Annotated in this window: 37 protein-coding genes, 1 pseudogene and 1 riboswitch; of the genes and pseudogenes, 25 read left to right on the top strand and 13 right to left on the bottom strand. The window is 35.7% G+C overall.

The features are described 5' to 3' along the window. The first annotated feature begins 174 nt into the window (after window positions 1–174). Both MHI02_RS16675 and dhaL read left to right on the top strand, forming a co-directional pair. Window positions 175–1,197: a dihydroxyacetone kinase subunit DhaK gene (locus MHI02_RS16675; protein WP_341166089.1), complete on the top strand. Its 1,023-nt coding sequence runs from the start codon at window positions 175–177 to the stop codon at window positions 1,195–1,197. Continuing rightward, window positions 1,194–1,841 (top strand): dihydroxyacetone kinase subunit DhaL, encoded by a 648-nt coding sequence (gene dhaL / locus MHI02_RS16670; protein WP_341166088.1) that lies wholly within the window; start codon window positions 1,194–1,196, stop codon window positions 1,839–1,841. The genes MHI02_RS16675 and dhaL overlap by 4 nt, the downstream gene beginning before the upstream one ends. 216 nt (window positions 1,842–2,057) lie before the next feature. Here the strand turns inward: dhaL and MHI02_RS16665 are convergent, their stop codons facing one another. Beyond that, window positions 2,058–2,990: a dihydrodipicolinate synthase family protein gene (locus MHI02_RS16665; protein WP_341166087.1), complete on the bottom strand. Its 933-nt coding sequence runs from the start codon at window positions 2,988–2,990 to the stop codon at window positions 2,058–2,060. Between the two features lie 205 nt (window positions 2,991–3,195). On the opposite strand from MHI02_RS16665, the gene MHI02_RS16660 reads away from it, so the two are divergent. The 11 genes from MHI02_RS16660 to MHI02_RS16610 all read left to right on the top strand — a co-directional run bounded on the left by MHI02_RS16660 (window position 3,196) and on the right by MHI02_RS16610 (window position 15,032). Then, on the top strand, window positions 3,196–3,930 hold the full coding sequence (locus MHI02_RS16660) for an IclR family transcriptional regulator (protein WP_341166086.1): 735 nt from the start codon (window positions 3,196–3,198) through the stop codon (window positions 3,928–3,930). A 202-nt stretch (window positions 3,931–4,132) separates the two neighbouring features. Then, the gene (locus MHI02_RS16655) at window positions 4,133–4,696 is read left to right on the top strand and encodes a glycerol-3-phosphate responsive antiterminator (protein ID WP_341166085.1); all 564 of its coding nucleotides are present in this window, start codon (window positions 4,133–4,135) and stop codon (window positions 4,694–4,696) included. Window positions 4,697–5,409: 713 nt separating this feature from the next. After that, window positions 5,410–6,429, top strand: a complete 1,020-nt coding sequence (locus MHI02_RS16650) for a C-terminal binding protein (protein ID WP_341166084.1) — start codon at window positions 5,410–5,412, stop codon at window positions 6,427–6,429. 43 nt (window positions 6,430–6,472) lie between these two features. Next, complete coding sequence (locus tag MHI02_RS16645) at window positions 6,473–7,519, top strand: TRAP transporter substrate-binding protein (protein WP_341166083.1); 1,047 nt, start codon at window positions 6,473–6,475, stop codon at window positions 7,517–7,519. A 66-nt stretch (window positions 7,520–7,585) separates the two neighbouring features. After that, window positions 7,586–8,104, top strand: coding sequence for a TRAP transporter small permease (locus MHI02_RS16640; protein ID WP_341166082.1), 519 nt, complete (start codon window positions 7,586–7,588; stop codon window positions 8,102–8,104). 27 nt (window positions 8,105–8,131) lie between these two features. Further along, entirely contained in the window at window positions 8,132–9,400 is a 1,269-nt protein-coding gene (locus tag MHI02_RS16635) for a TRAP transporter large permease (RefSeq protein WP_341166081.1), read from the top strand. Window positions 9,401–9,861: 461 nt separating this feature from the next. Further along, window positions 9,862–10,665, top strand: a complete 804-nt coding sequence (locus tag MHI02_RS16630; protein ID WP_341166080.1) for a class I fructose-bisphosphate aldolase — start codon at window positions 9,862–9,864, stop codon at window positions 10,663–10,665. A gap of 141 nt (window positions 10,666–10,806) precedes the next feature. Next, entirely contained in the window at window positions 10,807–11,637 is an 831-nt protein-coding gene (locus MHI02_RS16625; protein WP_341166079.1) for a sugar phosphate isomerase/epimerase family protein, read from the top strand. Beyond that, complete coding sequence (locus tag MHI02_RS16620; RefSeq protein ID WP_341166078.1) at window positions 11,634–12,533, top strand: sugar phosphate isomerase/epimerase family protein; 900 nt, start codon at window positions 11,634–11,636, stop codon at window positions 12,531–12,533. Before MHI02_RS16625 ends, MHI02_RS16620 begins: the two co-directional genes overlap by 4 nt. 40 nt (window positions 12,534–12,573) lie before the next feature. After that, window positions 12,574–13,878, top strand: coding sequence for an MFS transporter (locus tag MHI02_RS16615; RefSeq protein ID WP_341166077.1), 1,305 nt, complete (start codon window positions 12,574–12,576; stop codon window positions 13,876–13,878). A 140-nt stretch (window positions 13,879–14,018) separates the two neighbouring features. After that, window positions 14,019–15,032 (top strand): dihydroxyacetone kinase subunit DhaK, encoded by a 1,014-nt coding sequence (locus MHI02_RS16610; protein ID WP_341166076.1) that lies wholly within the window; start codon window positions 14,019–14,021, stop codon window positions 15,030–15,032. A 212-nt stretch (window positions 15,033–15,244) separates the two neighbouring features. Here MHI02_RS16610 and MHI02_RS16605 read toward each other — a convergent pair whose 3' ends face one another. Beyond that, complete coding sequence (locus MHI02_RS16605; RefSeq protein ID WP_341166075.1) at window positions 15,245–16,015, bottom strand: DeoR/GlpR family DNA-binding transcription regulator; 771 nt, start codon at window positions 16,013–16,015, stop codon at window positions 15,245–15,247. Between the two features lie 285 nt (window positions 16,016–16,300). On the opposite strand from MHI02_RS16605, the gene rpiB reads away from it, so the two are divergent. From rpiB to MHI02_RS16580, 5 genes are all read left to right on the top strand, one after another. Next, window positions 16,301–16,792 carry a ribose 5-phosphate isomerase B gene (gene rpiB / locus MHI02_RS16600; RefSeq protein ID WP_047185651.1) on the top strand — a complete coding sequence of 164 codons (492 nt, stop codon included), beginning with the start codon at window positions 16,301–16,303 and terminating at the stop codon, window positions 16,790–16,792. Between the two features lie 26 nt (window positions 16,793–16,818). Next, window positions 16,819–17,766, top strand: coding sequence for a class II fructose-bisphosphatase (gene glpX / locus MHI02_RS16595; protein ID WP_060667665.1), 948 nt, complete (start codon window positions 16,819–16,821; stop codon window positions 17,764–17,766). A 133-nt stretch (window positions 17,767–17,899) separates the two neighbouring features. After that, window positions 17,900–19,921 carry a transketolase gene (gene tkt / locus MHI02_RS16590; RefSeq protein WP_338113674.1) on the top strand — a complete coding sequence of 674 codons (2,022 nt, stop codon included), beginning with the start codon at window positions 17,900–17,902 and terminating at the stop codon, window positions 19,919–19,921. A 618-nt stretch (window positions 19,922–20,539) separates the two neighbouring features. After that, window positions 20,540–22,480, top strand: a complete 1,941-nt coding sequence (locus MHI02_RS16585; protein WP_204798521.1) for a TcaA NTF2-like domain-containing protein — start codon at window positions 20,540–20,542, stop codon at window positions 22,478–22,480. A gap of 200 nt (window positions 22,481–22,680) precedes the next feature. Continuing rightward, window positions 22,681–22,953, top strand: a complete 273-nt coding sequence (locus MHI02_RS16580; protein WP_204798522.1) for a YqhV family protein — start codon at window positions 22,681–22,683, stop codon at window positions 22,951–22,953. Here the strand turns inward: MHI02_RS16580 and MHI02_RS16575 are convergent. The 3 genes and pseudogenes from MHI02_RS16575 to MHI02_RS16565 all read right to left on the bottom strand — a co-directional run bounded on the left by MHI02_RS16575 (window position 22,927) and on the right by MHI02_RS16565 (window position 25,508). Further along, window positions 22,927–23,727, bottom strand: coding sequence for an ATP-binding cassette domain-containing protein (locus MHI02_RS16575; RefSeq protein ID WP_204798523.1), 801 nt, complete (start codon window positions 23,725–23,727; stop codon window positions 22,927–22,929). The genes MHI02_RS16580 and MHI02_RS16575 overlap by 27 nt on opposite strands. 39 nt (window positions 23,728–23,766) lie before the next feature. Further along, window positions 23,767–24,531 (bottom strand): annotated as a pseudogene (locus MHI02_RS16570) (ABC transporter permease subunit). Window positions 24,532–24,545: 14 nt separating this feature from the next. Then, window positions 24,546–25,508: a sulfonate ABC transporter substrate-binding protein gene (locus MHI02_RS16565; protein ID WP_216883882.1), complete on the bottom strand. Its 963-nt coding sequence runs from the start codon at window positions 25,506–25,508 to the stop codon at window positions 24,546–24,548. A 231-nt stretch (window positions 25,509–25,739) separates the two neighbouring features. Between MHI02_RS16565 and MHI02_RS16560 the strand changes: the two genes are divergently transcribed. Then, a complete protein-coding gene (locus MHI02_RS16560) occupies window positions 25,740–26,237 on the top strand; it encodes a DUF3231 family protein (RefSeq protein ID WP_338113675.1) in 498 nt (165 codons plus the stop codon). A 34-nt stretch (window positions 26,238–26,271) separates the two neighbouring features. After that, on the top strand, window positions 26,272–27,489 hold the full coding sequence (locus tag MHI02_RS16555; protein ID WP_341166121.1) for an MFS transporter: 1,218 nt from the start codon (window positions 26,272–26,274) through the stop codon (window positions 27,487–27,489). 83 nt (window positions 27,490–27,572) lie between these two features. On the opposite strand, the gene MHI02_RS16550 is transcribed toward MHI02_RS16555, so the two are convergent. After that, window positions 27,573–28,106: a YitT family protein gene (locus MHI02_RS16550; protein WP_257456493.1), complete on the bottom strand. Its 534-nt coding sequence runs from the start codon at window positions 28,104–28,106 to the stop codon at window positions 27,573–27,575. 279 nt (window positions 28,107–28,385) lie between these two features. Here MHI02_RS16550 and MHI02_RS16545 point away from each other — a divergent pair, with 279 nt between their 5' ends. The 3 genes from MHI02_RS16545 (at window position 28,386) to MHI02_RS16535 (ending at window position 31,018) form a co-directional block, all read left to right on the top strand. After that, window positions 28,386–28,934, top strand: a complete 549-nt coding sequence (locus MHI02_RS16545) for a YusW family protein (protein ID WP_052771739.1) — start codon at window positions 28,386–28,388, stop codon at window positions 28,932–28,934. Between the two features lie 222 nt (window positions 28,935–29,156). Beyond that, entirely contained in the window at window positions 29,157–29,489 is a 333-nt protein-coding gene (locus MHI02_RS16540) for a DUF485 domain-containing protein (RefSeq protein ID WP_047185662.1), read from the top strand. Further along, entirely contained in the window at window positions 29,489–31,018 is a 1,530-nt protein-coding gene (locus MHI02_RS16535; RefSeq protein WP_204798525.1) for a solute symporter family protein, read from the top strand. Before MHI02_RS16540 ends, MHI02_RS16535 begins: the two co-directional genes overlap by 1 nt. 72 nt (window positions 31,019–31,090) lie before the next feature. Here MHI02_RS16535 and thiT read toward each other — a convergent pair whose 3' ends face one another. The 5 genes from thiT to MHI02_RS16510 form a co-directional block, all read right to left on the bottom strand. Further along, complete coding sequence (gene thiT / locus MHI02_RS16530; RefSeq protein WP_047185664.1) at window positions 31,091–31,687, bottom strand: energy-coupled thiamine transporter ThiT; 597 nt, start codon at window positions 31,685–31,687, stop codon at window positions 31,091–31,093. Between the two features lie 95 nt (window positions 31,688–31,782). Continuing rightward, a riboswitch (TPP riboswitch) is annotated at window positions 31,783–31,881 on the bottom strand. 257 nt (window positions 31,882–32,138) lie between these two features. Continuing rightward, a complete protein-coding gene (locus MHI02_RS16525; protein WP_052771740.1) occupies window positions 32,139–32,441 on the bottom strand; it encodes a hypothetical protein in 303 nt (100 codons plus the stop codon). A 119-nt stretch (window positions 32,442–32,560) separates the two neighbouring features. After that, window positions 32,561–33,745: an HD-GYP domain-containing protein gene (locus tag MHI02_RS16520; protein WP_047185666.1), complete on the bottom strand. Its 1,185-nt coding sequence runs from the start codon at window positions 33,743–33,745 to the stop codon at window positions 32,561–32,563. 82 nt (window positions 33,746–33,827) lie between these two features. Then, on the bottom strand, window positions 33,828–34,481 hold the full coding sequence (locus tag MHI02_RS16515; protein WP_047185667.1) for a GGDEF domain-containing protein: 654 nt from the start codon (window positions 34,479–34,481) through the stop codon (window positions 33,828–33,830). A 236-nt stretch (window positions 34,482–34,717) separates the two neighbouring features. Beyond that, window positions 34,718–35,539, bottom strand: coding sequence for a thermonuclease family protein (locus MHI02_RS16510; RefSeq protein ID WP_341166074.1), 822 nt, complete (start codon window positions 35,537–35,539; stop codon window positions 34,718–34,720). Window positions 35,540–35,852: 313 nt separating this feature from the next. On the opposite strand from MHI02_RS16510, the gene MHI02_RS16505 reads away from it, so the two are divergent. Together MHI02_RS16505 and MHI02_RS16500 are read left to right on the top strand one after the other, a co-directional pair. Then, complete coding sequence (locus MHI02_RS16505) at window positions 35,853–36,242, top strand: hypothetical protein (RefSeq protein ID WP_145523794.1); 390 nt, start codon at window positions 35,853–35,855, stop codon at window positions 36,240–36,242. A gap of 295 nt (window positions 36,243–36,537) precedes the next feature. Then, entirely contained in the window at window positions 36,538–37,533 is a 996-nt protein-coding gene (locus MHI02_RS16500) for a LacI family DNA-binding transcriptional regulator (RefSeq protein ID WP_222115730.1), read from the top strand. A gap of 46 nt (window positions 37,534–37,579) precedes the next feature. Here MHI02_RS16500 and MHI02_RS16495 read toward each other — a convergent pair whose 3' ends face one another. After that, the gene (locus MHI02_RS16495) at window positions 37,580–39,025 is read right to left on the bottom strand and encodes a glycoside hydrolase family 32 protein (protein WP_145523793.1); all 1,446 of its coding nucleotides are present in this window, start codon (window positions 39,023–39,025) and stop codon (window positions 37,580–37,582) included. Then, a complete protein-coding gene (locus tag MHI02_RS16490; RefSeq protein WP_145523792.1) occupies window positions 39,022–40,275 on the bottom strand; it encodes an MFS transporter in 1,254 nt (417 codons plus the stop codon). The genes MHI02_RS16495 and MHI02_RS16490 overlap by 4 nt, the downstream gene beginning before the upstream one ends. Between the last annotated feature and the right edge of the window lie 186 nt (window positions 40,276–40,461).

The following is a 40,461-nucleotide window of genomic DNA, read 5'->3' as shown; positions in this document are numbered from 1 at the left end:
TTTGTATAAAAAAGTATAATTACAATAGATAATTTCAAAAAATGAATTCTCTTATTGGACAAAAAAGAGGACAACTATCTATTTATAATCAATTGACACAAAACACTAATAATATTATAATGAATGAAAACAAATAAAAACAACTGCTAAAAGGAAAAGAAAGGGGTTTCTTAAATGAAAAAAGTTATGAATAACCCAGAAAAAGTCGTTGACGAAATGTTGGAAGGTATTATGTTAGCGTACGGCCATTCGTATACTAAACTTGATAATGTAAACGGAATCATAAAAAAAGACCTTAAAGATAAAGTAGCGATTGTTACAGGTGGAGGTAGTGGACATGAACCACTATTTTTTGGACTTGTAGGTAACGGTTTGGCAGATGGTGTTGCAATTGGAAACGTATTCGCAGCCCCTACCCCAAATAATGTACAAGAGGTTGCTCGAGCAGTAGATAAAGGGAAAGGCGTCCTGTTTATCTATGGAAACTATGCGGGCGATATACTAAACTTTGATATGGCTGCAGAATTATTAGAATTTGAAGATATTGAAACACGTACAGTAACAGTTACCGATGATGTAGCTTCAGCACCAGTAGAAAGAAAGAGTGACCGTAGAGGGATTGCCGGTGATGTGTTTGTTATTAAAGTAGCGGGTGCTGCTGCAGACAAAGGTTTATCATTAGAAGAAGTGACAGAAGTAACACAAAAAGCAAATGATTCAACATTATCTATTGGTGTTGCTCTATCTCCAGGAACGATTCCTGACTCCGGTGAGCCTACATTTACACTTGCAGATGATGAAATTGAATTAGGGATGGGTATTCATGGTGAACCAGGGATGGAAAGAACTAAATTATTACCTGCTGATGAATTAGTAACGAAACTAATGAATAAACTACTAGAGGAAAGTGAGTTAAAGTCTGGAGATGAAGTTGCAGTACTTGTAAATGGTTTAGGTTCCACTACACAAATGGAATTATTTATTGTAAACCGTAAAGTTGGGCAAATCTTGAAAGAGAAAGGCATTCAAATTCATGACATGGATGTAAATAGTTATTGTACAACCCAAGAAATGGGTGGATTCTCTATTAGTCTACTAAAACTAGATGAAGAATTAAAGGAACTATATGACGCACCAGCATATTCACCATATTATATTAAAAATAATAAACAAATTTTAGTGGGGGAATTAAAATGACAATAAACACATTAAATGCTGCTCAAGTAAAAGACATGTTATTATATGTAGGAGAAAAAGTGAGAGAAAACAAGCCATTTTTAACAAAAGTAGATAGCGCCATTGGTGATGGGGACCACGGAATCGGAATGGCAGTAGGTTTTACAAAAGCAGAAGAAAACCTAAAAGATAAAGATTTTGCAACCATTAATGACGTGTTTAAGGCACAAGGAATGTCCATGGTACAATCAATGGGTGGTGCTTCTGGTGTCATTTTTGGAACGATGTTTCTTGGTGGTGTGAAGCAATTAGACAAAAAGGAAGAATTAGATGTTCCAACACTTGCTGAGATTTTTGAAAAATCACTAGAAGCGATTAAAGAACGTGGGAAAGCAAATGTTGGAGATAAAACAATGATTGATGCATTAGATCCTGCTGCTCGTGCTTTAAGGGAAAGTGCTGAATCATCTGCTAGTCTACTAGAAGCACTTAAAAATGCAGAAGCTGGTGCTGAAATAGGTGTGGAAGATACAAAAGAATATGTTGCTAAATTTGGAAGAGCAAAATCACTTGGTGAAAGAGCAATTGGTCACCAAGATGCAGGAGCTACTTCTGTATGGATTATTTTCAAATCGATGAGAGAATGGGTAGAAAGCCACTCATAAATTACAGATTTTAAACAACTCTCTAGTAAATTATAATAAATGAGCGCGGTACCCACCAAAATAAATTTGGTGAAGTGTTCCGCGCTTATTTTTGCTTTTAATAATTTAATTTTTGTTGTACCGTTTGTAATTTTGAATTTGAAAGGGAGGTACAACAAGTGAAAAAGCCCCGTTATTCATAGTTATGGGGCTATAAATCCTTAATATATTTAAAAATTAAACAATGCCTGGGACATGTATATCTTGTAACATTTTCTCAACATCGTCAACAATTGATTTAATCTCTTCTGTTTGCTTTTTATCAGCTGAAATAAAAGGCTTTTTACAATAGTCGTTCATCTCTACTTTGCCTCTAAGTACCATTGCTTTTTTTAAAATAGGTATGAAGGGGCTTCCGATATCGTATAGTGCTGATAATCTATCAACAATTCTTTGGGTTTTGGCAATTTTCTCTATGTTTTGTTCGTTAATTGCTTTTATCCATCCTGAAAATAACTCAGGGAAAAGATTGGAAAGTCCGCCAATACATCCGTTTCCTCCACTTAAAATATTGTGTGGTGTGTTTTCTTCAAATCCCCAAAGGATAACAAAGTCAGGAAACTCGTTGCGAACTTCTTGAATTAATTTTCGAGTATGGCCATTTTCAACAACGGTATCTTTAAAACCGACAATATTTTTGTTTTTTCTTAAAAGATTTAATGTAACTTCAGCTGATAAATCATGTCCTGTACGTTGAGGGTAGTTATACAGATAGATATCTCCTTTTACAGATTTTGCCACTTCATCATAATAATATTCAAGACTTTCATCAGAAAGTGCAAAATAATATGGGCTAATAATCATAACAGCATCAGCACCGACCTCTAATGCATAGTTGGAAAGATTAACGGTATCTTCTACGGACATACAACTTGTACCGATAAATACTTTCGTTCTTTTATTCACATAGTTAACTGCTAAATCAATCAATTCTTTCTGTTGGACAGTTGACATAGCAAAAAATTCTCCTGTACTGCCCATTATAACTAATCCGTCAATTCCAGAATCGATAAGATTGTCATAAATATTTTTATTAGCCTGGATATCCAAATTGCCATCTGCATCAAAAGCGGTTACAACTGGTGTTAAAAACTGTGCTTTTTTGAACATTTTTTCTCACCCCGATTTAAAATTAAAATTTAAGTAATCATTCGTATATACGAATTGTTTTTGTATATATGAACATTAATATAATAATATCATCGTCGCTTTTTTTAGTCAATAATCAATAGGGGGAATATTCCTACAATTGATACAAATAATAGTTTTTGCTAATATTAATAGACAATGTATATATTGAATGGTGGTTATTGAAATGAAATCATCGACACATAAACCAACGGAAAGAGTCCTTAATATTTTACAGTTATTATCTGAAAAACGTGATGGGATTACTTTAACAGAAATAGCTCAATCCATTCATGCTCCCAAAAGTACTATTTATCCGATTATACAAACAATGTTGGATCGTAAATTCATTCATTTAGACAAATCAACACTAAAATACACATTGGGAATTTCTACTTTAGGTATTGGCGCTTCTTATTTAAATAATGAAGAAATGATTAAATTTATCAAAAAGGAAATGAATTATATCGTTAATAGAATTGGTGAAACAAGTCAAATGGGTATATTAGATGGAGGTAATGTCTTATATTTGTTAAAAGAAGACCCTAATAAAGACAATGATATACGTTTAGTATCATATGTAGGTAAACGCTTGCCCGCATACTGTACAGCACTAGGTAAAGCATTAATATATCAATATAACAAAGAAGAATTACAGTTGTTGTTTCCTGAGGGTTTGAAGCGATTTACTAAAAATACCGTAACAGATTTTGATACATTAGAAAAGCAGTTGAAGAAAGTGAAAATAGATTATATAGCATCGGAAATAGAAGAAATAACAAAGCATGTATGTTGTTATGCTGTGCCTTTAAATGTTAATGAAAAACCAGTTGCAGCTATTAGTGTTAGCATTCCTACTTTTCGTATTACAAAGGAAAAAAATAGAACTTACCACAGAGTTGTTATTACATGTAAAGGATAAAGTCGAAGAATATTTTTCTGCAGTTAACTTTGAAGTGGATGGGGGGGCCATGGGTAAGGAATTAAGGTAGGTCTACACGACAATTTAAAAAGGGGTAGTTTATGCTGTTCCTTTTTATGTAAAAAGTTAAATAATAGCATAAATACGATACCTTGTATAATTTAATTTATAATATTAAAGTAATATCCTGGAGAGTGATATAGTGTCAGTTTCAAATTCCCAGTTTCATATCATTCCATCTATTTTAAATTTAAAACAGTTAGAATATGCTTTGAAATTGGATAATGAATACATTTTATTATCAGAAACCCATATTGGAAATTTAAAAAATTTGGTTAAGTTATGTCATCAATCAGGTAAAAAAGTAATCGTAAACATGGATTTAGTGGGGGGGCTTAGCACTGACACTTTGGGAATTAAACTGTTAAAACAGCAATTTAGGGTAGATGTAGTCATTGCAAGAGGAGCATCCAAAATAAATCTAGCAAATAATGTTGGTTTAACGACAATCCAGCATATTGTTTTAGAAGATTCACTTTCTCTAAAATCATCTTTAAAATTTATTGAGGATACAAAAGCGGATATGATTGAATTAAGACCAACATATTATGGATTAAAATATTTTAAGAACTTTAAGGAAATCCGAAACGTACCGTATATATTAAGCGGTTTTATTGATAATGAAGAATTAATTTATAAAGCTAAAGAATGCGGAGTTTATGGAATTACCACTAGCCTAAAAAGATTATGGAGTATTGGTTTGTGAATTGAGTTCCCCTACAAATAGTCAATTTTTAATTGTCATTTTGTGGGGGATTTTTGTATCTTTTTGATGATGAGAAGTCTATTGATCGTATTAGCATTAGATCAACTAATTTTTATTCATGTTGTTTTGATATATTTTGTTTTGGTTTTCAAAGTAAAAGTAAATATTGACAAGTGAAAAAGTAATGATAGAATTTAGAATATAATGATAGTTTATAAAGAGGCAATTAAAACTTTATGATAATAATAAAGTAGAAGGAAATACGCTATAATTGTTTGTAAGCGTTTGCCTAAACTGATTTTAATTACCGATAACTATCAGGAATAAAAAATGGGGGGGATTTAAACGCCATTAGATCAGGTTGTCGTGGACATTGGATTATGTTAAAGAAACTGATAATTTAGGTCACTTAAAAGAAGTTGTAAGCAATCAAGGTTTAACGTTATAGATGTTCAAGTTGTTTTATTGGGAAAATATAAAAATAATCCCGGAAAGTTAAAAGAGTAGATTACTATATAAATTTTTAAAGTAATTTCCTATTTTTTGTAATGAATTTTCCTGTACATAACGGACAAAACCTTGACAATACTTTAAAAAGAAAAAAATCCTATAAAAATGAGTGGAATGGTCCTACTGAAGTAGTAAAAACTATTTGCCAATTATCAGATATGCTGTTAGAACGATTTAATTTTGAACCAATGGAGGTCAGTAAAATGAAAGTAGTAATAACAGATTTTGAATTTGGAGACTTAAAATATGAAGAGAAAGTTTTAAACCATTCAGATGTTGAATTGGTATATGGTCAATGTAAAACGGAAGAAGAAGTTATTGAATTTTGCCGTGATGCGGATGGCATTATAAATCAATATGCTCCTATTTCGCGAAGAGTAATTGAATCATTAGAAAATTGTAAGATCATTGCCCGTTACGGTGTTGGTGTTGATACCATTGATATAGAAGCGGCAACAGAAAAAGGAATTCCTGTTGGTTATGTACCTGATTATGGGATTGATGAAGTATCTGATCACGCACTAGCACTAATAATGAATGTTCTAAGAAAAGTAACTATAACTAATAAAAGTGTGAAAAACGGTGTATGGGATTATGCAGTTACTAAACCTATACGTAGACTTAGAACTTTAACAATAGGCTTAGTTGGCTTTGGAAACATACCAAGAAGATTATCACAAAAAGTACAAGCTTTAGGTATGAATGTTATTGTATCCGACCCATTTATCTCAGAAGAGGTTGTAAAAGATAATAAAGCAACACTTGTATCGTTAAATGAACTATGTGAGCAAGCAGATGTTATTTCGGTTCACGCGCCATTAACAAATTCTACTAAAGGAATGCTTGGAAAGGATCAATTCAATTTAATGAAAGATGGGGTATATATAGTAAATACAGCTAGGGGCCCAGTCATCGATGAAAGTGCATTAATTGATGCAATTCAAACTGGTAAAGTATCTGGTGCAGGACTTGATGTACTAGATAAGGAGCCTATTAGTTCAGGACACCCATTCTTAACATTGGATCAAGTAACGCTTACTCCTCATATGGCCGGATACTCTGAAGAGGCTTACGCTGAATTAAGGTCTAAGACAGCATTAGCTTTAATGGATGTTTTAGTTTATAGCCAAACTCCTAAGTATCTGTTTAATAAAAACGTATCCGAGCAACTTTCTCTTAAGCCATTTACGGAGGACAGTCATTATAAGAATCTAGGATATTAGTACTTCGTCTATTTAAAAAAAACACTTTTACGGGGGAATATTAATGAAAAAGCTTATATTTACAAGTTTAATTGTCCTAATATTAGGTATTCTTTCAGCTTGTGGCGGAAGTAATAATGAAACTTCTGGAGATGGTGGATCAACAAGTGAAAGTGGGGAAACATTGAAATTAAGAGCTGCAACTGGTTCTGTTCAAGACCACTCTTCTTATAAGGGTTTAGAAAAATTTAAAGAAATAGTAGAAGAAAAAGCTGAAGGTGCAATTGAGGTAGAGCTATACCATAGTGGTCAACTTGGTGATGACCGTGCCATGACGGAAGCAGTACAGCTAGGGACACAAGAAATGGCAATTGTTTCAGTTGGTAATGTGACTCCGTTTGTTCCAGAATCAGCGATTGTTGAATTTCCATTCATCTTTCCTAGTAATGAAGTAGCGTATGAAGTACTGGATGGACCAGCTGGGCAAAAAATATTAGATAAATTTCCGGAAAAAAATATGATTGGATTAGGATTCTGGGAAAATGGTTTCCGTAACGTAACAAGTAATGTCCAGCAAATTGAAACAGCGGAGGATTTTGAGGGGTTAAAACTACGAACAATGTCGAATGATGTTCATATTGATGCATTTAAAGCACTAGGAGCAAATCCAACACCAATGGCATTCACAGAACTATATACAGGTTTACAACAGGGTGCTGTTGATGGGCAAGAAAACCCATATCCATTAATTTACTTAAATAAATTTTTTGAAGTTCAAAAATATATGTCTGATACTCAACATGTTTACAGTCCGTATCTAGTATTGTTAAGCAAGAATTTTTATGACCAATTAACAGAAGAGCAACAAGGAATTGTTAAAGAAGCAGCTATTGAAGCTGGGAAATACCAAAGAGAAGTAAACCAAGAACAAGTACAGGAATATCTCCAAGAAATTATTGATTCTGGTAAGATTGAATTTACAGAGGTTTCAGAGGAAGCAAGAAACGAAATGAAAGAATTAGTTCAGCCGGTTATAGATCAGCACTCGGATGTGGTTGGGGAAGACATTGTTGATGCAATTTATGATGCAGTAGAGAAAGCAAGTAAGTAAATTAATAGAAGACTTTGGAATTATTTTCAAAGTCTTCCCTATTCTTTAGGGGAAGAGGTGAATTCCATGAAAATAATAAAATGGATAGATCGATATATAGAAGAGGTCCTACTTATCTTAATTTCAACGGTGATGGTAACGGTTATTGTTCTTCAAGTTTTTATGAGGATTACTGGTAACTCATTAACATGGTCTGAAGAATTAGCAAGATATTGCTTTATATGGTTAGTCTATATAGGAATTAGCTACGGTGTAAAAAGACAAAGTCATATAAGTATAGATGTTTTAACCGTTTTTCTAAAAGGAAAAGCTCATACGGTTTTATTAATAATTTCTAATCTATTATTTTTAGTTTTTTGCTTATTTGTGGTTTATTATGGCTACGATATAGCCTCTACATTATTACAATTTGGTCAGGCTTCTCCAGCTATGGGAATTCCCATGGGGCTTGTTTATGTTGCAACTCCATTAGGTTTTGGGTTAACAATCATCAGATTAATTCAACAATTAGTGATTCAATTTAAAACCCTTGTTTCAAATGAGGAGGGCAATATTGGGGTTACAGAACATAAAAAAAGTGTATAGTTTTTGCTTGGAGGAGGTTTTTATATTATGGCAACAGCAGTATTGTTTGGTAGTTTTGCTGCGTTCTTATTACTCAATGTCCCTATCGGTATATCCTTAGGTATAGCAGCTCTTATAACGTTATTCATGTTTCAATCAATACCAGTTGACTTCTTAATGAAAGAATTGGTTACATCTATCGATAACTTCCCACTTCTTGCTGTTCCCTTCTTTATTCTAGCAGGAGAGATTATGGGGAAAGGTGGGATTTCTGATCGTTTGTTTCGCTTTGCCAATTCATTTGTTGGAAATAAAACAGGTGGTTTTGCTATTGCTACAATTATTACTTGTATGTTCTTCGCCGCTATATCCGGTTCGGGACCAGCAACTGTTGCTGCAATAGGTACGATTATGATACCGGCAATGGTTAATGTGGGGTATGACAAAAAATTTGCAACTGCTATCGTAGCAGCAGCTGGTTCAATTGGAGTAATAATTCCACCTAGTATCCCTATGATTATGTATGGAGTAGGTGGATCTGTATCTATCGGAGATTTATTTATTGCGGGTATTGTTCCTGGAATCATTGTTGGTCTTGGAATGATGGTTTGGGCTTATATTTATTCTAAGAAAAAAGGATACATGGGATCCGATGAACCAACTTCTTTAAAAAATATTGTAAAATCATTTTTGAATGCAACATGGGCTCTGGCAATTCCAGTAATAATCCTAGGCGGAATTTATACAGGTTGGTTTACACCAACAGAAGCCGCTGCTATTGCGGTTGCAGTTGGTTTGGTTGTAAGTCTATTCATATATAAAGAATTAAAATTTCGGGATCTCCCTAAAATTTTGATAGAATCATCGTTAACAACCGCAGTAGTCATGATTATAGTCGGTACCGCAACTGCTTTTGGTAAATTTATTACAATTGAACAAATTCCAACTAAAATTGCTGAGGCCATGTTAGCTATCTCCGAAAATCCACTTGTAGTAATGGCGTTAATAACAGTATTTTTATTAATTGTTGGATGTTTTATGGATACTACAGCGGCAATCATTATTTTAACACCGATATTATTACCGGTTGCTGTTCAAATCGGATATGATCCAGTTCACTTTGGTATTATTATGGTAGTTAACTTAGCTATTGGATTTATTACTCCTCCTTTAGGAGTAAATTTATTTGTAGCTTCTGGAATATCGGGTTTTTCAATCGGAGCAATTTCGAAAACGGTTATTCCATTCTTCATAGCTATGGTAATATCGTTAATACTAATCATTCTTTTACCACAACTATCATTATTATTCTTATAGTTTGGTTTAACGAACCTTATGTGTATTAGAGTATTATAGTTTATTAACAATAAAGCTATTCACTATCCTTCCCAAAATTACTAAGTTACTTGTATTCCGTTTATTTGACATTGCTAGCGAAAGAGACCTTTAAAATTAGTTATAACTATAATTAATTATTTTATGGTGTTACAACAAGATTAAAAGAATAATTGAGAATCATGTAATAAACGAAAGAATATGAATGGTTTTAAGAAAATATGAAAATAACCTTCAAAAGAATTCAATAAAACATCTTGACTTTTACGTGGGAAAGCGTTAACATAAGAGTAACAAAACAAAATATTGATGAATGGGTTTGTGAATAGAGATCCCCCACAAAAAGATTGTCAATTACTAATTGATTTGACATGGTTTGTGGGGGATTTTTGCATTCTTAACTAAAGAATAAAAGGAGTGGAATCATGTCAAAGGGGAGAAGAATGTCAAAATTATTTTCTAGCGATGGAAAATCGATAATCCTAGCATTGGATGCCTATTATTTTTCAACAAAAACGAGTGGAATTGAAAAAACAATACAAATCCTTCCACGGCTAGTTGAAAATGGGTTGAATGCAGTAATTACTACCTATGGACTTACAAAAATGTATGAATCTGAATTCTCTGACTTAGGAGTTGTACTTCGAGCAGATTTATCAACTAATATCTTTAAAGAATCTGTTCCATATACTACGGAACTTCATTCAGTGGAAGATGCGGTTAGATTAGGAGCAGACGGAGTTGTTTCAATGACATTTCCGGGATCTGAAAACGAAGCAAACTCCCATAAGATTGCGTGGGAACTTGCAAAAGATGCTGATTATTGGAGTGTTCCTTTCATGTGTGAAACACTTCCATACAGTTATCATATAACTACTACAGAATCCAATAGAGTGAAGAAGCTTGCAGATGCTGCAAGAATCGGTACAGAACTTGGTGCCGATATTATAAAAACAAGATTAACAGGTCAATCACAGGATATTGAAATAATTGAAGCAGCCAAAAAACCTGTCCTGGTTTTGGGGGGACCGGAAACAAATGACATTTATGGTTATTTTAATTATGTAAAACATTGTATGGATGTAGGGGCGAAAGGGGTTGCCGTAGGAAGAAAAATAACATTGAATCAAAGTCCTGTTGGTGTTGTTGCAGCCTTAAATACTATCATTCACAAAAATGGAACAGCTGAAGAAGCAGCTGAAGTCTATAAAATGGAATTAGAAAGAGAAAGAGCATTAAAGATTTAGTGAAGTACCTAACTATACTAAATAAAAAAGTCTATAAACAATCCAAATCATATTTTGTTTACCGTAAAAAGGAAAATTGATTAGCCCTCAATAGAAATAGTGTGTAAGTGCTATCAAAATATAATAATAGGAGGAATTACAATGACGATTAAATTTGGTTGTCATACTTCAACTTGGGTGTTAGATTATGACAAAGAAGTGGACGTTATTGATCACATTATTGATGTCGTAAGTGAATCTGGTTTTAAGGGGTTAGATATTCAAGTACCTTTACTTGGTAAATATAAAGACAGTCCCGAAGAATTTAAGGAAAAACTGGCTAGTAAAGGTGTCGAACTAGCATCTATAACCGTACCATTTACTTGGGAAGGTGATGAGGAATCCGCTGAAGAAAGAGAAAAGGCAGATTTTTATATTAACTTTTTGAAACACTTTCCTGGCGCGATTATGAATCTACCATCACGCGTAGGTCCAAATAGAGAGCGATTACTAGAGAGGCAAAAACAAATTATTAAGTGTGCAAATGAAGTAGGTAAACGAGCTCATGAAAATGGTATTACAGCTTCATTCCATCCGGCTTCTCCGGAGACCTCATATTTTAGAACAGAAGAAGATTACAAAGTATTGTTTGACGGGTTAGACACAAGATACATTGGATACACACCTGATTGTGGTCATATCAAAGCTGGAGGTATGGAACCATTTGAAGTAATAAAAGAAAATCTATCTATCATTCGACATGTTCACTTTAAAGATTGTTCGAATGATCTTCAATGGAAGAAAATGGGGACAGGAGATATTGATTATCCTGCAATTGTAGAGTTCCTTTATGATAATGGATATAAAGGTTGGATTATGGTAGAAGAAGAAACGGAAGAGACAAAAGTAAATCCAGACAGATGTGTCCATGGTATCTATGAATATTTTAAAGAAAATGTATTTCCTATTGTAAAAGGAGTGAAGCAGTCATGAATAAAGCAATTATTCCTTCTCTACTATTAGCTGAAACCTATTTTCCGGTGAAAGATGAAAGGGATTTCACAGCAGATATTATTGAAAGAAACACAGAAGAAGGGTTCTATCGTAGTTTTGAAATAGGTGATATTCAGGATAAAAGAGAGAGAAGGCGGATTTATAAAACTAAAGAAGCAAATAACCTTGTAATTACCCAATGGTTAACCTTTTTAATCGATCGTAATAATCTTGATGCCTCTTCTTTGGATCGTAATTTACGTTTAAAAACAGTGCAAGAGTTAAAAGATAACATTTATTTAGCTGCTGAATGTGGCGCATCAAATATTGCATTTGTACCGGGAATAGACCCAGGTCCAGAACGTAGGCAAGAAGGTTTGGAGGGGTTCTATGAAAGTCTTTGCGCATTATGTGAAGAAGCAGAAAAATTTAATATGAATGTTCTAGTAGAACATTTAGATCGAACTGCACATAAGAAACGTATTTTAGGTCCAGTTGATGAGACAGTTCAATTGTTTTCTAGAGTGAAAGAAAGCTATCAAAATATTGGACTTGCATTTGACACCGCTCATTCTGCACTAAACGGTGAAAATGTAATAGATGCGATTGAGGTAGGAAAAGAATTTATTCATCAAATTCATTTCTCTAATGCCGTGTTGGACCCAACAAGTGAGTTATATGGAGATAATCATATGGCAATAGGAGAACCAGGCTTTTTGACAACACAAAAAATAATTGAAATTTTAAAAGCAACTGAAAAGTTGAATATTGGAACAGGGAGTGGCCTACGTGTTGCGATAGAAGCTAGAACATTAAGTAAAGAGTATTTGGAAGAAAGTGCTAAAAGCACAAAATCTATATTAATAGATGCAATTGAGGCTGTTGTAACGACATAAATCTAGCTTTCAATATAAAAATGGAAAGGAAGTGTTAACGATGAATGTACAACCTATACCTTCAATGGAGACTCCACAAACACAAAAAAAGTTTCGTAATACAGTAGTAATATGGCTTTTAATTGGTGGTATGATTAACTATTTAGACCGTTCAATTTTAGGTATTGCAGCTCCTGAAATAATGAGAGATCTTAATTTTACTGCAACAGATATTGGACTATTAGGTACAGCATTTTCATGGGCATATGCCATTGGGCAATTGCCTTCGGGATGGCTTATAGATAAATTTGGGCCAAAAAAGATTTACGGAATTGGACTTATTGTTTGGAGTTTAGCTACCTTTGCTGGTGGTTTGGTTAGTGCTCTTTGGGTATTCGTTCTATTAAGAATTATTCTTGGGGTTGGAGAGGCACCGTGTTTCCCTTCATCTGCAAAAATTACCAGTAAATGGTATCCGAAGAAGGAACGTGGTTTTATCTCAGGGATTTGGGATTCATCAACTAAATGGGGGCCAGCAATTGCTCCACCTATTCTAGTATTTATTATGGCTACATTTGGTTGGAGAGAGCTGTTCTACTTTGCTGGACTGTTAGGAATAGTTTTCGGAGGAATTTTCTTAAAGTTCTATAATGATCCAGAAAGAAGTAAAAGATTAACGCAGGAAGAATATAAATATATTAAACAAGATGGCGAGGAAGCAATAGAAAAAGCAACTGGAAAGATTAGCTGGTTTTCATTGTTTAAATATCGTAGTGTTTGGGGAATGATTTTGGGATATTTCTGTACTATTTGGATCTGGAACATTTTCCTAGTATTTCTACCGTTGTATCTATTGGATGAGTTTAATGTTTCCTTTGCGGCATTAGGTCTTCTTGCAAGTATTCCTTGGATTGGTGGGGGATTAGGTAATATTATTGGTGGTTATACAACTAAAAAGATGACGGAGTCTGGAAAATTTGCACCAATGAAAGCTAAACAGGCTGTTATAAGCTTCTGTGCAGTTATGGCAGGTGCGACAGTTATTTTCATTCCATTTGCGAATACAATTGGATTAACTGTAACACTAATGACAATCGCATTATTCTTTATTTCGTCAATTACAGGTAATGCTTGGGCATTGGCATCAGATGTAGCACCTTCTTCAATGGTAGCATCTGTTGGCTCTATTCAAAACTTTGGTGGTTACTTTGGTGGAGCTTTTTCACCGGTTGTTGCAGGTATCATTGTTGATGCTACTGGTTCTTACTCTTTAGCATTTATTAGCGGTGGTATCATTGCAGGATGTGCGGCTCTATGTTATTTCCTAATTGTTAAAAAGCCAATTCAGGAATCTAAAGCAGCATAAGTAGACTAAACTGTTTAATCCATAGGGTATTTACTCTGGTTGTAAATACCCTAATTTGATATAGACAGTTGAGATATGAAGGGAAGCTCATTAGAAAATAGTAAATCATTTGGTTAAAAACTTCTGATGGAGGTAAAAACATGAAAAAGGTAATCAACGATCCTAGTAATGTAGTAGAAGAAACAATTGAAGGTTTTCTTGTTGCGAATAAAGAATATGAAAAAGTTGAGGGCGTAACGGGAATTGTACGAAAAGAATTAAAGGACAAGGTAGCAGTTTTAGTTGGTGGTGGTAGTGGACATGAACCTTTGTTTTTTAACCTAATTGGATCAGGTTTGGCGGATGGTCTTGCTTTAGGTAATGTCTTTGCAGCTCCGACACCAAATACTATTGTTGAGGTCGCAAAGAAAATTGATTCAGGTAAAGGGGTTATTTTTGTATATGGAAATTATGCTGGAGATATCCTAAACTTTGATATGGCTGCTGAATTACTTGAAATGGAAGGAATAGAAACAAGAACAGTACGGGTCAGTGATGATGTTGCTTCTGCGCCAGCAGACAGGAAAGATGATAGAAGAGGGATTGCTGGGGATATTTTTATCATGAAAACTGCTGGTGCTGCATCAGAAAAAGGCCTTTCTTTAGACGAAGTAACAAGAATTACGCAAAAGGCAAATGATTACACAACTTCAATGGGTGTTGCGTTAGCTCCGGGAACAATTCCTGGTGCTACAGAACTTCCTTTTGTTATAGCCGATGATGAAATTGAAATAGGTTTAGGAGTTCATGGTGAGCCTGGAATTGAGACAAGGAAAATGATGCCTGCTGATAAAATGGTTGATTTATTAATGGATAAACTTCTAAGTGAAAGTAATCTTGAAAATGATAAAAATGTTGCAGTGCTAGTAAACGGACTGGGATCGACAACGTTAATGGAATTATTAATTGTTAATCGTCGAGTCGCTCAAATATTAGATGAGAATGGTATTAAAATTCATGATATGGAAGTGGGTAGTTTTATTACAACCCAAGAGATGGCTGGATTTTCTATTACTTTATTAGAACTGGATAAAGAGTTACAAGAACTATATGATGCTCCAGCTGTTTCACCGTACTATGTGAAATTGCCAAATAAAGAAACAGTAAAATACTAGGAAATAAATTATTAGATTAGATGAAATTATGTTAATCCTTCTATTTTTTACCAATCAAAGGGGAAAAATAAGTATCAACAGACAAGTTTCGTGTAAATCTATATAAAATAAAAAAGAGGGATGGATAAAGGCAACTGAAAAAATCTAATGGTTTTTCAGTTGCCTTCGTTTTGTAGTGATTTTTAAACGAAAAAAGTTGGTTACTTTTTAATTCAATCTATCACTTTTATATGAGAATCCTCTAATGTCTTTTTCATTTCCTCCGGTATTTTTTCATCGGTTATTAGTGCATCCAATTTATCTATGGATGCAAACGACGCAATGGAACTGTCCCCAATTTTTGTATGGTCGACGAGTGCAATGACTTTATCGGCCTTTTCCACCATTATTTTTTTTAACTCCACTTCGTACACATTGAAATCGGTAAGGCCTTTTTCTATTGTAAATCCACTAGCAGATGTGAACATAATATCGATGTTAATTTGATCCAGAATCGTTTTACCTAATAAACCCTCTAGTGCCATTGAGCCCATACGTGCGATGCCACCAATTAAAATGACATTAATATTTGGATTTTCTTTTAACTCCAATGCAGTAGTTAACCCGTTTGTAATAACGGTTATTCTCATGTCTGTATCCTTTAAACATCGTGCTAATTCTAATGCGGTTGTGCTGGCATCAAGGATGATACTACTTTTATTTTGAACGAACTGGATTGCTTTATTTGTTATTGCTTTTTTCACATCGATATTTTTAGTGGCTCTTTCAGAAAAAGTGTTTTTTGAAAGTGTTCGATCATTTAATACTGCGCCACCATGTGTTCTGGTAAGTAGTCCATCTTTTTCCATCTCATTCAAGTCTGTTCGTAAGGTGGCGCCGGAAACATTTAGAGTTTGTGATAATTCCTTAACAGTTAGTCGATTTTTCTGTTGGAGTTGAGAAAGGATTTCTTTTCTTCTCTCTTCTGCAAACATTTTGGTCATGCTGTTACCTCCGTTATTTAAATATATATTTAATCATATCACGAAAGGAATTGAAAGCAAATGTTGAATAATTCGACATAGTATATCCTTTTATAAAGGTAATTGAAATTTACTAGTTTTACTCATAATAAATGAAACAGCAATGAATTGGTTTCATAAGATGGAATTATTGTTAATTGTCGAATTGAAAATAAATGAAAATAATAATTGATAAAATTGATTGTTTGTAATAAAATATAACTGTAAATGAAAAATATAACTTTGATGTATGAAAGGGGTCTTTATATGAAACTCGCAATCGGTAGTGACCACAACGCATTTGATTTAAAAGAAACAATAAAGGAATTTTTATCTGATACAGAACATGAAGTAGTTGATTATGGATGCCATTCTAAAGATGCTGTAGATTATCCAGACGTAGCTTTTGAAATTGCTCAAGCTATTAGTGAAGGGAAAGCAGAACGAGGAATCATTTTCTGTGGAACTGGAATTGGTGTATGTATCGCAGCAAATAAATACCCTGGAATCCGTGCAGCTTTAGCACATGATGTATATTCTGCGGAAAGAGCGCAATTAAGTAATAATGCACAAATTATCACAATGGGCTCTCAAATTATTGGACCTGAGGCTGCGAAAAAAGTGGTAGAAGCATACTTAAACGTAGAGTGGGCAGAAGGATCCAAACGTAAAGTGGATAAAATTATTGAAAAAGAAGAACAATTTGTAAGCCAAAATTATAAAGAGGCAGTAGCAGGAAGTAATTGTAGCGTTAACTAAACGTGTTAACGAAGGGGAGAGGGAGCATGCAATCCTTATTATTAGATTTTCTAAAGGTAACCGAATCAGCAGCAGTTGCAGCACTTCCATGGGTTGGTAGTGGTGATAAGATTGCAGCTGATGGAGCTGCTACAAATGCAATGCGAGAGAATTTAAATAAAATGAAAATGCATAGTACGATTGTTATTGGTGAAGGTGAAATTGATGAAGCACCAATGCTTTACATCGGAGAGAAGCTTGGTATGGGTGGAAGTCATGAAGTAGATATTGCGGTAGATCCAATTGAAGGAACAACGCCTACAGTAAATGGACAAGGAAATGCAATTACCGTCATTGCTGCTGCACCAAAGGGAACTTTACTACATGCACCGGATATGTATATGAAAAAGATCGCTGTAGGTCCAAGGGCGAAAGGGAAAATTGATTTAGATGCACCAATTGAAGACAATATGAAAGCAGTAGCAAAAGCAAATGGCAAAGAAATTACGGAATTAAATGTGTTTATACAGGATCGACCTAGACATAAAGAATATATTGATAGAATTCGAGAAACTGGTGCAAAGGTTCGATTATTTAATGATGGTGATGTCATTTATGCAACAGCAACTTGTATTGAACGTTCAGGTGTTGACATTTTTCTAGGCATTGGCGGTGCACCAGAAGGCGTATTAGGGGCAGCTGCTATTCGTTCTCTTGGCGGGGAAATGCAAGCAAAACTCTTACCAAGAAACAATGATGAAATAAGAAGATGTAAAGCGATGGGGATTACTAATTTAGAAGGCGTTTTAACCATTGATGACTTAGTAAGTTCGGATGATTGTATGTTTGTTGCAACAGGAATTACCGATAACTTAATTATTGATGGAATTGAAACAGAATATAGTAACTTTATTACCCATTCTATTCTTGTTAATGGTAGGGAAAAACAAGTCCGATATGTTAAGAGTACCTATCCAATCAAACAGCCTTTCTAGTAAACTACGATTTTGAAATCGAAATCATCACAGCTGGTATTCGTACTATTAGCCATTTAGAAAAGGCGGCAATAGCAGGTGCTAAGAAGGTTCCTAAAAAACTGAAACACTATCATAAGGAAGGATGATAACGGTGACAACGACAGTTAATCAAGCTGTAGAACAACTATCAATTAATACGATTCGCACCCTTTCTATTGATGCAATTGAAAAAGCGAATTCAGGACATCCCGGATTACCAATGGGTGCGGCTCCAATGGCTTATACATTATGGACAGATTTTATGAGCCATAATCCAAAAAACTCGAAATGGTTTAATCGTGATCGTTTTGTATTATCCGCAGGTCATGGTTCCATGCTTTTATATAGTTTATTGCATTTATCTGGGTATGATGTTTCCATGGATGATTTAAAAAACTTCCGTCAATGGGGATCTAGAACTCCTGGACATCCAGAAGTGCATCATACAGACGGTGTGGAAACAACAACCGGCCCATTAGGTCAGGGGATTTCTACCGCTATTGGTATGGCAATGGCAGAAGCACATCTATCAGCTAAATATAATAAAGAAGGTTTTTCAGTTGTTGATCATTATACCTATGCCCTTGTAGGTGATGGGGATTTAATGGAAGGAATTTCTCATGAAACCGCATCCTTAGCAGGTCATTTAGGATTAGGAAAACTAATTACGCTATATGACTCTAATGATATTTCTTTAGACGGAGATTTAAATAAATCTTTCTCTGAAAATGTGGAAGAGCGTTTTAAAGCTTATGGCTGGCAAGTTATTCGTGTAGAAGACGGTAACGATGTCAATAAATTAAAAGCTGCTATTAAGGAAGCGAAACAAAACACAGCTCAACCAACATTAATTGAAGTAAAGACGGTCATTGGATATGGGTCACCAAATAAATCAGGATCTTCAGATGCCCACGGTGCACCACTTGGTGAAGAAGAAGTTAAATTAACCAAAGAAAATTACCATTGGTCACATGAACCATTCTTCGTTCCAGAGGAAGTATATGCTGATTTTCAAGAAAAAGTCGTAGAAAAAGGTATCAAGGCGGAGGAAAAATGGAACAAGCTCCTTTCTGATTATAAAGAAGCATATCCAGAACTCGGTCTAGAATTAGAAACAGCAATCAATGGTGAATTACCGGAGAATTGGGAAAAGGATTTGCCCATCTATGAATCTGATAAGGACACCTTAGCAACTCGCGCTTCATCAGGAGAAGTACTAAATGCGATTGCAAAAGCAGTTCCAAACCTTTTCGGAGGAAGTGCTGATTTAGCAGGATCTAATAAAACAACGATTAAAGATGGCGGAGATTTTTCACGAGAAAATTATGCCGGAAGAAACATTTGGTTTGGTGTGAGAGAATTTGCAATGGCTGCAGCATTAAACGGAATGGCTTTACATGGCGGGTTAAAAGTGTTCGGTGGTACATTCTTTGTATTTAGCGATTATTTACGCCCAGCGGTTCGGTTATCTGCCATCATGAAAGCACCTGTAACCTACGTTTGGACACATGATTCAATCGCAGTTGGGGAAGACGGTCCAACACATGAGCCTGTTGAACATTTAGCATCCTATCGTTCCATGCCGGGAGTTTCACTCATCCGCCCAGCCGATGGAAATGAAACACAGGCTGCATGGCGACTAGCTGTAGAGTCAACGGATAAACCAACCGCATTGGTATTAACTCGTCAAAACCTCCCAACGTTAAAAGGTACAGCTGAACGCGCTTATGAAGGTGTGAAAAAAGGTGCCTACATCATAAGTGATTCAGAAAAAGAAACTCCTGATGCATTAATTCTTGCAACAGGATCAGAAGTTCAACTAGCTATCAAAGCTCAAAATGAGTTGAAATCTCAAAATATCGATGTACGTGTGGTTAGCATGCCTTCTTGGGATCGCTTTGAAGAACAAGATCAAGCATATAAAGATTCAGTCATTTCCCCTCAAGTGAAGAAACGTTTAGTAGTTGAAATGGCATCTCCATTTGGTTGGGAACGCTATACTGGGGATGAAGGAAAAGTGCTTGGGATTGATACCTTTGGGGCTTCAGGTGAAGGAAATAAAGTTATGGAGGAGTATGGGTTTACTGTAGAAAATGTAGTAAAACTGGTTGAAGAGCTAGTAAACGAAGTGTAGGTTGAATGTTCCGTAATAGATAATAGTGAAGTACTTTGTTTAAATGCACAAAGTATTTCACTATTTTTTTTGTTCTAAAGATTGGTGGAGAATGTGACGGGGGAACCGACCCTTCCGGCATAGGGATATCAGCGTTGGATCGTCATTTATTAGTAATCACGCCCGTATATCAGTACACACGCACCATATATCAGTAAACGCTGGAAAGATATCAGTACTCATGCACCATATATCAGTAAACGCTGGAAAGATATCAGTACTCATGCACCATATATCAGTAAACGCTGGAAAGATATCAGTACACACGCACCATATATCAGTAAACGCTGGCAGGATATCAGTACTCGTGCACCATATATCAGCAAACGCTGGTAGGATATCAGTACTCATACACCATATATCAGCACTCCCCCCCACCTATCAGCATTCACCCCCCTTCAAATGTTAGGTAAAAGTCTCATGTCAAATAAATACCAAATTAGGACAAGAAACCTGTCCTCCTGTCATATTTCCCCATCCGCCTCATACAATGACGTACAGGGGGAATTTTCATGTCTGGAGATAGGTAGATATGGGATCTTAACGATTGGTTTAACTATGACAGCAGGGGGATTGCATATGCGTAGATCGTTAAGTGCTTTTTTATTTATGTTAGCGGTAGTGCTTGTGGCGGGGTGTACGCAGCCAGTGTCATTAGATGAGGAGAGAAGTAAGAAGCCGGATACGATTCATCATAAATTTTTATTCTATACGGAGAGTTATGTGAATGAGAACGGGGAAGGTATTGGGGAATTGTCCATTAAAACGAAAGATGGAGAGTTGGAGAAAATTGCTAGTAATGTGAAAAATTATGGTTTTGTATATTTGAATGATAAAGATAAGGTTCTTTTTGTGGATGAGGAAAATAAGTTGTATGCGTTCAGCCAGAGGGAAGATAAAGTAAAACTCGCGGAAGATGTACAGTTTTTCGATGGATTTAACGCGGAGGATTTTATCGTTTATGAGGATACGGATGGTAATTTGTACGTAATCAATGAGGATGGGAACGAGGAAAAGATAGGCAATGGAGTTACTCAATATGATTTGGTGGATGGAAATCTATATTTCATTGACTCGGATGGAGACTATTCGGTTTATAACATAGAGAGTAGGCAAGAAAGTAACATTGCTAATAATGTTTTTCATTTTAAAATTTTAAATCGTGATGGGGATCTTGTTTATACCAATGACGATTATATGCTGTTTTATAAAAAGGCAGATGAAAGTAGTGTGAAAATATCGGGTGAGGAGATTGATCCTTACTACATTAAAAACGTAGATGACCGTTTAATTTACTTAAGTTATGAAGAAGAAGGAGCAATGGATTTATATTCCAGTACGTTATCCAAAGATATAAAAACGGAAAAAATTGCATCTAATGTCTATTTGGCAGATTATGACAAAAGTGGATTTTATTACGTGAATGAGGATAATAATCTCTATCAAAAAGGAGATAGTGACGAAAAGGCTACGAAATTAGCGAGTGATGTAAACTATTTCTATTTAGTGGAAGGAACCGTTTATTATACGGATGAAGATAACAATGTTTATCAGATAACTAGTGCGGAGGGTAAGGAACAGATTGCAAAAAAGGTATACCAATTTAATGTCCATACAGATGGAAGGATTGTTTATTTAACAGAGGAGAATGAATTATTTATAGACGATACGAAGGTAACTGATGACGTTGATATGTATGCATTTTTTCATGGTAATCTTGTATACGTGACAAAGGATAATGAATTAGTCCTCATGCAGAATTTAAAAGGGGATCAAGTAATCGAAGACATTAGCGATTTCTCGTCCGTTACTTATCAAAATCTGACGGTATTCTCCAAACAACTAACTTTTGAAGATATTAGTGGTATGTGGAAGTTGGAAAATGATGAAGGAGCCATTTTCTTTGAAATAAATGCGGATGGAACGATTACGGATTATTTAGCCGGGACAAAGGAAATATTTACAGTGGATTATGCCGAATTTAATTCGATTGCAGCTTCATCAGAGAATGATTTTGTCACGATTACGAAAATAGATGATGAGACGTTATCCTTTAACGATAACGATAGCGATTATACAATAATGAAATCAACGAAAGAGGAAGCGGAAAGTTATGTGAATGACGATCAAAAGGAAGAAGGTAACATGGAGATTGAGACGGTCATAGAGGATTTTTTGTATATGATGACGTATGCAACGGATGCAGGAGACCTTCAGAACCTTGACTATTACATTGATCCTGATAGTGAGCTTTATCGTGAATTAGCTGATTCTATTATGACTATGTATGAGAATCAATTGGGAAGAGTTCTATTAACGCATGAAGTAACAGATATTAAAAAATTAGAAGGAAATCGTTATAGTGTGACTGTATATGAAGAACATTCTTTAATAGATTACACGGATTACTCCGAGGAAATGGTGAAACAGACTGTGATCTACGAGCTAGAGGAAATGGATGATCAATTTTTTATCATAGATATGGAAATTGTGGAACAGGGAAATACGGTAGCGGTTTGAGCCATGGTAACAGGTCCTTTGTCCGACCGATAAGGGAGCAGAGCCAGTGAATTACATTTTGATTTATGAACAGGGCGATAAGAGAATCGCCCTTACTTATAATTCGATACTCATGGACCATGTCCCTCCCAAAAAACACTGTCCTAATCTGGACAAGTTAAACATATAATGTCTAGAGTCTACATTTCGGGAGGAAGAAGATGTTTACCTTATTGGAAAAAGCTGTTGTTGCCATGGCATTATTTCGTATCTTATCTGGATCCATTGAGGTCTTTGCCGCATATTTGATGATTAAAATGAATGATGTGGAAAAGGCCCTTGTTATTAATAGTTCACTTGCCTTTATTGGGCCTTTAATTCTTATCATTACAACCACAATTGGAATTGTTGGTATCTCTGATAAAATATCTTTTGGTAAATTTTTTTGGATTTTTCTCGGAGTAGCTTTAATTATTTACGGGGTCAAAAAGTGATTCCATCTCCGTATTGACAAGCATACTATAGTTTTTCTTACTTTTTCGATTCATAATTCGTGCTAAAATTTCCTCCACATACATGGAAAAGGCGGGATTTGTACGTTGTCTTGGTCTAGTTAAATGTATCGGTTGATTTAACGTTACCTTTCCATCTTCAATTAAAATGACACGATCGGAAATAGCTACTGCTTCTTCTACATCATGTGTAACAAGAATAGAGGTGAATTTTCTTTCTAACCACAATGATTCAATCAATCGTTGCATTTCTAAGCGTGTCAAAGCATCAAGCGCTCCTAAAGGTTCATCTAAAAGTAATAAGGAAGGATCATGTACCAATGCTCTTGCAAGTGCTACACGCTGTTTCTGTCCCCCAGAAAGTTTAGATGGATAATCATGTATCCTTTCCTTCAGTCCTACTTGTGTGATGGCTTGCATTGCTCTATTTTTTGCATCAGAAGATAATCCTAAACAAACATTATCCATTACTCGTTTCCAAGGAAGTAACCGACCATCTTGAAACATCATTCTTGCTTGTTTATTCAACCCATTCAATGGTGTTCCGTCTAATTTAATCGAGCCGTCATTCATGTTTTCTAATCCCGCTACTAGACGTAACAATGTACTTTTTCCGCAACCACTTTTTCCGACGATCGCTACAAACTCACCTTCTTTAATCTGTAAATCCAGTCCCTTCAATACCTCCCTTTTATCATATTTCTTCTTAACTTGATGAATCGTAACATCTACTCCTTGTAAATCATATGAATTCAATTTGCACTCCCCCTATTTCTTCGCCAATACCGCCTAAAACTAGTTATTCCACTTTAATAATTTCCCTTCAAAATACCTAGCAATCATATCTGAAATTTTTCCAAACAACGCATAAATAATAATACTTAAAACAATGACATCCATTTGCATAAATTCCCTAGCGTTCATCGCCATATAACCGATACCAGACTGGGCAGAAATAGTTTCCGCAACAATCAGGGTTAACCACATGACCCCAAGTGAGAACCGTATACCAACGAGAATGGAAGACATAGCCCCTGGTAAAATTATTTGGAAAAAAAGCTCCTTCCCATTTAATCCATATGCTTTACCCATTTCAATAAGCTTTTTGTCAATAGACTTTATTCCATGATACGTATTAATATAGACTGGAAACAAAACGCCCAATGCTACAAGAAATACTTTGGAAGATTCACCAATTCCAAACCACATAATAACGAGAGGGATCAACGCAAGATGGGGAATATTACGTAACATTTGAATCGAGGTATCAAAGATTAAATCGGCAAAGCGAAATACGCCATTTAATAAGCCGAAAACAAATCCAGCAATTCCCCCAATTAAAAAGCCTACTAAAGCTCTCCATAAGCTAATCCCCATGTGTTCGGATAATTCCCCTGTAATCGTTAAGTCAATACCCGCCTGAATGATTTGGGATGGGGCCGGTAATATTCTTTCAGGTATAGCTCCGGACCACGACAATAATTGTCACGCAGCAATAATGAAAAGTGGAATAAACCAGGGAAAGAATTTTTCCAAAGGTCCTTTGATACTTCTTTTCATTTGTCATTTCCCCCTTATTTCATAACCTCTTCTACGTTTATTTCTTTAGGAATAATCTCTAAACGATAAAATGTATCTGCAATTTCCTGTTGTTCCTTTATGGTATCTTCTGTTATTTCTTCCACTCCATAAATACGTCTTTCAACAGACTTTTCAATGGATTCTTCATCAATATTTAAAATGGGTGCTAACATTTTCACCAGTTCTTCATGGTGGTTATTTGCCCACTCGGAAGATTTCTCAATTTCTTCCAAAATAACGCTAATGATTTCTTCATTTTCTTTAGCAAAACTCTCGGAGGCAACAAAGAAGTCTCGATCCGTTGTTAACCCTTCCCCGTCAACGAGTAATTTCCCGTCCGAGTGAAGTTCTGTAGATGCCGTAAATGGATCCCAAACGACCATCGCATCAACTGTGCCTTGTTCAAATGCTACCCTTGCATCACCCGGATTTAAAAATGCAGGGGTAATATCGGTATACTGAAGCCCGACTTTCTCTAAAGCTTTAACAATTAAGTAATGGGAGCTCGATCCTTTTGCAAATCCAACCTTCTTTCCTTTTAAGTCATTTAGATCCTGTATATCTGAATCATTTGGTACCAAGATGCCACTACCTTCATATTTGGAAAATCCGACTGCAACATACTTAAAAGGGGCATCGGCAGCTTGCGCGAAGATTGGTGGTGTATTACCTGTTCTACCAAAATCAATGCTCTCTGCATTAAGAGCTTCCACCAATAATGGACCTGCCTGAAATTCATTCCATTCCACAGAATATCCCATAGATTCTAATCGTTCATCTAACGTACCTAATGATTTTAAAATAATCAACGGGCCATTTTTCTGGTACCCAATACGTACAACTTTCTCGTCTTCTGAACTGCTACTGCCACTTTTTTCTTGTTTTTCATTACATGCTACTAGTAAAAAAATGGAAGAAAAAGCAATAACCAGAAATAACCACATTTTCTTTTTCATGGTAGACATATCCCCTCTTCACCTTCTTTAAGTTTCTGATGTTAGCCTATGTATAAAATGAAAGTAGGTTCCTGTCCTAATACAATTTTCCCCACCTCAAGCTTTTTAGGGAAACAGAGAGCTATATATAGGATGGATTACTGATAAATGGTGGACGAGTACTGATATATAAGAGGGATAATATCTCACTTTTAAGAGATACTATATACGCATACGAAAAGGAGGAATATGATGGAACTAACAAATAAAAAGCCAGATGAACCATTTCACTCTGGAGAAGTTTACCATTTATGGTCCTATCTATATAATACAAAAAACATTTTAGTTACGATGCAAGTACTTATCAATCATACTGGTGATCATGATTTAAAAACATATTTAGAGGATTTAGTAGAAAGTTGCCTTACACAAGAAGAACAGCAAGTGGAAGCTATCCTAAAAGAATCGGGAATTCGGTTACCTCCAGCACCTCCTGATAGACCGAATGTGGAAGTAGAAGATATCCCGGCAGGTGCAAGGTTTCATGATCCAGAAATCGCTGTTATCGTTCAAAATGAGTTAATGACAGATCGAGTATTATGTAGTTTTGTCACAGGAGTAGCAATAAGGGAGGACATTCGTTCTTTATTTGGGGAATTTCATACCCAAAAGGAAGAATACGAACAAAAACTCCTTGATTTATCTAAACAAAAAGGCTGGATTGTTTCTCCACCCATTAATGTAAAGTAGGAGTGTACAGGCTTTGAAAAAGAAAAATAAAGGGATGGTCATCGCTGCCATCGGATCCGTTCCGCTTATGATGACATTGGGAAATTCGATGCTCATTCCGATACTCCCAAAAATGAAATCATCATTGGATCTTACTCAGTTACAAGTAAGCTTAACGATAACGGTTTTTTCTATTGCTGCTGCTATCTTTATCCCAATTGTAGGGTATTTGTCTGATCGTTTTTCACGGAAGATGGTTATTATTCCTTCATTGCTGTTATTTGGTGGAGGAGCGTTATTAGCTGGTTTAGGAGCAGCCGTTTTTTCCAATTCTTATATTTGGGTTATTTTAGGAAGAATATTACAAGGAATCGGTGCGGCTGGAACTGCACCAATTGCTATGGCTTTAATTGGGGATTTATTCAGAGGGGGAGAGCGTAGTAGAGTACTCGGAATATTTGAGGCATCGAATGGTTTAGGAAAAGTGTTATCGCCGATTCTAGGCTCTTTACTTGCTCTTATTATTTGGTATTCGGTATTTTTTGCACTTCCTGTGATTAGTCTTATTTCTATTTTATTCGTTTGGATATTTATTAAGGAAAAACGAAATTTCCAAGCACCTCCCCCTTTTAAAAAATATGTAAAAGGGCTTTTAAGTGTCTTTAAACATGAAGGCAGATGGCTATTCACAATCTATTTAGCTGGTGGAACTTGTCTATTTACGCTTTTCGGAATCCTTTTTTATTTATCGGATATCCTTGAAACAAAATACAATATTAATGGAGTTCCAAAGGGCCTTATTCTTGCAATTCCGCTTCTAGTAATGGTTTGTACATCCTATATCACAGGTAGTAAAATTGGAAAAAACTTAGAAAAGATGAAGTGGCTTTCGGTTTTAGGTTTATTTCTGATGACGCTATCTTATAGTTCTCTTGTATTATTTGAAAAGCTTATTCCTTTTCTTATTGTCCTTGCCATTAGCAGTATTGGCGCAGGACTTGTCCTACCATGTGTCAACAGTCTCATTACGGGTGCAGTCGGAAAAGAACGCAGAGGCTTTGTCTCCTCTTTATATGGTTCTGTTCGTTTTATAGGTGTAGCACTTGGGCCACCCGTTTTTACCCGTTTAATGGATTGGTCACGAACGGGAATGTTTCTTTCCATAGCTGCTTTTACCCTACTTGTAGCCTTGTTAGTACTATTGTTAGTCCATGTTAAAGGGAAAGACGGGAAAGAAAAGAAAAAAAGTAATATTCGATACAAATACACGTAAGTTCATGGCTTCTTTCGCCATCCAAGTGTATAGGTCTTTTGAAAAGATATTTCACAAATCATATCCACCACCTTGGTTGAAATCTATTGGCTAATCAATGCAAGAAAGATTAATTTCCAATCGATTATCAACGCTACAAATAGAAAAATAAAGAAATTAAGGAAAAAGAGCGGTCTACCAGGTAAAATTCTTTTTTTGACGGAGATAATTATTGCGATGACACCGACACCACCATTCGAAACACCTTGACGCATTAATATTCCGATTCCCGTACCTAAAAAAACGGAACCAAATAAAAGATCCAAAAGTAAGCTTCGATTTTTCACGAAAATAATTTGTTCAAAAAAATCAACAGATAAAGATGTCACCGTAATGGAAAGAAGCGTCCACAATGCGAATCTTTTTCCTAAATATTTAACACCTAAAAATAATAAAGAAGCATTCACTATCCATAGTGCTAGTCCCATTCCAATGTGAAACAAATAACCCAAGAGAACAGTAATCCCACCAGCCCCACCAGAAGGAATGGAATGGGGGAACAAAAATACCCCCATTCCCAGCCCTTGAATAGCTCCCCCTGCTACAACTAAGCCGAATTTTAACATAAATGAATTCAATAAAAATCCTCCTTACAAATAGGGCTGCATTCTATTCAATAGACGGACAACCTATCTTATTGTATTCAAAAGTAAAAAGAAACATGCTTAACGATGGTATGAGTGGCGGAAGACGTAAGAAAAGCGTTCAAATCGCAACTCATCGAAAAGAACGGATTTTATCTACCCCTCCAACCTGATCCCTACAACACCCAACATGTAATCTAAACCTTTATGGTTAATTTTTGATTAAATGGGAAGATTATTAAATAAATTAAGGTAAAAATAGGAGGCAAAAATATGAAACGAATTTTATTTCTAGCTTCAATATTTATTTTAGCTTTAACTTTAGTAGCATGTGGTGGCAATAACAATGATAATAATGATACGACCACCAATCAGGGAGCCGATGTAACAAACAACGAAAATCAAGATACCAATGAAGCTGATGATAAAGCCGGCAACGATACCAATGACACAGCAACTAACAATAACAATGGGACCGAAGACATGCGGGCTAAAATGGATGAATTGAATTATGATGATTTCGAGTTATCTGTCAAATATGACGGGGATAAAGAATATGAAGCAAGCCTAGAAAAAAATCAAGACGGTAGTGTTGAAGCGGATTTAGAAGATGAAATTAATGGAGTTGATATTCACGGTCAAGAGGCATTTGACGAGGTTTATCCAAAAGTTAAAGAGCTAACGATTGAACAGAATACGAATAAAGACGATGCTATTCAACAAGCATTAGATGCATTTTCCCTAGAGTCAAATTACAAGGAAATAGAATTAGAAATTAAATTTAAAGATGGCACGAAAATAGAATTCAAGGATAACAAATAATCACTAAAAAACAGGCAAACTACAAAGGTTGCCTGTTTTTTAGTGGTTTGTTTTTCTTAGGGAGGAAGAACCCCTGGTACGTTTTCTTTATCATAATTTAAATGAATCATTCATAAATCATAAGTGTGGCAGCAAAATAGTAAGCGTTTTCTAAACAAGAGGGGTGAGTTAGTATTTTTTAATGCGAACGCTGTAAGGATATTAAATAAAGGGGGGTATTAGATGGCTGATTTACACAAAAATAATAAAGTGGATTATGAAAGTATCGTAGAAAGTGAGCAATTTAAGCATTTTATGAAAGATAAAAGAAGGTTTACGGTACCAATGACTGTTTTCTTTCTCATCTTTTACTTTTTGCTTCCTATATGTACGTCTTACACCACCTTCTTAAATACACCGGCATTTGGGGATATTTCGTGGGTCTGGATATTTGCGGTTGCCCAATTTGTGATGACTTGGGTGTTATGTACGATTTATGTGAGAAAGGCAAACTCCTTTGATGAAAAAGTTGAAGCTATTATTCACGACCAAATTAATAAAGGAGGTAAAGCCTAATGGATCCAATCGTTGTCATCCTTTTCATTGCTATCGTTATTCTAACTTTGGTAATCACGTATTTTGCCGCGAAGAACACCAAATCAACTGGTGACTTCTACACAGCTGGTGGGGGATTAACTGGCTGGCAAAATGGATTAGCCATTGCCGGTGACTACCTATCAGCTGCATCTTTCCTTGGAATAGCTGGGGCGATTGCGTTAAACGGTTTTGATGGATTCTTTTACAGTATTGGATTTTTAATTGCTTATTTAGTTGTTTTATTTTTAGTAGCGGAGCCATTGCGTAATCTTGGGAAATATACACTTGCTGATATGATTCATTCACGATTTGATTCGAAAAAGGTAAGAGGTGCGGCTGCACTAAGTACGATTACAATCGTTCTGTTTTATATGATTGCACAGCTTGTAGGAGCGGGTGCACTCATTCAGTTATTATTTCATATTGATTATTGGATTGCTGTTTTAATTGTTGGTGTTATGATGACCATTTATGTGCTTTTTGGTGGAATGATTGCCACTAGCTGGGTGCAGATTACGAAGGCTGTTCTTTTAATGGCGGGAATGGTTATTATGGCATTTCTTGTTCTTTGGAAATTTGATTTTAATATAGCTGCCATGTTTACTGAGGTGAAAACTGCTACAAGCCATGGCGCTGCTTATTTAGAACCGGGATTAAAATATGATGATCCATTAGGAACGATTTCCTTAATGATTGCGCTTGTTCTCGGTACAGCCGGTTTACCACATATTTTGATGCGTTTCTTTACGGTAAAAGATGCGAAAACAGCTAGAAGTTCAGTTATTACAGCTACCTGGACGATTGGTATCTTTTATATTCTTACGTTATTTCTAGGCTTTGGAGCGGCCATATACGTTGGTCAAAATGAAATACTTGCAGCTAATTCGGGTGGGAACATGGCGGCACCGCTACTTGCAGAGGCGTTGGGAGGTAATATTTTATTCGCCTTCATATCTGCTGTTGCGTTTGCTACCATTCTAGCGGTTGTGGCAGGTCTTGTATTATCTGGAGCCTCCGCTTTTGCCCATGATATATATGGTCAAATTATTAAAAAAGGGAAAGCTACGGATAGAGAACAAATGCTAGCTGCACGTTATGCGTCATTAGCAGTTTCGGTGTTATCGATTATTTTAGCCTTAGGTGCGCAAAGCCTTAATGTTGCATTCCTTGTTTCGCTTGCTTTCTGTATCGCAGCAAGTGCCAATTTACCTGTCATTCTTTATACGATATATTGGAAGCGGTTTAATACGACTGGTGCGATTTCAGCAGTATTATTCGGTCTAATTTCTGCATTAGTTTTAGTATCGATGAGCCCGAGTGTTTTCTCGCCAGAAGCGGGGGCAGCGTTATTTGTCGGAAATCCAATCTTTCCATTAGAAAATCCAGCACTTGTTAGTGTACCACTAGGCTTTCTCGGAGGTTACCTTGGTACGATTTACTCAAAAGAACAAGATCTCAAACGCTATGCAGAGGTCAAAGTAAAAGCGCATATTGGTAATAGGGAATAGGGGTTATAGGGACAGGTCGAGACCACTGAAAAAAAGGTGCTTTTACAGTAGTCTCGAACCTGTTCCTTTGTCTCACGCTGCTCGTTTACTTCTATTCTCTGTGCTCACAGATGTAACCAGTCTTGATCCTTTCGAAAGCACCAACGCTAATACAATGGAACATGCAATAGCAGAAGAAATATAAGAGATGCCATTCATAATTAAGGAATAAATAACTGGCGCCTGGCCTGCTTCAATTGCATATTCACTGAAGAAAACTATACCTGCAAGGAAATGCCAGAAGTAACGGGCAAATCCACCGACGAAGGTTGCGATAATTATCCAGACAATAGCCTTGCCCATGTTTTTGCTTCTTAAGTTATTTTTAATTGGGTTGATAAATAGTCCTGCAAAACCGACACATGCGAAAGCTACGAAATACTCTATGAACGCTTGTAATGGTGTTAGAATCCATGCTTCCCCAATGGCAATTTGTAATAATCCCCAAAGGAATCCACTGATAATTGCCGCTAAAAATCCTCTGCGAAATGCGATGATGAATATCGGCACCATCGCAAAGGAAATGGAGATGGACGGTCCAATACGGAGTGATGGCAATAAATCGAGCACAAGGGCAAGTGCCGCAAAAATGGCCACCTCAATAAGCGTTTGTAAACCTAATTTTTTCATTAAAAAAAGCCTCCTAATTGTGTTTTTAACGCACCAAAAGGAAGACATAGTTACCTAGTTTACTAGATAGATTTCACATTACGCATAAACAACTAGTAAACTATTCACCACATCCCTACGCTAGAATTAACTAACAGGTTCGAAGGGTAAGAACAATTTGTTCCCTCTCAGCTTTCGCTCCCCTTGTGGTCACGTTATTCGATTTACTCATGATAGTATCATACTTTCTGTCTTTTGAGAAGAGGGAGGTCCGTCACTTGAGCCCCGTCTCTTTATTTCCCCTTTTCCAAAACTTTAAATAATCTAATTATCCAATATAGTATTATCCATGGGAAAATAAACTTGGTAGACCACTCTATTACATGAAGTATTATAAATGAAGTGTTTATGCCGAAAAACGGAAGTATTAACCAAAGTGCAAACAAAACGATGAAAGCAATAATTAAATTTTTCAAGTTAAAAGCCCCTTCTTTAACTTGACTTTTTCTCCATTTACCTCTTGAATGAGACCCAATTCCATTAGCTGCCCGCCAAATTCAATTATATCTACTTTTTCTTTCGGATACTTTTTCTGTAATTTACTTTCGATTTCACCTAATAGTTGCCCATCATTTATCCTTTCAATTGCATCAATACAAATCTCCGGCATTTCAAAAAAATCACCAGAAACAGGTTCCTCCACGATATAATTCTTCCTATCTTTTTGAATGGACAATGGATATAGGGTGATTTGCGATTCTAATGATAATTTCAAGCCTTTCACCACCGTTCTTTAGAAATGAAAATAGGATGCAAATGCACCCTATATCTAAAACTACTTAACCTTTTGGAATGATGAAACACCACCAACATGTTGCTTTAACTTTTTTTAGTTTACGGATTTTCATGGTTGCTACCCTCCTTTAAAGATTGGTCTTTATTATATTTTTTAAAGATTGTCATCCAATCTGGATACACTTGTTTAAAAGTTTCTACTAATTTAGGATCAAATTGCGTTCCTTTGCCATCTATAACACGTTGATAAGCTTCACCAAAAGGAAGTGCTGGTCGATATGACCTTGTAGAAGTCATCGCATCAAAAGCATCTGCAATAGCTGTGATTCTTGCAACAAGAGGTGTTTCCTCTCCTTTAAGTCCATCTGGATACCCCTTGCCATCCCATCTTTCATGGTGATGATAAACTACAGCGATATGATCAGCAATACCTTCTACATCTTTAATTGCTTTCGCCCCCACAACGGGATGAGTTTTAATGATTTCATATTCTTCATCTGTTAGTTTACTAGATTTTGTCAGAATGGAGTCGGGAATATTCACTTTACCGATGTCATGTAAAAGACACGCATAATAAAAATGATTATAATTGGATTCTTTCACTTGTTCGGTTGCTTTTGCTAGACTTATTGCGTATTCTGCTACGCGTTCACTATGACCACGAGTATAAGGGTCTTTTAACTCCAAAGTGGCAATTACTCCTTTAACAATTCCCGCTAATTGTTCATTGTAAGAATCTTTCAGTGCCTGTACATATATTAAAAAACGATGAAGAAGCATATAGGCAATAAAAGCTAATAAGATATTGAGAATAACAGGAAAGAATACGACAGGGTCTTGTATGAATACTCCTACCACTATGTACTTTAAGATAATTCCCAATGTAACTAGATAGAAAAACCGCTTATTGATAAAAATAGGAGAAAATAATATAATCACTACTTCTACTAAATTACCACTACTATATGATTCCTGATTACCAAAGTAATAATAAATATCAGTCACTAAGTTTGTGATTAAATAGGTGATAACGAGAATATATTTTACATTTTCAGGTTTACCCTTTTTAAAGAAATATATGGTAACAGGGATAAGACAGATAATGATGAAATGTTTAACGAAACTTAAATAGTACCAAATCTTATCTGGTAATTCTAATGCCCATGGAAAAAAGGGCAAAAAATTATAATAAAATATATCATATAAAAAGAATACAATATAAAATAACCACATAAATAATAAGGTAGCCCTTTTTTCTTCTTGTAATAATGACGTATTTTTCATCTATTTACCTCACTAACCAACGATGGAGTGGCCGGATGAATGTTGTTCCGATTGACTGTAGGACGATGGGAGTATACTTGACTCATGATGGGCTAACTTCCACAGTATTGGATTTTATTTGATACATTCGTTTATCGGAAATCAATAATAATTCTGAAATATTTTGCCCGTCTTCTGGATAGATGGCATGACCGATGGATAAAGTTACACCTGATTTACTAGATTCTTGACAATGGTTCAACTCGGCCCTAATCGACTCGTTCATTTGATTAATCAGATTTTGTGCAGAAGTACAATCCATATGGTTGAGTAATACAATAAATTCATCTCCGCCCCAGCGAACAAGTATGTGCTCTTTACGAATATTTTTCGTAATCGACCTACATAATTGTTGCAAAATGAAGTCACCATAATGATGGCCATAGGAATCATTAATCATTTTAAAATTGTCTATATCAATATTTAAAATTCCGATTCTTTCATTCTTGCATTTTGCCCGTTTTAACTGCTTTTCAAAATAGATGTAGGCATACCTGCGATTATAAACACCGGTTAGCGGGTCATGATAGGATAGGTATCTGAACTTATCATACCAACTTCCAATAAACCATGAAAAACCTGCATGTATGAATGTAAAGATAGTGAAAAGAATGATATCAACTCTTCCTACTATCGAATATACCAATGTAGAAGTCAACGACAAAATTAATAAAATAAACCTACCGTAATATTTCATACGTTCTCCTTTGGGACAATAAGACGGTGATTATCCCACGACATAAATTTGGTTGTCCTATCTGCTAAAAAGTCAAAAACTACCATAAAAACCATCATACAATACTATTATATTAAAATATGCATAAAGTATCATGGTAAAATTGTACTATGATCACCAAAATAAAATAGGGGAGAAGAAATAAAGTAAGAAAACAAGCCATGAGAGGCCATGGCTTGTTTATGAAGTAGGGGTTATCACCGTATTGATTTCCTAAACCCAGCATCTACAGCTTCTTGTTCCGTGCAAAACATTTCTTCCGGTTTCGTCACCTCATAAAATTGTTGGTCTGGCATATGATAGATTTTCTCTCCATCTTTTGCTATGTTTCCTTTAATGTCGCAACTACTTGAGTTACTAGAAGGTTCTTTCTCTTCTTTAGGAGAGTTGATAACAGATGCATCAAAGCCACGGTCTGTTGCGTAATTTTCTACACTCCATATCCCAATAGCTTGTTGCTGCGCTTCTTTTTGTATTTCGTTGTATTGGTCCACATATTTCGTGTTAGGTTCATAAATATATGCGACTCTCGCCAATCCATTTTTTAATAATTCCTCTTGCACGGAAACGCCATCGACATAGACATAAGCTAGCAATCTTTGATATTTATCTCGATGCGAAATATCAAATTCTAATTGCACTTGTCCACTTTCTACCATTTTTCTAGTAAAATCTTTCGCTTCCTGTCCATAGGGCTGTTCCCCTAATCGTGGGTGATTTGTTTCAGGTGTATCAACTAATAAAAATCGTACATTTTCTTCTTTGCCATCGATGTTAACTTTGATGGTATCGCCATCAATTGGTTTGACTAATTGGACGTTTACTAATTTTTTGTCGGTGCTAGTTTCTTGGGCATTTTTGGAATCGGCTGGAGAGGTTTCATTCTCTACTACCGGCTCTTCCTGTGTTTCTGCTTTTTCTGTTTGATTCGTAAAATCGGTATCTAACCCAGCCCCTTCCATACTACATCCGGCTAATAGAATGATAAAAAGGGCAATGATGTTTAGTGATTTTTTCAAAATCTCCTACTCCTTTAAGTCAGTTTTTCACTTTTACTAGTTTAACACCAATGTTAGAAGAAGGAATAGAGTACTTTTTACCCGATTTCGGTTTAGTTTTTTTGTAAGAAAATGAGTTGACTTCCACCTCGATCTTCTGGGTGGACATAGAAAGTACCACAAAATTAAGTCATTCTAGGAAAAAACTTGTGTCATATAATGGAATAACTTAAATCCTTAAAGTATCGATTCTAATGTAATAGGGAAAACTGTTATCAAAAATAGGATAGGACATGAAGGAAATTCATGTTCTTTTATGATAAGGAGTGGATAGATGTTGAATAGAAGAGTAATGTACCAGTTAATTGGAATTATTGTTTTCGCTGTGATGTATGTAATCGGCAAAGATTATCTCATGGCATATGATTTCACTGGTGTACCGAGCTTTTATTATCCTTATAGTAACATAGGGATCATCATGTTACTTGCAGCTTGTGGATTCTCTTATATAGCCTTTACGGTGATCGAAAAGGAAACGAATCGTGAACCAATTCATAAGCTTTTATTTACTTTGCTGCAAATCATTAGCCTTGCGATTGTAATTGAATTTTATACGATCAAGGTTTTTCATTATCCAGTCGTTGTGCAGGTTGTAGGTATTTTGTTGGTGATTTCACTTGTGATTATATCTTCAAGAAATAGTAGGGTAGGTACTTCTACCTGATGGAAAGCGAGACTGTGGGATATCTTGCTTTTTTTATCCCGTCTCAATGCAGGTTGGTGGGAGATTAATTTCCCCCTAAAGGTCCAATAAGTGCGCCTAACCATCAGTGGGGGGGAAGGAACCCCCCGACTGAAGTAAGTCTTCTTTATGTCCCTTCGATTAAAAATTCTATGATTCTCAATCTCTTTTTGATGGAAAACAAATATTTTTGACGTATAATAATATAAGTAGTTCCGCGTTATAGGAACGACCATTTCAGCAGAATGCATACATATATTTATAGGTGGTAATTCAATTGTCAAAAGTTAAAATTAAAGACGTAGCTAAAGTTGCTGGTGTTTCAACAGCAACAGTCTCTCATGTTATAAATAAGACCCGTTATGTTTCAGATGAGACAACAGATCGAGTCTTACATGCAATGAAACAATTAAACTATCGTCCTAACCATGCAGCACGGAGTTTAAGAAGTTCAAAAACGAATACAATTGGATTTATCATTCCTGTTCATAAAGAAGATACTTCAAAGACATTCTTCATGTCCATTGCAGAAGGACTAGAAGAGACTTTGAGAAAAAGAGGTTATCATGTTATTATCAGTAACTCAAAAGAAGACTTTGAGCATGAAATAGAGCAGGTTCAGTTATTAAATCATCAAATTACAGATGGGATTATTTTAGCTACAACATTTCATGATTTTGATGAACTAAAGGACTATTTAGAAGAAGACCATCCATTAGTTCTTATTGATCGAATCCCAAATGGATATGATGGAGACTCTGTAACTATTGATTCTTATAGGGGAACTGTTGAAGCTATCCAATATCTGAAGGAAAGTGGTTATCGTCGTATTGGTTTTGCTGGGGCTGATATATCGATTAGCACAGCTAAAGAACGTTTGAAGGGATTCCGGGACGTACTACAACCTGAAGCAGATTTGGAAGATAGAATCTTTATAAGTAGACCTACTTATGAAGACGGTTATCAAATAGCTTCTAAATTAATCGAGCAAGGTTTGGATGCTGTTTTTTCGGCAAATAATGTTCTTACAACAGGAATTATGCACTACTTAGTAGAACATGATATCTTGATTCCCGAAGATATCGCGGTAATAACTTTTGATAATACGGAATGGACACAAATCATCTCCCCATCCGTAACAGTAGTAGAACAACCAGCCTATCAAATGGGAGTAGAGGCAGCAAACATCATTCTTGAACGTATTGAATCACCAGATAATGAACCTATACAAACGGTTTTAAAGCCAACGTTAATTAAAAGAAAATCAACATAAAAGTAGCCAGTTTATACGTAAAACTGGCTACTTTTATTAAAATCTTTTATTTCTCAAGACTCCATATTTGCAGGTCACTAACATTCACTGTATTGTCTGCAAAAAGTTCTATACGATTACTTCTGTTATCTGGATAAACACGATTCGTAATCACTTTTTCTCCATCATTTATGAATACCTCTACTGAACAACGATCGACATATATGTGAAGTGATAGTTCATCGCATTCCTTTATCTTAGCTGAAGCAATACCTGAAATTTGTCCCGCTCTATTTAAATCAACCAGTACTTCGCCAGAACTAGTATCATATTTGATCTCGGTGTACTCTTTCCCATCTTCTGACTTTAATACATGTAATCCAATTCCTTCACTATTCGTATTAGAAAGGTCAAAGTTTACTTTCAGTTCTAATGATTGGCCACTAGTCTCAGGTGTAAAGGAATGAGTTAGTTCCACATGTTTGTGCTGTTCCTTTCCTTTCCGTAAAAGCTGTAACTCTTCCACTGGTTGGAACCGCACCTCCCCTTCATCATTAAGCGAAACGACACGAGGTACTGTCATAGCACCAGCCCATCCCTCTTTCTTAGTAGGGAATTCTGTTTCCCACTGATCCATCCATGCAAATAATATACGTCTTCCTTTTTCATCTAAAAACGTCTGAGCGGCATAGAAGTCAAAGCCTTCGTCAACTTCAACAAAATAATCTTTCGTAAACCGGTGGAGTTTATAATCCATGTCACCAACCATCATAATATTCTTTCCACCATTCATATTCATTGGCGACACAACCAAGGCATGTTTATGTTGGATAGGAAATAAATCCGGACATTCCCACATATCTCCTAATGTTCCGTCACTTTTAGCGGCAAGTCCACAATACTGCCAATCCATTAAATCCTTTGATTGGAAAAGAGCTGCACCGCCGTGACCCTCTTCACTTGTTCCAACAACCATGTACCAAACTCCATCATAAGCCCAAACTTTAGGGTCACGAAAATCTGCACTTAGTGTTTCTGGTGGGTTTGGAATGATTGGATTTATTGCAGGTTTTTCAAAATGAATCCCGTCCTCTGTAGTCGCCATGCATTGGACTTCTTTTGGATTTTTACTATCAATATGTCCTGTATAAAAGAGTACTAGTTGGTCATTGTTTGTAACTGCGCTTCCCGAGAAACAGCCATATCCTTCTCCAGCTTTCCCTAGTTCATAATCTTCGGATGGTGCTAGTGCAACGGGTTGATGTTCCCAATGGACTAAATCTTTACTAGTCGCATGTCCCCAATGCATAGGTCCCCAGTCTTCTGAATATGGATGGAACTGATAAAATAAATGATATATACCTTTATGTTGGATTAATCCATTTGGATCGTTAAGCCAACCAACAGGTGCTGTAAAGTGATAAGACGGTTGAAATGTTCTTTCCTGTTTTTCCTTTATTTTTTCTTCGATATATGTGTTTGCCTTGTCGATTGCTTTTTTGTGATTATTCAAGCTAAGTTCTCTCCCTTATTTATAGTTTTATTTATTTTCTCTGTTGAAGTTTTATCATCTTTACTTAATGTAAAAACAGCCATGATGACAAAAATAAATACAATGGAACCGAGTATATAAAAGGTAGTTTCATAGGTTGTTAAGTCATAAATATATCCAACCAGTGCTGAAAAAACAATGACGCCTAGCTCACTAGAAATTTTGAAGCCAACGAGATATACTGTAGCCGATAATCTGGAATCAAAGTTAATAGCAATATACTTAAACACGGCAATTAATAGAATTGGAAGTTCTACAGCATGAAGTAATTTCACAAATGAAATCCCGAATGTACTCGTTACAAAAGCAGAGCCGACAATTCGAATTGCCATAATACTTCCTGCAAATATTAAGGATCGCTTAACTCCTAATTTATTAACAATAAATGGTGCCAAGAATAAGAACAGCGCTTCCACAAATACTTGGAAAGAATTCAAGTAACCATAAATTTGATTCCCAGTTGCTTGATCAGCGAACTGTTGAACAAAATAGACAGGAAATAGTTGTTGATCATACACGGTATAGATACAGACTGTACCAAATAAATAAATCAATAAAAACCAAAATACTTTATTTGAAAAGATTAACATGAAATCTTTTTTAGAAATTTTACTAGAATTCTTTTCTTCCGTAACTGATGCATCAACCTTAAATATGAAATTTAATATAAAGAAAGCTACCCCTGCGACCGAAGCAAGCCAAAAGTTAATATGTGGATTAATGCTAAGCAGTGTCCCTGCGCCAAACGCAGCCACGGCATAGCCCAGAGAACCCCACATTCTAGCTTTTCCGAACTCAAAGTTGTATTCCCGACTGATTTTTTCCGTATAGGATTCTAAAAATCCAGCCCCCGCTACAAATCCGGCTCCTAGGTAAATTGCACCTAATATCGCTCCTAGATAGAAATTGTTTAATAGTAACGGTTCATACACGTAAATTAAGAAGGGCCCTATGAAAACTAGAATGATACTTTGAAACCAGACTAAATTTTTCTTGATGCCCAATTTATCCTGAATGATGCCATAAAGTAACATAAAAGTTAGTGCAGCTGCAGAGTTAAAAGAATAAATGGTTCCTACCTGTGATCCTGTTAAGCCAAGCGTATTATTTAACCATATTGCATAAAAGGACCACCAGATTGACCAGGTTATAAAGAATAAAAATAAATAGCCAGACGAAAACCAGTATTTACTATTAGAAAAAGTTTTCACATTTTTCCCTCCTATTTTAGGAATTTACTGTGTTCTTTAGGTAATCGTTTACGTAATCGTTTACTTTTATTATTGTAAAGGGATTCAAAAAGGTTGTCAATACGTTTATTTGTCAAATGAATTTTTTACCCGATTAGAGTGAACATTTTATCATCCACAGTGATTTCAGTCCGTTAGTTACGAAAA

It is taken from the genome of Oceanobacillus sp. FSL K6-0118, assembly GCF_038006665.1.
GTDB classification, from domain to species: domain Bacteria; phylum Bacillota; class Bacilli; order Bacillales; family Amphibacillaceae; genus Oceanobacillus; species Oceanobacillus caeni.
This window is presented reverse-complemented; position numbering and strand designations above follow the sequence as displayed.

Bases quoted from the DNA above. Each gene is read 5' to 3' on its own strand.
- MHI02_RS16645 (WP_341166083.1), top strand. From the start codon at position 6,473: ATGAAAAAGCTTATATTTACAAGTTTAATTGTCCTAATATTAGGTATT.
- rpiB (WP_047185651.1), top strand. From the start codon at position 16,301: ATGAAACTCGCAATCGGTAGTGACCACAACGCATTTGATTTAAAAGAA.
- MHI02_RS16610 (WP_341166076.1), top strand. From the start codon at position 14,019: ATGAAAAAGGTAATCAACGATCCTAGTAATGTAGTAGAAGAAACAATT.
- MHI02_RS16535 (WP_204798525.1), top strand. From the start codon at position 29,489: ATGGATCCAATCGTTGTCATCCTTTTCATTGCTATCGTTATTCTAACT.
- MHI02_RS16520 (WP_047185666.1), bottom strand. From the start codon at position 33,745: ATGAAAAATACGTCATTATTACAAGAAGAAAAAAGGGCTACCTTATTA.
- MHI02_RS16565 (WP_216883882.1), bottom strand. From the start codon at position 25,508: ATGAAAAAGAAAATGTGGTTATTTCTGGTTATTGCTTTTTCTTCCATT.
- MHI02_RS16630 (WP_341166080.1), top strand. From the start codon at position 9,862: ATGTCAAAATTATTTTCTAGCGATGGAAAATCGATAATCCTAGCATTG.
- MHI02_RS16615 (WP_341166077.1), top strand. From the start codon at position 12,574: ATGAATGTACAACCTATACCTTCAATGGAGACTCCACAAACACAAAAA.
- MHI02_RS16650 (WP_341166084.1), top strand. From the start codon at position 5,410: ATGAAAGTAGTAATAACAGATTTTGAATTTGGAGACTTAAAATATGAA.
- MHI02_RS16560 (WP_338113675.1), top strand. From the start codon at position 25,740: ATGGAACTAACAAATAAAAAGCCAGATGAACCATTTCACTCTGGAGAA.
- MHI02_RS16505 (WP_145523794.1), top strand. From the start codon at position 35,853: ATGTTGAATAGAAGAGTAATGTACCAGTTAATTGGAATTATTGTTTTC.
- MHI02_RS16675 (WP_341166089.1), top strand. From the start codon at position 175: ATGAAAAAAGTTATGAATAACCCAGAAAAAGTCGTTGACGAAATGTTG.
- MHI02_RS16555 (WP_341166121.1), top strand. From the start codon at position 26,272: ATGGTCATCGCTGCCATCGGATCCGTTCCGCTTATGATGACATTGGGA.
- MHI02_RS16665 (WP_341166087.1), bottom strand. From the start codon at position 2,990: ATGTTCAAAAAAGCACAGTTTTTAACACCAGTTGTAACCGCTTTTGAT.
- MHI02_RS16660 (WP_341166086.1), top strand. From the start codon at position 3,196: ATGAAATCATCGACACATAAACCAACGGAAAGAGTCCTTAATATTTTA.
- MHI02_RS16515 (WP_047185667.1), bottom strand. From the start codon at position 34,481: ATGAAATATTACGGTAGGTTTATTTTATTAATTTTGTCGTTGACTTCT.
- MHI02_RS16605 (WP_341166075.1), bottom strand. From the start codon at position 16,015: ATGACCAAAATGTTTGCAGAAGAGAGAAGAAAAGAAATCCTTTCTCAA.
- glpX (WP_060667665.1), top strand. From the start codon at position 16,819: ATGCAATCCTTATTATTAGATTTTCTAAAGGTAACCGAATCAGCAGCA.
- dhaL (WP_341166088.1), top strand. From the start codon at position 1,194: ATGACAATAAACACATTAAATGCTGCTCAAGTAAAAGACATGTTATTA.
- MHI02_RS16585 (WP_204798521.1), top strand. From the start codon at position 20,540: ATGCGTAGATCGTTAAGTGCTTTTTTATTTATGTTAGCGGTAGTGCTT.
- MHI02_RS16620 (WP_341166078.1), top strand. From the start codon at position 11,634: ATGAATAAAGCAATTATTCCTTCTCTACTATTAGCTGAAACCTATTTT.
- thiT (WP_047185664.1), bottom strand. From the start codon at position 31,687: ATGAAAAAATTAGGTTTACAAACGCTTATTGAGGTGGCCATTTTTGCG.
- MHI02_RS16625 (WP_341166079.1), top strand. From the start codon at position 10,807: ATGACGATTAAATTTGGTTGTCATACTTCAACTTGGGTGTTAGATTAT.
- MHI02_RS16640 (WP_341166082.1), top strand. From the start codon at position 7,586: ATGAAAATAATAAAATGGATAGATCGATATATAGAAGAGGTCCTACTT.
- MHI02_RS16580 (WP_204798522.1), top strand. From the start codon at position 22,681: ATGTTTACCTTATTGGAAAAAGCTGTTGTTGCCATGGCATTATTTCGT.
- MHI02_RS16635 (WP_341166081.1), top strand. From the start codon at position 8,132: ATGGCAACAGCAGTATTGTTTGGTAGTTTTGCTGCGTTCTTATTACTC.
- MHI02_RS16545 (WP_052771739.1), top strand. From the start codon at position 28,386: ATGAAACGAATTTTATTTCTAGCTTCAATATTTATTTTAGCTTTAACT.
- MHI02_RS16540 (WP_047185662.1), top strand. From the start codon at position 29,157: ATGGCTGATTTACACAAAAATAATAAAGTGGATTATGAAAGTATCGTA.